The organism is Serratia inhibens (assembly GCF_003591175.1).
In the GTDB taxonomy this organism is placed as follows: Bacteria; Pseudomonadota; Gammaproteobacteria; order Enterobacterales; family Enterobacteriaceae; genus Serratia; species Serratia inhibens.
Genome location: NZ_QYYG01000003.1, coordinates 57,672 through 114,108 on the forward strand (window position 1 = coordinate 57,672; position 56,437 = coordinate 114,108).

Consider the following 56,437-nt stretch of genomic DNA (forward strand, 5'->3'; position numbering starts at 1 on the left):
GCGATATCTTATAATACAATCCGCGCCAATTATGGGTTAGATAGTGTTCATCACACAGTGCGATTGATAGTGCTTAGTATTACGTTTACCCCTTTGTTCGGGTCAGGTTTCTCATTGTTAGATCACCGCTACCTTACTGCGGACGTTGGCAGGAATGGCAGATGAAGATGGCAAAAAATGCCGTGATGATAGCAGCCAACACGAAAAGCTCATTCACGAGCTTCGTTTGCGCACGTCTGGGTGGCGACCGCCTGTTACCACTCATTGTGGTCTTGCTGCTGGCGTTTCCGGGACTGGCTCGCGCCGACACGGGCAATCGCACCCATGCCGTCACCACCGTAGTAGTCGGCATCATCAGCTATGCCCGCTGGCCCAGCGAGCCCAAACCCATCCGCCTGTGCGTAACGGCACCGACCCAATATGCCGAAGGCCTGTTCGACCCTATTCTGCTGAGCGCTCCCCGGCCGATCAAAGCCGAGCGAGTGCCCTTTGACAGTCCTCTGCTGAGCACCGGTTGCGACGTAATTTATTTGGGTAATATCAACGCTGGCCAAAAACAAAACTTTATACAGCGCATTCACGGCCATTCCATTCTCAGCATCAGCGAGAACGACGGTGAATGCTCTGCCGGCAGCGCTTTTTGCCTGCAGATTGACGGCGACCAGGCCAGTTTCAAGGTGAACCTGGACGCTCTGGCGCGCAGCGGCGTTCGCGTTCATCCTAACGTGCTGCAGCTGGCGCGCAAACAGGCGCCGCCGCTATGATATGGTTGCGCAAGAACCGTTCCGGACATTCGCGGCCCACGTTGGGCCGGGTACTGCAACGAGCCAATCTCGGGTTGGCACTGATTGCCGTCGGCACCGCCGGGATTTTCTTGACGCTGGTGGCGCTGTTCGCGCTACGCGCCTACGCTAACCACAACCTGCACCTTATTGCGCGCTCCATCAGCTATACGGTTGAAGCAGCAGTGGTGTTTGGAGATCGCCCCTACATTCGCGAGGCGATGGTGCTGATCGCCTCCAAAGAAGAGGTGTCGGAAGCCAAAATCCTGGACAACAGAGGTAACGTGCTGGCCAGTTGGCATCGTCCCAAGGATGGCCCGCTGCACGGTCTGGAGCAGATTGTCGCTCACTGGGCTCTGCCGGAGCCGGTGGTCTTGCCGATCACCCACGAGGGCAAACAGGTCGGCAAGGTCTGGCTGAGCGGCAACGGCGGCAGCCTGCTGCGTTTCCTGCTGCGGGGTATCCTGGGCATGATCGCCTGCCTGGTGCTCAGTACCCTGTGCGCACTGGTTCTTTCCCGCCGCATGCTGCTGGGCATTGTCAGTTCGCTGGATGATATCGCCAATGTGGCGCATGCGGTACGGCGCGATCGCACTTTCGGGCTGCGGGTGCCGTCGGCGCCCATTGCCGAACTGCACGAATTGAGCAACGACTTCAACGGCCTGCTCGATGAGCTGGAGGCCTGGCAGGCGCACCTGAAACAGGAAAATGACTCACTGACCCATCGGGCGACTCACGACAGCCTGACCGGGTTGCCGAATCGCGCCTTTTTTGAAGGCCGACTGAGCCGCGCGCTGGGCGATATTGAGCCGACAGAAAAACTCGCGGTGTTGTTTATCGACGGCGATCGCTTCAAGGAGGTGAATGACAGTTACGGTCACGCCGCCGGTGACGCGGTGCTAACCACCATTGCCGGGCGCATTCGCGCGCAGCTGCGTGAAAGCGATCTGGTCGCGCGTTTAGGCGGCGATGAGTTCGCGGTGCTGTTGGCGCCGGTTCACAGTACGGAAGATGTGCTGCAAATTGCCGACAACATTATCGACTGCATGACCCAACCGGTAATTTTGCCGAACGACGAGGAGGTGACGACCTCTCTGAGTATCGGTATCGCGCTTTACCCTGAACATGCACTAACGCCTCAGGGTCTTTTGCACGAAGCTGACGATGCGATGTATCAGGCAAAGCATCGTTATAACGGAGGCTGGCGGCTGGCAATACAGAAATAGAGCCCCAGTTATAAAATTAAAACCAGGGATTTGATTATGATACAGCAAACACTAAAAAACCGTTTTTCACTGCTGGCGATAATGTTTGTCGCCTTGCTCACCCTTGCAGGGTGCCAGAGCAAACCGCAGGGCCTGACGCCCGAGCAGGTCGCGTTGTTGCAGTCTCAGGGGTTCAAACTGACGGATAACGGCTGGGAATTCGGCCTCTCCGACAAAGTGCTGTTCGGCAACAACATCGGCAAGCTGAATTCGGAAAGCACCGAAACGGTTCAGAAAATGGGCCGTGCGCTGATGAGCGTAGGCATCACCAAGTTCCGTCTGGATGGTCATACGGATAACTACGGTGAAGACAGCTACAACGACCAGCTTTCGCTGCGCCGCGCCAACGCCGTGGCCGATTTGCTGGCCAGCGTAGGCATTCCGCGCGCCAATATCGAAACCCGCGGCATGGGCAAGCGCGATCCGGTCGCCGATAATCGCACCTCCAGCGGCCGCGCGGAAAACCGCCGCGTCGCGATCGTCGTTACACCTTAATCTGCCGATATGCGCCTGTTAAAGGCGCATAAAGGGTTATACTTAGCGATCGCTGATGATGTCTGGGATCCGTGTTCGAAACGGGCTACACTCCGCAGCCAGACATCCTATAAAAACTGATATAGAGAGGCTAGAGCAACGTGGCTCAATACGTCTATACCATGCATCGCGTCGGCAAAGTGGTACCGCCGAAGCGTCACATCCTGAAAAATATCTCCCTGAGCTTCTTCCCTGGCGCCAAAATTGGCGTGCTGGGCCTGAACGGCTCCGGTAAATCCACCCTGTTGCGCATTATGGCCGGTATCGATACCGATATCGAAGGCGAAGCGCGCCCGCAACCGGGGATTAAAATCGGCTACCTGCCGCAGGAACCGCAACTCAACCTGGAACACAGTGTTCGCGAATCGGTTGAAGAAGCGATGGCAGAAGTCGTCGGTGCTCTCAAGCGACTTGATGAAGTGTACGCGCTGTACGCTGAAGAAGGAGCCGACTTCGACAAGTTGGCCGCTGAACAGGGCCGTCTGGAAGAGATTATTCAGGCTCATGATGGCCACAATCTCAACACCCAGCTTGAGCGCGCCGCCGATGCGTTGCGCCTGCCGGAGTGGGACGCCAAAATCGCCAACCTGTCCGGTGGTGAGCGCCGCCGCGTAGCGCTGTGCCGCCTGCTGCTGGAAAAACCGGACATGCTGTTGCTGGACGAACCGACCAACCACCTGGATGCCGAATCCGTGGCCTGGCTGGAACGCTTCCTGCACGACTTCGAAGGCACCGTAGTGGCGATCACCCACGACCGTTACTTCCTCGATAACGTAGCCGGCTGGATCCTGGAGCTGGACCGTGGCGAAGGCATTCCGTGGGAAGGCAACTACTCTTCCTGGCTGGAACAGAAAGACGCTCGTCTGGCGCAGGAAGCTTCAACCGAAGCCGCTCGCCGCAAGTCGATCGAGAAAGAACTGGAGTGGGTGCGTCAGGGTGCCAAAGGCCGTCAGTCTAAAGGCAAGGCCCGTCTGGCACGCTTTGAAGAGCTTAACAGCACCGAATACCAGAAACGTAACGAAACCAACGAACTGTTTATCCCACCTGGCACCCGCCTGGGCGATAAAGTGGTTGAAGTCAGCAACCTGCGCAAGTCCTACGGCGAGCGCCTGCTGATCGAAGATCTCACCTTCGCGGTACCTAAGGGAGCCATCGTTGGTATCATCGGCCCGAACGGCGCGGGTAAATCCACGCTGTTCCGCATGATGTCCGGCCAGGAACAACCTGACTCCGGCAGCATCACGCTGGGCGATACCGTCAAGCTGGCTTCGGTCGATCAGTTCCGCGACAGCATGGATAACGCCAAAACCGTGTGGGAAGAAGTTTCCGGCGGCCAGGACATCATGCGCGTGGGCAACACCGAAATGCCAAGCCGTGCCTACGTTGGCCGCTTTAACTTCAAGGGCGTCGATCAGGGCAAACGCGTGGGCGAACTGTCCGGTGGTGAGCGTGGCCGTCTGCATCTGGCCAAGCTGCTGCAGGTGGGCGGCAACGTGCTGCTGCTCGACGAACCGACCAACGACCTGGATATCGAAACCCTGCGCGCGTTAGAAAACGCCCTGCTGGAGTTCCCGGGCTGTGCGATGGTGATCTCGCATGACCGTTGGTTCCTTGACCGCATCGCTACCCACATTCTGGACTATCAGGATGAAGGTAAGGTGGAGTTCTTCGAAGGCAACTTTACCGAGTACGAAGAGTACAAAAAGCGTACTCTGGGTGCCGATGCACTGGAACCTCGCCGTATCAAGTACAAGAAAGTCACCAAGTAACATCTGGTTGGCTATCCATGCTCTCAAGCCCGCATCTTGCGGGCTTTTTGTTATCCCCAATCCAGTGCCTGTGCATAGTCCACAAAGACCGGGTGCTGGATCACCACATCGATAAAACAGGCCAGCGCCGGCGAGTTCAACTTGCGGCTCGGGTAGACCAGATACAGCTCATTCCCCTCCGCCCGCCATTCCGGCAATACTTCCACCAGCTGTTTCTGCGCCACCACCTCGCGGCTGAGGAACGCCGGCAGCAGGGTAATGCCGGCGCCGGAGATTGCACACTCGCGCGCATACAGCAGATTGTCAGTGATATGCAGCATCGGCAGTTGCCAACGGTAATACTCGTCGCCCCGACGCAGGCTCCACGCTGGCCAGGCACGGTGCGCAATGCAACGGTGCTGCTGCAACTGCTGCGGATGAAGAAGCTGCGGGAACTGCGCCAGGTAGGCCGGCGCCGCCAGCAAATAACGCGGGGCATGCCCCAGGCGGCGGCCAATCAGCGAGGAATCCTGCGGTTTGCCGGTGCGCAACGCGGCGTCATAGCCCTCTTGCACCAGATCCACCATCGCGTCGGACACCGAGACTTCGAGCGAGACATCCGGGTACTGACGCTGAAAATCCGCCGCCAATCGCGCCAGCAACGTCGCCCCCAGCCCAGCGGGCGTCGAAATGCGCAACCGGCCGCTCGGGTTGTCACGCAGCCGCTGCAAGGCCAGATCGGCGCGCTCGGCGGCGGACAACATCTCCTGACAGTGCACCAGATAGCGTTCGCCGGCGAAGGTCAGGTTGAGCTGGCGGGTGGTGCGGTTGAGCAGCCGCAAACCCAGCGTCTGCTCCAGTTGGCTGACGCGCTGGCTAACGCTGGATTTCGGCAAACCGGCGCGGTTGGCTGCGGCGGTGAAGCTGCCGCATTCGGCCACCAGCGCAAACAGCGCCATGTCCTGCAACTGTTTAAACATCATTGTTCACCTCAAGCGAACACTTAGTTATTTATTGTCCATCTTATCACTCCCCTCTCAGAGGTCTACACTGAGGGTATTCATTCTAAAGGAGCACCATCATGCCGATTAAAGCCATTGCCGTAGACCCGAAAAACCCCGCCGGTTTCATTGAAATCAGCCCGGAAAAACCTGCCCCAGGCCAATACGATCTGCTGGTGGAGGTCAAAGCGGTGTCGGTCAATCCGGTGGATACCAAAGTCCACGCCGGCCTGCAAAAAAGTGGCCTGCAGCAACCGCGTATCCTCGGCTGGGATGCCAGCGGCGTGGTGCTTGAGGTGGGCAACGGCGTCAAAGGTTTCAAAGCCGGCGATGAGGTCTGGTACGCCGGTGATATCACCCGCCCGGGCAGCAACAGCACTCAGCAGTTGATTGATTCGCGCATCGCTTCGCATAAACCGCGCAGCCTGAACTGGGCCGAAGCCGCCGCCATGCCGCTGACCGCGCTGACCGCCTGGGAAGCGTTGTTCGAGCACCTGAAAATCCAGGACGCGGCGGAAGGTAAAACCCTGCTGATTATCGGCGGTGCCGGCGGCGTTGGCTCGCTGGCGATCCCGTTCGCCGCCCAGTTGAGCAAGGTGCAGGTGATTGCCACCGCTTCACGCCCCGAGTCGGCGGCCTGGTGCCGGGAGCGCGGCGCCGATCTGGTGGTGGATTATCGTGATCTTAAAGGGAATCTGGCACAGCAGGGTATCGAAAACGTCGATTATATTCTTTGCCTGAACGATACCGATGGCCACTGGAAAGCGATCTCGGATCTGATCGCGCCGCTGGGCCACATCTGCACCATCGTGGAGAACCAACAGCCGCTCGATCAGAACGCATTGAAACTGAAAAGCGCCGCGCTGCACTGGGAATTGATGTTTACACGCAGCATGTTCGGCACGCCGGACATCGCCCAACAGGGAGAAATCCTCAGGCAGGTGGCGCAGTTGCTGGACGAAGGAAAGCTGAGCACCACACTGAGTGAAACGCTGCAGGGGCTGACGGTGGAGACCCTGACCGCCGCGCATAAAAAACTGCTCGACGGGCATATGCAGGGCAAACTGGTGATTGTTTACTGAGGCAAGAGAGGCGCAGCACGCTGCGCCTCCGGCTTATTCCGACGTGGCGCCTACCAGCCGGCTGGCATCGGCCGCCAACAGCTGTTTTACCAGTTCGACGCAGCGCAGGAAGCGTTCCTCGTAGTCGCTGGAGTCCACGTGTGCATACTCGATATTGTTGGCGCGCAGCATCTCTTCCAACAGATGCTGGAACGCCTTGCGATCGGTCGGCGCGCCGAGGCTGCGCAGGCCATCCGCCACCCACGGGGTGTTATTTTCCAGCAGGATCACCAGATCAAACCGGTACTCGTCGATCAGCGCCTGCACGAAGGGGTGTTCGCGCCCTTCGTACTTTTTGCAGAATGCCTGGGTAGTGACAAAATCGGTATCGATAAACGCCACTTTGTTGGCGTATTTCACCGCAAAGTCAACGTACTGCGCCTGCCCTAACGCAATCTTGTCGTAGTCGGAATACTGCAACGCCATCTCATCGCCACCCAGGTGCGAGAACACATAGTCGCGACCATACTCCCAGGCGCTGGTGGTGTTAAAAATGTTCGCCAGCTTGTTCACCAGCGTCGATTTGCCGCTCGACTCGCCACCGAGGATCGCCACGGTGCGCACGAAGAACGGCTTCACTTCGGTCGGAATGTAATCCCAATAGCGGAACGGATCCTGACGGATTTGGCTGCCACTGATGTTCATGAATGAGCGTTCGGGATCGATCAGAATGGTTTCCGTTGCCAGGTGCTCGCGATAACGCGGGGCGTCTTGCGTTTCGCTGGAATAGATAAAGCTCGGCACGATACCCTTCTGTTCCATGAAGGCTTTCATCCCGTCGCTCCAAACGTTCCAGCCGTGCGGATAGGGTTCGATGCCCTGCTCGTCGAACGAATGAATATGGATGTTTTTCTGGTACTTGAAGGTTTGCAGCAGCCAGCGCAGACGGTCGCTGACCGTGGGCTGTTGCGACATCGAGCTGTTCTCGAACAGTTCCCGGTCACGCGGTTCATCGTGACACAAAATCACGTGCAGCTCATCTACCTGGCTGCAAGCGCGCTGAATCAGGTAAATATGGCCGGTGTGCAGTGGGTAAAATTTACCAAACACCACACCGACCTTTTTCTCGCGGCGCGGGAATTCCAGGCCAAGAAAACGGTGCAAGGCTTCCAGTTTCTGAGCGCTTGGGCTTTTGATTTTGTCGTTCAACAGCTGGCTGAGGTAGCCTTTGGTCATGCCGCTGGCATCCGCCACCTGCTGCAGGGTACAGCTCTTCTGCTTAATAGATGCTTTCAGGTAGTCGAATTGCCGCATAATCCCTCCGTTTAATATGCTAAACAAAATAGCATATTCTGCGCATCACATGGCAATTAATAGAATTGTTCCAGCACGTCCAGGGCGTCCGCCAGCTTTTTCACGCCGAACACCTGCATATTTGCCGGCGGCTTTTTCGGTACGTTGGCGTGCGGCACGATAGCGCGCTTGAAGCCGTGCTTCGCCGCCTCGGAAATGCGCTCCTGCCCACTCGGCACCGGGCGAATCTCCCCCGCCAACCCCACTTCGCCGAACACCACCAGATCGTTCGGCAACGGGCGATCGCGCAGGCTCGACACCAGCGACATCAGCAACGCCAGATCGGCGCTGGTTTCACTGACTTTCACCCCGCCGACCACGTTCACAAACACATCCTGATCCGACATCTGCAACCCACCGTGGCGATGCAGCACCGCCAGCAGGATCGCCAGCCGGTTCTGCTCCAGACCGACCGCGACCCGGCGCGGGTTAGACATCATCGAATGATCCACCAGCGCCTGGATCTCAACCAGCAGCGGCCGGGTTCCTTCCCAGACCACCATTACCGAACTGCCGGAAGTGACTTCGTCGCCACGGCTGAGGAAGATGGCGGACGGGTTGCTGACTTCACGCAGGCCCTGCTCGGTCATGGCGAAGACCCCCAGCTCATTCACCGCACCGAAGCGGTTTTTATGGCTGCGCAGGGTGCGAAAACGGGAATCGGCATCGCCGTCCAGCAGTACCGAACAGTCGATACAGTGTTCCAGCACCTTCGGCCCGGCCAGCGAGCCGTCTTTGGTGACGTGGCCGACCATGACAATCGCCACGCCGCGCGTTTTGGCAAAGCGCGTCAGGTAGGCGGCAGTTTCCCGCACCTGCGCCACGCTGCCCGGCGAAGACTGAATATCCGCCATGTGCATCACCTGGATCGAGTCGATCACCATCAGCTTCGGCTGCTCTTGTTCGGCGATCAGGCAGATTTGCTCGATACTGGTTTCCGACAGCATGTTCAGGCCGCCGGTCGGCAACCCAAGGCGGTGAGCGCGCATCGCCACCTGTTGCAACGATTCCTCGCCGGTGACGTACAGGGTTTTCATCTGCTCGGACAGCTTGCACAGCACCTGCAACAGCAGAGTACTTTTACCGGCACCGGGGTTGCCGCCGATCAGGATCGCGCTGCCCGGCACCACGCCGCCGCCCAGTACGCGGTCAAACTCAAGAAAGCCGGTGGAAAAACGCGGCAACTCGTCCAGGCTGATGTCCGAGAGTTTTTGCACCTTGCTGATGCCGGCATCGCCGGCATAGCCGCTTAAACGCTCGGAGCGAGAAGAAGAGGACACCGCAGCCAGACGAACTTCTGTAATGCTGTTCCAGGCGTGACAAGCGCTGCACTGCCCCTGCCAGCGCGGATAATCTGCGCCGCACTCATTACATACAAACGCCCGTTTTGCCGCTTTTGCCACGTATTACCTCTTACTCAATATTTTTAGCGAACTTCGTGTTTCAGGCTGCCGGTCAGTACGCACAGCACGCCCATCAGATCGGCATGGCGAATGGACACCTGCGCCTTGTCATACACTTTCGGTTTGGCGTGGTAGGCAATGCCCAGCCCGGCCGCCTGTATCATTTTCAAATCATTGGCACCGTCGCCGATAGCCACGGTCTGCTGCGGTGGAATACCCAGCTTTTCCGCCAACGCGACCAGCGTATCGGCCTTGAACTGCGCATCAACGACCGGCCCCAGCACTTCGCCGGTCAGTTTGCCGTCGCGGATCCCCAGCTCGTTGGCCGCCACCGCCACCAGCTTCAGTTTGTCGCGCAGATACTCGGCATAGTAAGTGAAGCCGCCGGAAGCGATCGCCACATGCCAGTCCATCGCCTGCAGCTTGCGCACCAGATTGATCAACCCAGGCATCAGCGGCAGTTCATCGCGTACCTGTTTGAGGATATTGGCATCGGCACCTTTCAGCTTGCCAACGCGCTGACGCAGGCTGGCGGTAAAATCCAGCTCGCCGCGCATTGCGCGTTCGGTCACTTCCGCCACCTCCTCACCCACGCCCGCCAGCTTGGCGATTTCGTCGATGCATTCAATCTCGATCGCGGTGGAGTCCATGTCCATCACCAGCAACCCAGGGGTGCGCAAATGGGGGATCTTGCCGAGCGGCGCTACGTCCAGCCCGTTCTCCGCCGCCAGTATTTTGGCGCGCGCCGTCAGGGTACCCGCCAGCCGGACAACCTGATAGTCCTCTACGCACCAGGCGGTGACGATCACCATCGCCGCACCCAGCTTGCGCTGGAAATGAGTAATGCGCGTTTTATCCAGCTCTCTGCCATATAATAGCCAACCGGTATGGCCCGCCCGATAATCCAGCGGCATCACTTCGTCGCCGCTCAGCGAAAGGGGAAGACCCGGCCATTGAGAGATCTCTGCCGGGAGATCGCAATAGGTCAGACTATTCGACATCATTAACTCCTGAAAAAACGCTGCATGATAAAACGACGCATCAAGCTATCCTATCGCCATTGGTTCTGGCAACATAAAGTGTCCAAGATGCCCAAGGAACCTGAATGGCTCGCGCTAAACTGAAATTCCGCCTGCACCGCACCGCTATTATCCTGATTTGCCTGGCTTTGCTGGTGCTATTGATGCAGGGCGCGTCCTATTTTAGCCTGAGTCACCAGTTGGCGCGATCCGAACAGGTGGAAGAACTGGCGCAAACGCTGACCAAACAGGTGGCCTCCAGCCTGGCGCCCCTGCTCGATGACGACAGCGACGTCGACAACCAACGCGTAGATGCCATCCTCAAACAGCTTACCGACCACAGCCGCATTCTGGACGCCAGCGTCTATCAGTTGGACGGCACGCTGGTTTCCCACGCCGGTGAACAGATCAGTATACGCGATCGCCTGTCGCTTGACGGCAAACGCGCCGGCAGCTATTTCAATCACCAGTTGGTGGAATCCATTCAGGGTAAAGACGGCCCGATAGGCTTTATCCGCATTACGCTGGACACCCACGTGTTGGCGACCGAGTCCAAACAGGTGGATAACACCACCAACCTGCTGCGCCTGATGATCCTGCTGGCGCTGGCCATCGGCATTATTCTGGCGCGTACCCTGCTGCAACATCGTCGCAGCCGTTGGCAGCAATCGCCGTATCTGCTGACGGCCAATACGCCGCTGGAAGAAGGCAATACGGTGGAAGACGACGACGATGACAAGCCGCAGGATAAAGAAGAAGCGAAACAGCCTTAAGCCAGGCACATAACTTGCTCGGCATGAATAGATCGGTGAATAGATTACTGGCGCCAACTACCTGTACGGTAAAGCATTCGAAGAGAATCCTTGCGGAGGATGAATAGATTGGTGCAGAGGCGCAGCAGGATGCTGCGCCCGCAGTAGGATTACTCTTTGTCGCCCAGCAGCACGGATTCCAGCGCGATAACGATCATCTCGTTAAAAGTGGTTTGGCGCTCTGCGGCGGTGGTGGCTTCGTGACGCAGAATGTGGTCGGAAACGGTACAGATGGTCAACGCCTTGCAGCCGAACTCTTCATACAGCTCAGCCGCTACGCCGTAGATGCCGGCCGCTTCCATTTCCACGCCCAGGATGCCGTACTTCTTCATCACCTGGAACATGTCCGGATCCGGCGTGTAGAACAGATCGGCGGAGAAGATGTTACCCACGCGCGCCGGGATACCTTGCGCCGCGGCAGCGTCTACCGCGTTGCGCACCATGTCAAAGTCGGCAATCGCCGCATAGTCATGATCTTTAAAACGCATACGGTTCACTTTGGAATCGGTGCAGGCACCCATGCCGATCACTACGTCACGCAGTTTGATATCGTCGCGCACTGCGCCGCAAGAGCCCACGCGGATGATTTTTTTCACGCCGAACTCGGCAATCAGTTCACGCGCATAAATGGAGCAGGACGGGATACCCATACCGTGGCCCATTACGGAGATTTTGCGGCCTTTGTAGGTCCCGGTGAAGCCCAGCATGCCACGCACGTTGTTCACTTCCACCGCGCCTTCCAGGAAGGTTTCCGCAATGTATTTTGCACGCAGCGGATCGCCCGGCATCAGTACTACGTCAGCGAAATCACCCATTTCAGCATTAATGTGCGGCGTAGCCATAATTGTCTTCCTTCAAATCGTATTAAATAAAAACGTTAAACGTATAAGCCTTTGGACGTCGAACTGCCGCTAACAACGCTGCGGCTTGAAAGACGGGGCTTAGAACATGGATTTACCGTAATCCATCGGCGACACGCCAAAGTAACTGGCAACGGTCTGGCCGATGTCGGCAAAGGTCTCACGGTGGCCCAGCGAGCCCGGTTTCACTTTCGGGCCGTAAACCAATACCGGAATGTGCTCACGGGTGTGATCGGTGCCCGGCCAGGTCGGGTCGCAGCCGTGGTCGGCGGTGAAGATAATGATGTCTTCATCTTTCACCCGTTTCAACAGCTCCGGCAGGCGGCGGTCAAACAGCTCCAGCGCGGCGGCATAACCCGCCACGTCGCGGCGGTGACCGTAAGAAGAGTCAAAATCAACAAAGTTGGTGAACACTATGGTGTTGTCACCGGCCTTTTCCATTTCGACCAGGGTCGCGTCAAACAGCGCGTCGATGCCGGTGGCCTTCACCTTTTTGGTGATGCCGACGTTAGCGTAGATATCGGCAATTTTACCGATCGACACCACTTCACCGCCCTTCTCGTCCACCAGTTTTTTCAGCACGGTAGGTGCCGGCGGCTCTACCGCCAAATCGTGACGGTTGCCGGTACGCTGGAACTCGCCCGGCTTGTCGCCGAGGAACGGACGCGCGATCACGCGGCCAATGTTGTAACCGCCTTCGGTCAATTCTTCGCGGGCGATTTCACACAGCTCATACAGACGGTCCAGGCCGAAGGTCTCTTCGTGACAGGCAATCTGGAACACCGAATCGGCGGAGGTATAGAAAATCGGCTTGCCGGTTTTCATGTGCTCTTCGCCGAGTTGATCGAGGATCACGGTGCCGGAGGAGTGGCAGTTACCGAGGTAACCCGGCAAATTGGCGCGCTCGACCAGCTTGTCCAGCAGTTCCTGCGGGAAGCTGTTGTGCTCGTCGCTGAAATAACCCCAATCGAACAATACCGGTACGCCGGCGATTTCCCAGTGGCCTGACGGCGTATCTTTACCGGAAGACAGTTCGCTCGCATAAGCGTAGGCACCGATGATATCCGCATTGCTGTCCAGCCCCTGCGGGAAGGTGCCGGTGGATTCTTCCGCCGCTTTACCCAGGCCCAGACGGCTCAGGTTAGGCAAGGTCAGCGGGCCCTGACGGCCAACGTTGGCTTCACCGCGCGCGCAAACCTCGGCAATGTGGCCCAGAGTATCGGAACCCTTGTCGCCAAAACGCTCGGCATCTTCGCTTGCGCCGATGCCGAATGAGTCCAATACCATAATAAATGTGCGTTTCATCTGTGCTCTCCTGCGTGTTCTCACGCTATTGCGGCTGCAAAACTGCAATCGCCCTTAATTCTCTAAATTTATACCCAATGGATTTCGAGTTGTAGCTAGGCGGCTAGCGCGTGTATCCCCAGGAGCTTACTCAAGTAAGTGACTGGGGTGCGCGCGTGCAGCCAACAACGCTACAGCTTGAAAGACGAAGGGAATCACTCTTTAGTGATGCGCTTGTAAATCACTGGCGTCGCTTCCGGCGCCTTGTCGCTCAGCACCATAGCGCTGCGTACCGCTTCGGCCGCCTGCTGCCAACTCTCTTCGTCGTTGGCGTGGATCACCGCCAGCGGCTGCTGGGTATCCACTTTATCGCCCAGGCGCGCCATGCCGGTCAGGCCGACGCTGTAATCGATACTGTCGGTCGCGCGGCGACGACCGCCGCCCAGCGATACCACCGCCATGCCCAGCGCACGGGTGTCCATCGCGCTGATAATGCCCTGTTTTTCGGCGTAAACCGGCTTGCTGAGGGTCGCGGCCGGCAGATAGCTGTCGTAGCGCTCGACGAAATCGGTCGGGCCCTGTTGCGCCGCCACCATGCGGCCAAACACTTCTGCCGCTTTGCCATTGTCCAGCACAGCCTGCAGCTTGGCGCGCGCATCGGCGTCGTCTTTCGCCAGGCCGCCGGAAAGCAGCATCTCCACACACAGCGCCATCGTCACTTCCAGCAGGCGCGGGTTGCGATATTCGCCGGTCAGGAAGCGCACCGCTTCGCGCACTTCCACCGCATTGCCGGCGCTGGAGGCCAGTACCTGATTCATGTCGGTCAGCAGTGCGGTGGTTTTACACCCTGCGCCGTTGGCCACGCCAACGATCGCCTGCGCCAGATCGGCCGACAGCGCATAGGTCGGCATAAAGGCGCCGGAGCCGACTTTAACGTCCATCACCAGCGCATCCAGCCCTTCCGCCAGCTTCTTCGCCAGAATGGAGGCGGTAATCAGCGGAATGGAATCTACGGTGGCGGTAATATCGCGGGTGGCGTAGAAACGCTTGTCCGCCGGTGCCAGCGAGCTGGTCTGGCCGATAATCGCCACGCCAACGTCCTGAATAATTTTGCGGAAGGCGTTGTCGTCCGGGAAAATGTTAAAGCCCGGGATCGCCTCCAGCTTGTCCAGCGTGCCGCCGGTATGGCCCAAACCACGGCCAGAAATCATCGGCACGTAGCCGCCGCAGGCCGCCACCATCGGGCCGAGCATCAGCGAAGTGACATCGCCCACGCCGCCGGTGGAGTGCTTGTCGACCAACGGCCCATTCAGCGACAGGCTTTTCCAATCCAGTACGGTGCCGGAATCACGCATCGCCATGGTGAGCGCCACGCGCTCCGGCATGGTCATGTCGTGGAAATAAATGGTCATCGCCAGCGCGGCGATCTGACCTTCGGAAACCACATTGTCACGGATCCCATTGATGAAAAAGCGGATTTCCGCCTCACTCAACGGCTGACCGTCACGTTTTTTACGAATAATTTCTTGTGCCAGGAACAAAGCATCCCCCTGATTGAGCTAATGTAGGGTGCGGGCAGGCGCTGCGTCGCGCCTTGCCGACGTTATCGATCAGTATCCGCTGCCGGGCGCTGCTGTGCTGTGACCCAGCGTCGTCAGCAGGCTGGCTAACAGGCTGGAGGCGCCGAAACGGAAATGACGCGCGTCGGCCCAGCCTTCACCCAGAATACGATCGGCAAGTTGCAGATAATGCAGTGCGTCTTCCGCCGTGCGCACGCCGCCGGCCGGTTTGAAGCCCACCGTTTTGGCGACGCCCAGATCGCGGATCGTCGACATCATCAACTCTGCGCTTTCCAGCGTGGCGTTGACCGGCACTTTACCGGTAGAGGTTTTGATAAAATCGGCACCGGCGTTAATGGCAATTTCCGACGCTTTACGGATCAGATTGGCCTGCTTCAATTCACCGGTTTCAATAATCACTTTCAGCAGCACGTTGGCCGCCCGGCAGGCTTGCTTGCACTGCTTCACCAGCTCAAAACCGACCTGCTCATTACCGGCGATCAACGCGCGGTAAGGGAACACCACGTCGACTTCGTCGGCACCATAGGCGATAGCCGCACGGGTTTCCGCCAGCGCGATGTCGATATCGTCGTTGCCATGCGGAAAGTTGGTGACGGTCGCGATGCGGATGTCCGGTGTCCCTTGCTCACGCAGGGCCTTGCGCGCCACCGGAATAAAGCGCGGATAAATGCAGATGGCCGCCGTATGGCCGGCCGGGCTGTTGGCCTGACGACACAGCGCGATCACTTTTTCATCGGTGTCGTCATCGTTCAGCGTGGTTAAATCCATTAGGGCCAGCGCACGTTGCGCTGCTGCGGTTAATTCGGTCATAAAACTCTCCAACTGCGAACCTGGGTGTTGGCGAGCGGACTTGGTTCCTTGAAGATAGCGCCGGGGAACGGGTTCCCACGGCGGCAACTGAGATCCTTCTCACCGCACTTGGCCCTGCATATCGTGCAGGGTCAGTAATAGCTATTTGAACACGATCGCCCGGGGCAATTCGCGCTCAGAGTCACACTATATGAAATAACACTGTAACAGGCCGGAATTATATGTGAAGAGAATCACAAAATAACGCGATATCGTTCACAAATTCGCTAAAGAAACGGATGCAGACAACGGGCACGACATCGCGTGCCCGTCTTAGAGTATAGGCGGTGTCCTGCAATAGGGCCTGGCGCACCATTGCGGAACCTTGCCTGGCTTACAGCGCCAAAAAGAACCCGGCGATGGTGGCGCTCATCAGGTTGGAGAGCGTGCCGGCCGCGACCGCCTTCAGGCCGAAGCGCGCGATATCGTGACGACGGTTCGGTGCCATGCTGCCCAGGCCGCCGAGCAGGATCGCCACCGAAGACAGGTTGGCAAAGCCGCACAGCGCAAAAGAGATGATCGCCTTGGTATGCGTCGACAACACCTGCAACCCTTCCGCCGCCACCACGTCGTCCGGGCGCAAATAGGCGCCGAAGTTCATGTAAGCGACAAATTCGTTGACGATAATCTTCTGGCCGATAAACGAGCCGGCGGTCATCGCCTCATGCCACGGCACGCCGATCAGGAAGGCGATCGGTGAGAAGACCCAACCGAGCATCAGCTCCAGCGACAGCTGCGGGTAGTCAAACCAGCCGCCGATTCCGCCAAGGATGCCGTTCAGCAAGGCGATCAGCGCGATAAACGCCAGCAACATGGCGCCGACGTTCAACGCCAGCTGCATGCCGGATGCCGCGCCGGACGCCGCCGCATCGATCACGTTGGCCGGGCGGTCATCTTCGGCGATCAGTTTTGTCGCATCGTCTTTATCCTGGGTTTTCTCGGTTTCCGGCACCATCAGCTTGGCGAACAGCAGCCCGCCCGGCGCGGCCATAAACGACGCGGCAATCAGGTATTCCAGCGGTACGCCCATCTGGGCATAGCCGGCCAGCACCGAACCGGCCACCGAGGCCAGGCCACCGCACATGACGGCGAAAAGTTCTGACTGGGTCATGGTGGCAATATAAGGACGCACCACCAGCGGAGCTTCGGTCTGGCCAACGAAGATATTGGCGGTCGCCGACAGCGATTCGGTGCGCGAGGTGCCCAACAATTTGTGCAAGCCGCCGCCCAATACGCGGATCACCAGTTGCATGATGCCGAGGTAATACAGCACGGCAATCAACGAAGAGAAGAACACGATCACCGGCAGCACGCGCAGAGCGAAAACGAAACCGCCGCCACCGAACACCTCAAACATCTTGTCGGAAACCAGCCCGCCGAAGATAAACGAAATCCCCTGGTTACCGTAGGCGATCACGTTAGCCACGCCGGCCGACATGCCGCCGAGAATACTGCGGCCTACCGGCACGTACAGCACCAGCGCGCCAATGGCCACCTGAATGATGAATGCCCAGACAACGGTACGCAATTTAATGGCGCGTCGGTTGCTGGAGAGCAGCACGGCTATGGCGATCAGTGCCGCCATTCCTACCAGGCTCATGATGAGTTGCATGCAAAGTATCCCTGTTGCGAAAAAGAAATGCATCCCTACCCGGTAGAAACGAGAGGTCCGCAGAAAAGTGATTTCGGGGTGCGATTATACGGAGCGGGGCCCCCCCCGCACCGATTTATGTCACAAATGTATACAACAGGAAGCAAATGAAAATCTTATAACGTGACGGAGGTCACGTTATAAATGATTTTATCGTTCAAAGACTAAACAAAGCGTGGGTGTTGTGTTGCAGGTGGGCGGCAATGTCATCCGGGGATTCCGGGCGCAGCTGGCACAATATCTGGAACACCTCTGCGGCACGTTCAGGGCGGTTCGGTTGCCCCTGGTAACCGGCCAGCGGCATGTCCGGCGCATCGGTTTCCAGCAGCAGGGAGGTCAGCGGCAACCGGGCCATCACGCCGCGGGTTTTCTGCGCTCGCTCATAACTGATGGTGCCGCCGACGCCAATGTAATAGCCCAGGCGAATAAATGCCTGCGCCTGCGACAGGCTGCCGGCAAAGCCATGGACTACGCCACGGCGCGGCAATGGCACGCGGCGCAGCGCGGCGGCCAGTTGATCGTGCGAACGGCGAGAATGCAGGATCACCGGCAAATCATGCTGTTTTGCCAGCTTCAGCTGGGCAATCAACAACCGCTGCTGGCGCTCGAACTGCGGGTTTTCCATGTACAGATCGAGCCCTATCTCCCCAACCGCCACCAGCTTCGGCGGCCGGCTGGCCAGAAACCCGGCCAACTGTTCAAGCTGCGGCTCCTGATGCTGGGCAATGTACAGCGGATGCAACCCCAACGCGGCATACAGTGGCTGATGATCGCGCGCCAGCTTCAACACCCGCGCAAAACGATCGGCAGTCACCGTCGGCACGATAATTCGCCGCACACCCGCTTGTTCGGCCAGTGCCAGGCTCTCGCTCTCATGGTCGCTGAAAGGCGGAAAATCGAAATGACAGTGGGTGTCGGTAAAGTCGTAACTCACAACCCGCCCCCCTCGCCCGGTGGCACATCGCCCGGCAGGATAATTTTCGGCGCGATCAGGCTGGCTTCCGGTTGCGCCGCAAGGCCTTGCGGATGATTGACATCGGTTATGATCGGTGATGGCATCCTGACATTCTCCGGCTGGAGCAAACGGCGCGACAGCGCTTTTTTCACTTTTATGCCGTCCAGTTCCTCTTGCTGCATCAGCCAGTGGCCAACGGTCGCCAGGAAGTAGCGCCCACAGCGGCGACCCAGATGATAATCCTGATTCAGCGAGGTCACGCGGCTGCCCAACGCACTGCTGGCCAGCGGTTTTGGCGGGAAAATCTCAAAGATGCGCAGCTTGCCCGGCGGTTTCTCAATAAACTGCTGGATGCGGTGATAGCTTTGCTCATGGTGTTGCAGGATGCGCACCATCTGCTGCAGGCTGCTTTCGCTCAGCCAGTGCTCCATGCGTTTCATCCACTGCGGCGTGTAATACATCTGAGAAGGCACGGTACGAATGACCACAATAGTATCGGCGCCGCGGCGGTAGGCCTCTTCAACGGGGATAGCATCACTGATTCCGCCGTCCTGATAGCTGACGCCGTCCAGCTCTACGCCCATGCGGTAAAAGCCGGGGATGGCGCTGGAAGCTTTGATCGCCGGCAGCCAACTGGCACGTTGCGCCGGCAGGTAAGTCGGTTCGAAGTCATCGCTGCGGCAGGCGCACATCAGGAATTCACGGCCATCGACCAGGTGCTTTTCGGCCACGTCCATCGCCAACGGCAAGTGTTGCGAGGTCGTGTCGACCAGCCAGTCGAGGTCAATCAGGTGCCCACCGCGCACAAAGCGCAGCGGGTTAAAGAAGTCAGCGGTGGTGGTATAGCGGGTGATGACCCGTCGTGCATAGCCCATCTGGCCGCAAATAAAGGCCGAGAGGTTTTGCGCGCCGGCAGAAGTGCCGATCATCAGGTCAAAAGGGTTAAAGCGGGCACGCTGAAACTCGTCCAGCACACCGGCGGTAAAAATGCCGCGCTGCCCGCCCCCTTCACATACCAACGCCATTTTACCGGGTCGGTACGGCTTATACGCCAGCGGTTCTATATTGCCGAGCGTGATGGGTATTCTGTATCCCAACCCAGTATCCTCAGTGAGACGTTTTTTCCGAGGATACCTCGTCTTGCTCTCTTCCGTAATCCTCTTGCAGTACGCCAGAGAGGCAGTCATTGCTGCCCATCAGCCAAATGCAGTCACTGCCGGACCATTCCGCCACGGCCTGACATACCTGCCCCCTCAGCTGTTTCCAGCGTCCGAGGATGATGTCGCTGTTCATGACGCACCTCCCTACTGCAAGAAAAGGAATCAAGCTTTGTTACACTTTGAGGGAAGCTACGGGCGCCGGCGGCCGGTAAACAGGCTGACCAGGAACAGGATAATCCCCACGACAAAGACGATTTTTGCGGCCCAGGCGGCGGTACCCGCCAGCGTCCCAAAACCCAATGCCGCAGCAATCAATGCAATGACTAAAAAGATAATGCCCCAACGAAACATAAGCCTCTCCTTACCATAGTGAAAAAAATCATCACAGCCTGCGTCTTTTTCGGACATCCTCAGGCTGCGGGTTAATTTCTTTTTTTGGTGGTACATCCCGGGTTGACCTCACGGCCAACCCGGGATCTCGTGCTTGTTGTTACGCGTACTAAGAATTATGGCTTAACGACCAGGTCGTTCTTGACGCTTTTCACGCCGTCGATAGCCTTGGCGATACTCTCTGCGCGTTCAGCCTGCGCCTGGGTTTTCACTTCGCCGGAAAGCTGCACCACACCGTCGGTGGTCTCTACTTTCACGTTGCGCGAAGGCACGATGTCATCGGCCAGCAGTTTGGCTTTCAGTTCGCTGGTGGTTGCGGTGTCACCGGCGTAAGCCTTCATCGACTGTTTGGCTTCATCTTTCACGTGCAGCTTGTCGCTGACGGATTTCACGCCTTCCACCTTACCGGCCACTTCGACCGCGTGCTCGGCCTGCGCCTGGCTGCCGACAAAACCGCTCAGGGTCACGGTGCCTTTTTCCGTTTTCACCGAGATGTCGGTGCTTTTGATGGTTTTATCGTCGACCAGCGCACCTTTAACTTTAGCCGTTGTTGCGCTGTCATCCATGTAACCGTCAACTTTTTTCATGGAGCTATCGATTTTGGCACCCGCGCTATCAGCGGCACTTGACGCTTTATTGAGCAGCGTATCTTCAGCCAGCGCGCTGCCACTAACCAGTACGGAACCCAAAACAACAGCCATCAGTGATTGTGCAAATTTGGTATTTTTCATCGATCTCTTCCTTTGGTTGCGGATCCAAATGATTGCGGATCCTTCAGCCGCCATGATGCGGCCCACTCAGTAAATACTTCACGATTTCTATACGATCAAAGATTCACGCTAAAACGATTACTGTCACACAAGGATTATTGCAACAGCTGTGCCAACCTTAAAATAAACTTAAAAATCAATAACAAATAAAAAATAGCTCATTATTTAACCCAAAAACCGTCGCCGTTCAGCGACAATGATAACGAGTAAAAACAATATTTTAGCTATCTCATTGATTCTTAATAGAACGACCCGTCTCCAATTGGCAACACTGCCGAACAACTCTCTATCTATAAAGTAAAAAGCAGTGAATTACGCTTAATGGATACGCCATCCCCTGTTAAATATAGACTATAGGGCGGAAAACGCAGGGAATACCGGTGAAACCCTGGCGGTAGCGGGATAAAAGAACTGATGAGGGAGATTTATTAATTAGCAGAATGTGGTGCGGCAACATAACACAGGGCGCCCTAAGGCGCCCTGCTGTTCTATCAGTGTTCGCGCGTTTTGCGGAACACCACTTCCGGGTAACGTTCCTGTGTGATATTCAGGTTAACCATGGTTGGCGCGATGTACGACAGATTGTCGCCGCCGTCCAACGCCAGGTTAAGCTCACACTTGCGCTTGAACTCTTCGAATTTTTTCACGTCACTGCACTCAACCCAACGGGCAGTCGAGACGTTGACCGACTCGTACAAGGCTTCCACGTTGTATTCGCTTTTCAAGCGTGCAACCACCACCTCGAACTGCAGCACACCGACCGCACCAACGATCAGATCGTTGTTGGCTATCGGCCGGAACACCTGCACCGCCCCTTCTTCGGACAGTTGCACCAGGCCTTTCAGCAGCTGTTTTTGCTTCAGCGGATCGCGCAGACGAATGCGGCGGAACAGCTCCGGCGCGAAGTTCGGAATACCGGTGAACTTCATGTCTTCACCCTGGGTGAAGGTATCGCCGATCTGAATGGTGCCGTGGTTGTGCAAACCAATGATATCGCCCGGATAGGCTTCTTCCACGTGCGAACGGTCACCCGCCATAAAGGTCAGGGCGTCGGAGATCACCACATCTTTACCGGTGCGCACCTGACGCAACTTCATGCCTTTCTCGTAGCGGCCTGAAACCACACGCATAAAGGCCACGCGGTCACGGTGTTTAGGATCCATGTTGGCCTGGATCTTGAACACGAAGCCGGTGAATTTATCTTCCGCCGCCACCACTTCACGGGTGCTGCTTTTACGCGACATCGGTGCCGGTGCCCAGGCCACCAGGCCGTCGAGCATGTGGTCCACGCCGAAGTTGCCCAAAGCGGTACCGAAGAATACCGGCGTCAAATCACCGCTCATGAAAGCTTCGTGATCGAACTCGTGGGAGGCCCCCTTCACCAGCTCCAGCTCTTCACGCAACTGCGCGGCCAGATCTTCGCCTACCGCGACGTCCAGTTCCGGGTTGTCCAACCCTTTGACGATGCGCACGTCCTGAATGGTGTGGCCTTTGCCGCTCTGGTAAAGGTAGGTTTCATCCTTGTACAGATGATAAACCCCTTTAAACAGCTTGCCGCAGCCGATAGGCCAGGTGATTGGCGAGCAAGCGATTTTCAGCTCACGCTCAACCTCATCCATCACTTCCATAGGATCGCGAATATCGCGGTCCAATTTGTTCATAAAGGTCAGGATCGGCGTGTCGCGCAGACGGGTGACTTCCATCAGCTTGCGGGTACGATCCTCAACGCCTTTCGCGGCGTCAATCACCATCAGACAGCAGTCAACGGCAGTCAGGGTGCGGTAGGTATCTTCGGAGAAGTCTTCGTGCCCAGGGGTGTCCAGCAGGTTAACCAGGCACTCGCGGTACGGGAACTGCATTACCGAGGTGGTGATCGAGATACCACGCTGCTTTTCCATCTCCATCCAGTCGGATTTCGCGTGCTGGTTCGAGCCGCGACCTTTTACCGTACCGGCGGTCTGGATAGCCTGTCCGAACAGCAATACCTTTTCGGTGATGGTGGTTTTACCGGCATCGGGGTGCGAGATGATGGCGAAAGTTCTTCTTTTCGAGACTTCGCGGGCAAATTCACTAGGAGACATGTTTTTCAGATTCTACGGTTAGTCCGCCCTGCGACATCATCAGAACGCGCCGCGCACGGCGCCAGGCAAAGCGGTAAATAAAAGATAATAGCCGGGCATTTTCGCTGATTTGTCAACCGGTGACAATCAATGCTTTTCCCGGCGAGGGAATAACCTTGTTTGTCATTACAAACGGAAGTCGGATGAGAGCGAAGCCCAGTGCTGCCGTAATACGGATTGATGCTCTGCCACCATGGGTAAGTTTTCCAACAAATCGGGCCATAAGGTACGCGCCTTGTCGATGGCATCCAATAAATGCACCCGAATAGCCGGCCAGGGAATGCCGACGCGCTCCGCCCAACGCTCAAAAGTCTGCATGGAAATCATTGCCCAACGCTTTTCTCTCGCCATATTCAACGCCACTTCTGATTCGCCCGGGATATAAACCCGCGTAGTAACAATGTCATAAGCGGGAGAAAGCCGAACCCCGGTTTGGTTGGGGTAGATCATGGACCAGTTTTTTACATGGGCATCGCCATTCGCCAACAGAATATTGGCCAATAAGCGGCGGGCCATCTGTTGCACATCGGCCAAGGGGTCACTGCCCCAGTCATAAAGATATGCCGCTATTTGCTCATAGTTTTTGCCACGGTATTTATCGTGTGCGTAGATTTCAAATATTTGGGCAAAATCCTCCGCATGCACGCGCCCGCTTTCGCTACGATCAAAACGACGGATGGCATAAGCATAAGGCTCATCAGCCAGGCGAATATCCGGTAAGTTATCCAGTTGCCCCACCGCAACCAGCTCAATATCAGGAATATCCACGCCAATAGCTTGCGCCAATCTCATCGCCGTATATTCATTTTCGGGCACGTTACGATGAACCGTCGATGGCGTCTTAATAATCCAGCTATCAGCCCCCACCTGAGAAGAAATGTTGAAGCGCCCATCTTTACGCAGCGAGGAAAACTTCATCTGCACGCCTGCCAGAGAAAATTTCTGCGTCTCCAGGCCGACGTCGATTTGCACCGCTTCCAGCTCGCCGCGCGAGGTTAATGCCCAAGCGGGGATCTCATTGGCGGCAAGCGCTCGTGCCTCAAGCGCCCCCGGCAGGTTGGCACCTGTCCAGGCCATCAAAGGAAACTCTTCATCAACATGCGTTTTCAGCGATTGGGCCAACCAGCTACGCAGTGCCCCTTCAGGCAGTAAATTGGATAAAACGGGGGGAAGACGCAGTGATGACATCAAAACCTGTTCAAGATAACCCGGGTGGGCCCGCTGTCTTAGGGTAAACAACGGGCGACTGGCCTCCGGCAAAGCAAGATATTGCGGATCGAACGTCAGGATATTTTTGCCACCGCTATAATGTGCCAACACACCAATGCGCACCTGGTGCAGCATCAGTGCCAATGCCTGTACCGATTCAACCTGTCGTTGCCCATTCATCAGCTAGTCCTCGAGATCTTTCAGTTTTTTTTCGAAGCTCTGCAGTTCATCGGCAGCAGAAACCTTGCCCGCTTCTTTTTGCAACAAGCGCTCCACATCACGCACATCGTTTTTCGGCACGATAAGGTATTCCAAATCCATCGCCGCCAATATCCGCAGCAGAGTGCTCACCCGCATATCACTGCCGGATTCAATACGCTGGTATTGCTGTTGGGTCATACCGATTTTCATCAAGAAGTCTTTTTGGTTCCAGCCCAGCTCGATGCGTTTCTCTTTCAAAAATTTTGCTATCTCTGATGATTTCCGCATCTTTCACCTCAAAAACAACTGATTGATTGTACCTGATGCAATAAACAACACATTAGTTGTTACATCAGACAAAAACAACTTATTTGCTGTACTCACACTCAAAAACAACCCATTAGTTGTAAATAACCAACAAAACAATAAATAAGCTGTTTTTTTTGATTCGAAATCAGGCCAGCGGCAACGCCATCACTATCGCATCTTCACGCCCGTTGGCACTTGGATAGTAATTGCGACGGAGGGTCACTTCGTTAAAACCGAGATCTTCGTACAGCGCAATGGCCGCACGGTTAGAGGCGCGCACCTCCAGCCACAGCGTGACGACGCCGCGGGCTTCCAACTGCGCAATCAGCGCTTCCAGCAGCAAACGGCCGAAACCGCGACGCTGCCAGTCAGGATGAATCGCGATATTGAACAACGTCGCTTCATCGAGCACGATCTGGGTAATGGCGAAGCCCGCCATCTGCCCTTCGGCGTCCAGTTTCAGGTTAAGGTAACGATCGCCCTGATTGCCGGCAAAGGTGGCTTGCGTCCAGGGAAAAGCGTGGCTGGCCTGCTCAATCTTGAAGGCCGTGGCCAGATCGGCCGCCGTCAGGGTAGAAATAGTGTTCATGATGACAAATCTGCTGCCAGAGTGCGCGTTTGGCACTCGCGTCGAGGGAAAGCTCGGCCAGCGCCGGGCTGTGTAGTTGTGCACCGGCCACCGCGAGCGGTTCCGCGACGCCCAGCCGCCAACTGTTGCATTGGGTATCCTCAGGCAGCATCGCTACCTGGTCCGGCGTCAGGCCATAGGTTTGCGCCGGGGTCAGCCCCAGGCTGCGCAACACGTCGCAAAACAGCGGATCGTTATGCTCAGGCAGCGGCTGCGCCACCACCAGCAAACGCACGTCGGGCGGCAGGCTGACCGCTACTTCACCCTGCAACACGCCCGGGCGGCGCAATGTCCACTGCGTAATACCCAGTTGTTGTAACAGCCAGTCGCGTTTTGATGCCATGCCGATTCCTGTCAGGGAGCTACCCGTTGTGGTGCGCCATGCCTGCCATGCGCCGCGCTATGCTAACAAACCCGCACGGCCTGCGCCAACAAACCCGTCGAACATATCGCCACAAAGCTCTATAATCCCCAGCTTAATTTCCAGGAGCAAAAAACCGATGTCTGCATTAACCCCCGCCAGTGAAGTCATGCTGCGCCACAGTGATGAGTTTATTGAACGCCGCGTACTGTTCGCCGGTGACCTGCAGGACAGCCTGCCGGCCCAATTCGAAGCCGCGGATGTACGTGTCCATACCCAGCAATACCATCACTGGCAGTTACTGAACCGGGCGATGGGTGACAACGTGCAGTTCGGCCTGACCGTAGATGCCGAGTTCGTCGCCGAATGCGATACGTTGATCTACTACTGGCCGAAGAGCAAACAGGAAGCTCAGTTCCAGCTGTGCAACATTCTGGCGTTGCTGCCAGTGGGCGCAGAAGTGTTCGTGGTCGGTGAGAACCGCAGCGGCGTGCGCAGTGCGGAACAGATAATGGAAGACTACGCCACCTTGGTGAAAATCGACAGCGCCCGTCGCTGTGGCCTGTATCACGGCCGCCTGGATACCCAAACCGAATTTGATTTGGACGACTGGTGGGAAAGCTACTCGTTGCACGATCTGGAAGTGAAAACCTTGCCGGGCGTGTTCAGCCGCGATGGGCTGGACGTAGGCAGCTCGCTGCTGCTGTCGACCCTGGAAAAACACATGAAGGGCAAAGTGCTGGATCTGGGCTGTGGCGCCGGCGTGATGGCTTCGGTGCTGTCGAAACTCTCGCCTAAGGTGAAGCTGACGCTCAGCGACGTCAACGCCGCCGCAGTGGAGTCCAGCCGTGCTACGCTGGCCGCCAACGGTATCGAAGGCGAAGTGATCGTCAGTAACGTCTATTCCGACATTACCGGCCGCTTTGACATGATCATCTCCAACCCGCCGTTCCACGATGGCCTGCAAACCAGCCTGACCGCAGCCGAAACCCTGATCCGCGGTGCATTAAAACACCTGCCGATAGGCGGTCGTCTGCGCATCGTGGCCAACGCCTTCCTGCCGTACCCGGACATTCTGGACGCCACCTTCGGCAGCCACGAAGTGCTGGCGCAGAACGGCCGCTTCAAGGTCTATCAAGCCACGGTCGCCCGCGCGCCGCGTGATGCGAAGAAAAAGAAGTAACGGCTAGCCGCTGAATATCATGGCCAAGAGCGCAGCGTTCCCACGCTGCGCTTTTTTTTAGCCGTTGATGTAGGTCATCGATTCGGCGCCATAACGCGGGCCTGCCGCCGCCTGGAACGGGAACACCGCCTCAATCGCCGCCAGTTCGGCCTCGCTCAGCGTCAGCTCCGCCGCCGCGATATTCTCCTCCAGATAACGACGACGCTTGGTGCCCGGGATCGGCACTATGTGTTCACCCTGCGCCAACACCCAGGCCAGCGCCAACTGTGACGGTGCGACACCTTTGCTTTTCGCCAGCTCAGCGACTTTTTCCACCAGCGCCAGATTGCGGGCAAAGTTTTCACCCTGGAAGCGCGGGTTACTGCGGCGGAAGTCGTCGGCGTCCAGATCCTCCGGCCGCCGGATCGCCCCGGTCAGGAAACCGCGGCCCAGCGGGCTATAAGGCACAAAACCGATGCCCAACCGCGAGCAGGCTGCCAACGTTCCCTGCTCGGCATCGCGCGTCCACAGCGAATATTCGGTTTGCAATGCGGTAATCGGGTGCACCTTGTGCGCACGCTCCAGCGTGGCGACCGAAGCCTCACTCAGCCCGATATAACGAATTTTACCTTCGCTAATCAGGTCCGCCATGGTACCAACCACCTCCTCAATCGGCACTTCGGGATCCACGCGGTGCTGGTAGTAAAGATCTATCACTTCCACCCCAAGCCGCTGCAGGCTGCCCTCCACCGAACGGCGGATATATTCCGGCCGGCTGCTGACGCCCCGGGCGGCGGGATCGGCCGGATCGCGCAGAATACCGAATTTGGTGGCCAGAAAGACCTGATCCCGTTTGCCCTTGATCGCTTTGCCAATCAGTTGTTCATTGGTGTGCGGCCCGTACATATCGGCGGTATCCAACAGGGTTACTCCCAGCTCCAGTGCCCGATGCAAAGTGGCAATGGCTTCTTTTTCATCGGAATCGGGCGAGTAAAAGTCACTCATGCCCATGCATCCCAAACCCAGAGCGGAAACGACCGGCCCGTTAAACCCTAATGTGCGCTGTTGCATTGTGCTGCCCTCTTGCTGTTTTTTTAACCGAAGTAGTGTCGCAACAAAGTCTGGTTGTTTACCCTGTAAAGATAAATAATGCAGATTACTCATCACTGTTCAAAAATCGCCAACAATCACGGACGGTAAAATGGATCAGGTTCAGGCCATGCGTATTTTCACCCGTATCGTCGAGCTGGGCAGCTTCAGCCGGGCGGCCGAGCGCTTGCAACTGCCGCGCGCCACGGTCAGCAACGTGCTGAAACGGCTGGAGCAGCGTCTCGGCGTACGGCTGCTGATCCGCACCACCCGTCAGGTGCAGGTGACCAGCGAAGGCACGCTCTATTATCAGCGTTGCGTACAGCTGCTGGGTGCGCTGGAAGAAGCGGATACGCTGTTCAGCCGCCATAAGCTGCAGCCTTCCGGCAAGGTACGTATCGATATGCCGCATTCGCTGGCGCGTGAAATCGTTATCCCGGCGCTGGAAGATTTTTATCGGCGCTATCCGGACATTACGCTGGCGTTAGGCGCCAACGACACCCACGTGGATCTGCTGCGCGAAGGCGTGGACTGCGTGCTGCGCGCCTGGGAAACAGAGGACGACGGCCTGGTGGCGCGGCGCATCGCCATGCTGCCGCAGTTGACCTGCGCCTCTCCCGGTTATCTGGCGGCGTTCGGCGTTCCGCAGTCCATTGACGACCTGCAGCAACACCGCGCTGTGGGGTATTTTTCCCTCGCCAACAACCGTGATTACCCGCTGGAATTTTGCCGCAACGGGAAACTGGAACTGCGCGAGCTGCCCGCCAGACTTAGCGTCAGCGGCGCCGATGCTTACACCAGTGGCTGCCGCGCCGGCATCGGGTTGATACAGGCGGCGCGCTATTCACTGGCACCGTGGCTGGAAAACGGGGAGTTGGTGGAAGTGCTCGCGGAAACGCCACCGCCGCCGATGCCGATTTACATCATGTATCCGCCCGGCCGATTCCTTGCGCCACGGGTCAGAGTATTGATTGATTGGCTGATTGGGCTGTTTGAAAACCCTAAAAGCAGCGATATGGCTGTTTTTCCAGCAAACGCCAGCAAACAGGGGAAATAACTATTGACGTACCCGCCAAAATCTCTAGAATTCGCCTCCGTGGTAACGTTACTCCGGTAATGTTTCTGGAATGCGAAGGTGGCGGAATTGGTAGACGCGCTAGCTTCAGGTGTTAGTGTCCTTACGGACGTGAGGGTTCAAGTCCCTCTCTTCGCACCAAATAACCACATGATTTATATTGCACGCAGCATCGATGCGAAGGTGGCGGAATTGGTAGACGCGCTAGCTTCAGGTGTTAGTGTTCTTACGGACGTGAGGGTTCAAGTCCCTCTCTTCGCACCAAGCTGGCGACGTAATATAAATCTAAAAGCAACAACATCGACTGTGCGAAGGTGGCGGAATTGGTAGACGCGCTAGCTTCAGGTGTTAGTGTCCTTACGGACGTGAGGGTTCAAGTCCCTCTCTTCGCACCAATTGATGAGTTCCCTCCGGTTGTTCCTCTGAAGTCCCCCAAAAAATACCAAACACTCTCCGCTCAAGCGGCTTTTTGCGTTTTTAACTGAAGCTGAAATTCAGGCTGACCGCCGCCAATCCACCGGCCAGCGCCATACACGAAGGCAGCAGCAAATAATGACGCCAGCGGCTGTTAAACAACATAACCAACGTCGCTAACATGGCGATCACGATGAGCGTGCGCAGTTGCATCATATCCAGGTTGATCAACGCCAGTAACGGCATTAAGGCACAGGGCAGCAAAACGCCCCAGGCGCTGGCCAGACGGTTGCCAAGGCACCAGCTGACACCCCACAATCCACATGCGGTAATCATGGCTGCAATCATGATAACCCTACCCTTTAAGTGATAATGATAACCAATATCATATAATACTTTTTTTCACTGCGCATCATTTTCGCCGCAGCGGCCAAACGCGGATGACAAAATGGCGAAAAAATGATAACTTGCCATAAGAAAATTCTTAGTCGCAGTAATGTGCTAATAATCACAATTAAAAACCATTTAGCCCAGGTGTTTAATTGGCATTGAAAGAATTTTTCTAACCTTAACTTTTCGACAGATCGATATTGTAAAGAGTGAACTCCGTATGAACGCGCGTTCTTATCAGGAACTGCTGATCAGCAAGCACCGCTTATCATTGTTTTTATTTTTGTTGATGAATGCGGCCTCTTCTTTATTTACAATATTGGTCCCATTTCAGGATAAGCCTGCATTTACCCTGCCTTTATTAGCCATACCGCTATTTTGTCTGGCTGCATTGTTATTTACCCTGCATTCCATGCAGCAATTCGTCAAAAAACTTAATCTTTTTGCCTGCGTTATTGGCCTGCTGTGGGCGGCACATATTTACATTAAAAGTCAGTATTTTGCGCCCAACAACCAAAGCTTTTTATTAATTAGTCTGTTCAGTATGTTCTTTATCAGCGCCATTGCCTTAACCGATAACTTTATCGCTTTTTGTCTGCATGCCGTCCCTTCCGCGCTGGTCATTCTATTATTGGACGGTATGCACAATACCGTACGGATAGTATTCACCACGGTGCTGCCGATTATCGCTTTCTCAATCCATCACCTCATGCTCAAACGCAGCGAAGCCTTTACCCAAACGCTGGTGGCTAATCTGTATAACGAACGAGACAGATTCAGTAATTTAAGCATGATCGATCCGTTAACCGGCCTTTATAATCGGCGTGGTCTGGAAAACAAGATCAATATGTTGCCGGAATCCCAATCGGGTCGCCATTTCGTTCTGTTGCTCGATATCGACCACTTCAAGGCCTATAACGATAACTATGGTCACACCATGGGCGATCAAGCGCTGGTGCAAGTGGCTATTGCCATCCGCGACTCGGTGCGTTCGCGCGATATTGTGGTGCGCTACGGCGGGGAAGAGTTTCTGGTGTTGCTGACCAACGTCAGAGAAGATTACGCCGCGCAACTGGCTGAAAGAGTGCGCCAGCGCGTGCAAGAATTGAAAATCCCCCACCGCTTTAATCAGTTAGAGGTGACTACCGTCACGCTCAGCGCCGGCATCGCCATGCTGGACAAACTTGACGTGGCCTCGGCGATCCGCGCGGCCGATGCGGCGCTGTATCTGGCTAAAAACAACGGCCGCAACAATATTCAGCTGGCAGATAACGTACAGGTTGCGGCGACCTTGTGACCGCTAACCCTCCCCGCGTTATGATTTGCGGGGGTAAGCAAGCAACCTCAGGCGCTAGTCGCCGCGGCCGGCAAAGGCTTCAACCCGTTAAGCAACAGTTCCACGCCATCCAGCGCCTGCGCCAACGCCTGGGTTGCGTCAGGGCGATTGGCAATCCAAAAGGCCGCGTCCATCAAGCCGCCATTAATCAAATGCGCCAGCACTTCGGGCGAGGTTGGCGCAATATGTTTTTCTTCCATCAACGTTTTCAGCATCCGGGTCATCGAAGCGACGCATTGCTGTTTGCCGGCTTGCAAATGATCCGCACCAAGCACTGAAGGCGAATCGCGCAGCAAAATACGCTGCACTTCCGGCTCCATCGTCATTTCAAGATAAGCCCGGCAGCGCCCTTTGAATGCGCTCCAGCTATCCGGCGCATGGGCGGAAATATCGGCCAGGCGCGCGTCCATTTCTGCATCGATTTCCTGCGCCACGGCAAGAAACAACCCTTTTTTATCGCCAAAGTGGTGGTACAGCGCGCCGCGCGTCATGCCGGCCTGCGCCGTGAGCTCATCCATCACCGTATCGGCATACCCGACGCTGCCAAATTGCCGACGCGCGGTCGCAACCAGCTTTTTGCGCGTTTCCTCAATCATTTCAGTCCGTGCTTTACGTGCCATTTTGACGCTCCGGGCTTAGGGGTGATGACGTTATAATTGACATACGCACCGTATGTCAATTAAGTTTGCATACGCCTCGTATGTCAATGAGGCCGGATGTTACCCCATCACTACTCTGGAGTTTTTATGGCCAACCCTTACCGCGAGCTTTTCAGCGCACCGGGCAGCAAAGCATTTTCCCTTGCGGGGCTTATCGCACGCATGCCCATCTCCATGCTCGGGATCGGCATTATCACCATGCTCGCACAATTGCGGGGGTCTTATTGGTTGGCAGGGGCCGTAGCGGCGACCTTTGCGTTTTCAATGGCGCTGCTGGCACCGCAGATCTCACGCGCGGTTGATCGCCTGGGGCAGCGCCGCGTGCTGCCTTGCGTCACCGTCGTCAGCGTAGCCGGCATGTTGTCATTGCTGCTTTGCACGCATTATCAGGCCCCCGATTGGACCCTGTTCGTTTTCGCGGCGGTGTCCGGTTGCATGCCCAGCATGCCGGCCATGGTCAGAGCCCGCTGGACCGAAATCTTGCGTGGAACACCGCGCTTGCACACCGCCTTTTCGTTTGAGTCCGTGCTCGATGAAGTCTGTTTTATTATCGGCCCCCCCATTTCAGTGGGCCTCAGCGTAGCTGTCTTTCCAGAAGCGGGGCCATTGGCAGCCGCCATTTTGCTGACGATGGGCGTCACGGCCTTTGTCTGGCAAAAACGCTCGGAACCGCCGGTTTATCCTGACGACGGTGCGGATCGCGGTTCCGTCATTAAACAGGTGCCAATGCAGATACTGGTGCTGGCTTTAGTCGCGTTGGGCACCATTGTCGGTACCGTCGACGTCATCAGCGTCGCCTTTGCCGAACAGCTTGGACAGCCCGCCGCAGCCAGTCTGGTGCTGTCGGTTTACGCCATAGGTTCTTGCCTGGCCGGGTTGGTTTTCGGTGCCATGAAAATCCCGGTTCCCCTGCCCCGCCTGTTTTTATATGCCGCTCTGGCCACGGCGATAACCGCTTTGCCCTTGCTGCTGGTTAACGATATTTTCATGCTGGCGGCCACGGTGTTTGTCGCGGGTTTGTTCTTTGCACCGACCATGATCATTGCGATGGGGTTGGTTGAAAATATCGTTCCGCCGTCCCGATTAACGGAGGGGTTAACCTGGATGATCACCGGACTGGGGATTGGCGTAGCGCTCGGCGCCGCTCTGGCGGGATGGGTTGTCGATGAAGCCGGCGTAAAAGCCGGCTTCATCATCACGCTTTCTGCCGGCCTGGTGGTATTGCTGGTCGCCGCAGGCGGTTATCGTCTCATGCAAAAATCCGTGCATACGGTTTGACGGGAAATTGCCGGCTGTAACCCTCCTTGCGTGTTAGGTCGGTTCCCAAATGGCCTTGCCGCCCCATCGGTTTTCTATCTCCCCCACGAATCGTTTCACTTTGGGTGACAGATAGCGCCGGGTGGGATAAACGGCGCATATTGGCGCTTCAGCCCGGCAATATCGCTCCAGTACCGGCACAAGCGTGCCGGCCGAGAGTTGCTCACCAACCAGAAAAGCACCAAGTTGGCTCAGACCAACACCCGCGAGCGCCGAGTCCCGCAATGCTTCGGTGTTGTTGAAACGCATTCTTCCGCCGACCTGTTCGTCACGATGTTGTCCATTCACCTGATAGCGCCAGGGAACCGGCATTCCCTGGTGCGAGAACACCAAACAGTGGTGATCAACCAGATCGTCCGGCGTCTGAGGCACACCATGGTTATCCAAATAGCCTGGTGAAGCACAGGTTATCAGCCGGTGTGGCGCGAGGACTTTGCGCACCAGCCGGCTGTCATCATTACCGCCAATGCGGATAGCCAAATCGATCCCATCGCGCACCAGATCGCTGTAGTCATCGGAGAACGTCACCTCTACATCCACTTCCGGCCATTGGACCAGGAAATCCCTCAAAATGGGTAAAATATGCAAACGACCGAAGGCGACTGGAAGATCGATACGCAGACGTCCTCTGGGCGTTTGATGCCGCTGATTTATCGCCGTCTCCGCTTCATCAACTTCCGCCAGAATCCGCAGCGCATGTTCATAAAACACCAGACCTTCTTCGGTCAGGCTCACGCTGCGCGTCGTCCGGTGCAGAAGCCGAGTGGCCAACCGCTCTTCCAGCCGATTAACGCTTTTCCCCGCCGACGAGCGGGATATGCCGAGCCTCTCGGCCGCCAGAGTAAAACTACGCGCATCAGCGACCCGTACAAACACCAGTAGATCGGACAGGTTATCAAGCGACACCGCCATTAAATTAGCCACGTTTTGTCCCCAATGTTGCTCATTTAGGCCAGTTTATCACCCGATAGTGCGCGTATACACTGTGTTCGTTCCACCCATGCCCTCTATCAAACCCAGTAAACGAGGAAATTTAATGAGCACATCTCACCAGGCCGACGAGCAACCACCAGGCGTCCCAAGACGCTGGCTGGCGGTATTTTCCCTCGGGCTCGCCACATTTTCCGTCGTCACCACCGAAATGTTACCCGTCGGCCTGTTGAATCCCATTGCGGATACGCTAAACGCCACGGTTGGCCGGGCGGGCCTGATGATTTCACTGCCCGCCCTACTGGCCGCCTTTTTTGCTCCACTGGTTGTTCTCGCCTCCGGAGGAATTAACCGCAGGACGATCCTCCGCTGGCTTCTCATTTTGCTGATTGCGGCTAATATTGCTTCAGCCACGGCAACCAGTATGAACGGGCTGCTGGTCGCCCGCGTCATCGTCGGTTTCTGCATGGGCGGGATTTGGGCCATTGCCGGGGGCGTTGCAGGGCGGTTGGTGCCGCAATCTTCCCTTGGTCTGGCGATATCGATAATTTTTGGCGGCGTCGCGGCCGCTTCCGTACTAGGCGTACCCTTAGGTGCATTTATGGGGGATGTATTCGGCTGGCGTACCGCCTTTCTGGCGATGGCCCTTTTAGCTCTGCTGGCGCTAATCTTGCTTATCAAGTCGTTCCCATCAATGCCTGTGGAACACTCCGTCACTTTAGGGCAATTCGCCGAACAACTGGCAAACCCAAAGCTTCTTGCAGGACTCCTGGTGACAGTCCTGTTGGTCGCCGGCCATTTCATGGCTTTCACCTTTATTCGACCGCTGCTGCAGACGGTATCCCATTTTGACGACAACTGGATTGGCCCACTGCTGTTCGCCTACGGTCTCGCCGGCATTGCCGGGAATTTTCTTGCCGGCGGCGCAGCGGCAAAACACCTTCGCCCGACACTGACGCTGATCACCCTCGGGTTAACTGCTGCCGTCATCCTGTTTTCCTGGTGGGGAGGAACCGCCGTAAGCGGCGGTCTTATTACCCTGTTGTGGGGACTTGCCTATGGCGGGGTTTCCGTATCGCTGATGACCTGGATGATGATCGTAACCCCCCGATCCATTGAGGTCGCCACTTCTCTTTATATCGCCCTCTTTAATATCGGTATTTCTATCGGCGCCGTAACAGGAGGGCAACTTGTCGATAAATATGGTCTGACAACCAATGCCCTGATGGCCGGTGCCACCACAGGTCTGGCATTGGTGGTTATCGCGCGGGTAAAAATCAAGGCTGAACCTGCACCCTGATTGTCCACTGCGGCCCGCCGCTGTCTGAGCCGACGGGCCGTAGATTTAGCGGCGGCGCTGCTGCATGCCGTAGACAAACACCACGGCAAAGCACAGCAACGGCAGCAGGTACGACAACGCGGTGCTGTATCTGTCTGCCAGTGCCCCCATAAAGTAAGGCATGATGGCGCCGCCGACGATCGCCATGATCATAAAGGAACTGGCGCGCTTGGTGTGTTTACCCATATTTTTCACCCCCAGGGCGAAAATGGTCGGGAACATGATCGACATAAAGAAGAACACGCCAATCAGCGCCACCACCGAGAGCCCGTCGATACTGAGCATCACCACGCCGCACAGCAGAATATTGATCAGCGAGTAAAGCATCAGCAGCGTGGCGGGTTTCACTCTGCCCATCAGCCAGGTGCTGAAGAAGCGCCCGATCATAAAACAAATCATGGCGATGGAGAGCAGGTAGGAGGCGCTCTGGTTGGAAACATCGCTCCAGTGTTCGGTGGCGTAGTTAATAAAGAACGCCCCCACGCCGACCTGTGCCGCTACGTAGAAGAACTGGGTTATTACCCCGCCGACGAAGTGCTTGTGCTGCCACAACCCTTGCGCGATTTCACCCTGCTCCGGCTGCTCTTCCTCACGGATATCCGGCAGTCGGGTGCGGCTGAACAGCAAGGCAATCAGCAGCACCAGCACGGCGATCGCCACATAAGTCACCTTCACCGCGCTCTGGTCACCGCCGCTTGCCCCTTGGGTTGCGGAGAAAAACAACGTGCCGCCGATCATCGGCCCGATGAACTGCCCCAGGCCGTTAAAAGACTGGGCGAGATTGAGCCGCCGTTCCGCGCCCTGCGTATCGCCCAGCACCGTAGCGTAAGGATTGGCCGCGGTTTCCAGGCAACCCAGGCCGCAGGCAATGACAAACAGCGCAAACAGGAAGGCGCCGAAGCTGTTGGCGGAGGCTGCCGGCACAAACAACAGTGCTCCCAAGGCATACAGACACAGCCCTACCAGAATGCCGGCCTTGTAACCTTTCTTATCCATAAAATAGCCGGCGGGCAACGCCACCAGGAAATAAGCGCCGAAATACGCCGCCTGCAACAACCCCGACTGCGCCTTGGTCACGTGCAGGGTTTCCTGAAAGTGTTTATTTAATACGTCCAACAGGCCATACGACAGCCCCCACATAAAGAACAGGCTGGTGACCAGGATAAAGGCCCAGCGTAAATTGGAGGTCGCCTTGACGCCCAGCTGTGGCGGGGCCGCACTTTTTTCAGCAAGCATTGATATATCCTCGGGTAGGGTAATGAGATGTTGTTATTGCTGTTGCAAAGAGAATATCCGCTCCATCGCCACCCATTTTTCGCCCTGCGGCGTCCAGGGGGTAGCCACCTGGTATTTCCACATCAGGGCTTCCCAGCGCTGCACATGGGGATTGCTCAGACCGGCGGCGTCAAACCGTGCGGCATCGAACGCGGCGCTGACTTCAACGATCATGAACAACCGGGTGCCCAGCCGGTAAATCTCCATATCCAGGATGCCGTGCTCACGCAGATGTTCGGCAATTTCCGGCCAGATGCGTTGGTGGTGGCGCTGATACTCCTCAATCAGCGCCGGTGAATCGACCAGATCGAGCGCCTGGCAAAAGCGCCGCGGCAACCCCGCCGTGCCGCTCATGTGATCGCCCGATCAAGATGCAAATAGCCGCCGTCCACCGACAGCCACTGCCCGGTGGTGTGCGACGAACGCGATGAGATCAAAAACACCACGGTATTGGCGATTTCCTGCGGCGTGGTCATCCGCTGTTCGAACGGAATGCGCGCGGTAATTTTCTCAAGCTGCAGCTCCGGTTGTTCGAAGGTATTGATCCAACGCTGATACTGCGGCGTGATCACCTCCGCCGGCACCACCGCATTCACCCGCACGCCCTCATGGCGCAGCGACACCGCCCACTCGCGCGTTAACGCCAGTACCGCGCCCTTGGCGGCGGTATAACCGCTGGTACCGCCCTGCCCGCTGAGTGCGGTTTTGGACGCGATGTTGACGATGGCCCCCTTACTGCTTTGCAACGCCTGCCGGCACAGGTGCGCCATCAGATAGTAATGAATCAGGTTTTTCTCCAGCGAGCCGACAAACGCCTCTCGTCCCGCCTCCAGCCCCACGCCATCGTTTACCCCGGCGTTATTCACCAACCCGTCGAGGCGGCCGAAGGTTGCCAGGGTTTGCGCCACCGCTCGCCGGCAGTCGTTTTCTTCACAAAGATCGGTGATGATCACTTCGCTCTGCGGCTGCAACCGGCGCAGCGCCGTCAGGAAATCCGCCTCCGGCTCCGCGTTGGTGACAATCACCGGAATAGCCCCTTCTTCCGCCAGCAGGCGGGAAATGGCCGCGCCGATGCCGGAGCCACCGCCGGTGACGATCACCACTTTCTCTTTCAGATACAAATCCATAACTCAACTCCGTTAATCCGTAGCTAACCCCTGGCCAGGCTGTAAACGCGGCTGGCAGTGCCGCCCCAAATTGCCGCCTGCTGTGCAGGACTCAAGGCGGCGACAGCCTGTTCGCACAGGTGATAAACCTGGTCGTAATCGCCGGCCAGCAGGCACACCGGCCAGTCGGAACCGAACATCAGCCGCTGCGGGCCGAATGCCTCCAGCGCCGCCTCAAAAAACGGCAATAGTTGCTGTGCCTGCCAACCGCCGCCGGGTGCTTCGGTAATCAACCCGGACAACTTGCAGGCCACGTGGGGCAGCGCCGCCAGCGGTTTGATTTGCTGCGCCCAATGCTGCGCGCCACGGGCGATATCCGGCTTGCCGAGATGATCCAACACCAGCCAGTAATCGTCGTGCCGGGCGGCAAACTGCGCCGCAGCCGCCAGATCCCGGTGAGTGACCAGAATGTCGTAGACATAACCGTGCCGCTGCAGCGTCTGCATGCCGCGCCGCACCTCCTGCCGCTCCAGCCAGGCCGCCGGTTGCGGCTCATCCTGAACCAGATGACGCAGGCCGCGCAGCAGCGGCTGTTGGCGCAGTTCATCAAGCCGCTGCGGCAGCTGAGGCGCGGCAATGTCCAGCCATCCCACCACACCGCATACGCCACGGCTTTGCTGCATCTGCACCAGCAGCGTCCGGGTTTCCTGCTCGCATTGGCGGGCCTGCACCACCAGCGCGCCGTCGAAACCGTGGCGTTGCAGCAGCGGTTCGAGCTGCGCCGGGCCGTAGTCCTGGCGCAGCACCGCCATCTGTTCGCTAATCCACGGATACTCCTGCGGCCGGTAGCGCCAGTAGTGTTGGTGAGCGTCGATGCGCAGCATGCCGTGCTCCCGCTTCAACCGCGAAACCGATACTGTTCGATCGACGCAGGGTGCATCTCGATCGAATATCCAGGGTGTTGCGGCGGCATGTAGGCCGCGCCCCTGATGTCGCAAGGATGAATAAAATGTTCATGCAGGTGATCAACGTATTCGATCACTCGCCCGTCGTGGGTACCGGCGATGCACAGGTAATCGATCATCGACAGATGCTGCACGTATTCGCACAGCCCCACGCCACCGGCATGCGGGCACACCGGCAGGTTGTATTTCGCCGCCATCAGCATCACCGCCAACACCTCGTTGACCCCGCCAAGGCGGCAGGCGTCGATCTGCACCACGTCAATCGCCCCGCGCATGATGAACTGCTTGAACATAATGCGGTTCTGGCACATCTCGCCGGTAGCGACCTTGACCGGATGGATCCCTTCGCGGATGCGGCGATGCCCCTCAACGTCGTCCGGGCTGGTCGGCTCTTCGATAAACCAGGGTTTGGCGAACGCCAGGTGCTTCACCCACGGAATGGCGTCGTTGACTTCCCACACCTGGTTGGCGTCGATCATCAGTTGGCGGTCGGGGCCAATCACCTCGCGGGCGATGCGCACGCGGCGGATATCGTCTTCCAGGTCGCGGCCCACTTTCAGCTTCAGGTAGGAGAAACCGGCGTCGACCGCTTCCTGGCACAGCCGACGCAGCTTGTCGTCCGGGTAGCCCAGCCAACCGGCGGAGGTGGTGTAGCACGGATAGCCTTCCTCCAGCAGCCGCGCCAGACGCTGTTCCTTACCCTCGGCCCGCTGCTTCAGCAGGCTGAGCGCCTCCTGCGGCGTAATGCAGTCGGTGATGTAACGGAAATCGATGCAACGCACCAGCTCCTCCGGCGTCATCTCCGCCACCAGCCGCCACACCGGTTTGCCCACGGATTTGGCCCACAGATCCCATACCGCATTCACCACCGCCCCGGTCGCCAGGTGAATGGCGCCCTTGTCCGGCCCAATCCAGCGCAGTTGGCTATCGCTGGTGAAGCGCCGCCAAAACTCGCCCATATCGGCGGCAATCTCCTCAAGCCGGACGCCGACAATCTGATGCTCCAGCGCACGGATCGCCGCGCAGCAGATCTCGTTGCCGCGGCCGATGGTAAAGGTCAGCCCGTGGCCGCGCAGATCGGCGTGGTCGGTCTCCAGGATCACGTAAGCCGCCGAATAGTCCGGATCCGGATTCATCGCGTCGGATCCGTCCAGCCCCAGCGAAGTGGGAAAACGAATATCTTCAACCCGCAGTGCGGTAATCGTCGTCATGGTGCGGTTCCCCATCAGGCCTGTACGGTTGTTTGACGCTGTTCACCCAATCCCTCGATGCCCAGGCGCATCGTCTGCCCGGCCTTCAGGTAGATGGGCTGCGGCTTCTGCCCCATGCCCACACCCGGCGGTGTACCGGTGGAGATCACGTCGCCCGGCTGCAGGCTCATAAAGCGGCTCAGGTAGCTGATGATGTGCGGAATGCGGAAGATCATGGTGCTGGTATTGCCGTCCTGATAGCGTTTGCCGTCCACTTCCAGCCACAGGTTCAGGCGGTGAGGGTCGGCAATTTCATCGGCGGTCACCAGCCAGGGGCCGGTGGGGCCGAAGGTGTCGCAACCCTTGCCCTTGTCCCAGGTACCGCCGCGCTCAATCTGGAATTCACGTTCGGAAACGTCGTTAATCACGCAATAGCCGGCGACGTGGCGCAGGGCATCCTGCTCACTGATATAACGCCCGCCCTGGCCAATGATCACGCCCAGCTCCACTTCCCAGTCGGTTTTGACCGAATCGCGCGGAATTTGCACGTCGTCGTTTGGCCCCACCACCGCGCTGGTCCATTTGCTGAACACCACAGGTTCACCGGGGATCGCCGCACCGGTTTCCGCCGCGTGATCGGCGTAATTGAGGCCAATGCAGATAAACTTGCCGATGTGGCCGACGCACGGCCCCAGGCGCGGTTGCCCCTCGACCAGCGGCAGTTGGTTGATATCCAGCGCACGCAGTTTTTCCAGAGATGCCGGCAGCAGCGCCGCACCGCTAACATCGGCGATATGCTGCGAAAGGTCGCGGACCTGGCCGTGATTGTCCAACACCCCCGGGCGTTCCTGTCCTGGCGCGCCATAGCGTAAAAGTTTCATAGATTCCTCAATCCTCCGGAGAAGCGCCTTCGGCGGCGCCGCAAAAAGTAAAAATCAGTTGCTCCAGCCGCCGTCGATGATCTGCACCGTACCGGTGGTATAAGAGCTGGCATCCGAGGCCAGATACAGCGCCAACTGGGCGATCTCGGCGGTCGTGCCGATGCGGCCAATCGGCTGACGGGCGACAAACGCCTGATAAACCTCTTCCTCACTGCGTCCCTGTTCACGCGCCTGCTCGGCAATGCGCTGGCGCAACGACGGCGACTCCACCGTGCCGGGGCAGATGGCGTTACAGCGAATGCCCTGGGTAACGTAATCCGCGGCCACCGAACGCGTCAGGCCGATCACCGCCGCCTTGGTGGTGCTGTAAGCAAAGCGGTTCGGCACCCCTTTCACGCTTGAGGCGACCGAAGACATATTGATAATCGAGCCGTTTTTACGCGCCAGCATGCCGGGCAGAAAGGCGCGGATCATGCGGAACATCGCCGTCACGTTAAGCTCGTTGGCGAACGCCCACTGCTCCTCGCTGCACGCCAAAATCGACCCGCTGTGCACCACGCCTGCGCAGTTAAACAACACGTCGACTGGCCCGAGGGTTTCCGCCGCCGCGGCTATCGCGGCCGGATCGGTGACGTCAAGCGTCAGCGCCTGAATGCCGGGCAACCCCTGCAGTTGGCCGATGTTGATATCGGTGGCGATCACTTCCGCGCCCGCCTCGGCGAACAGCCTGGCGGTGCTGAAGCCGATACCCTGTCCGGCGGCGGTGATCAGCACGCGTTTCCCGGTTAAATTCATTTTTGCTCCCTCGGCCTAAAGGTCCAATGGTCAGGCCATTAAAGGCGGTTAAAGGTCAGACCTTTAACATGACAAAAGACGCTTTACGCGTTATCGTTTGGTGAGAATGTTATGAGACACACTTAAAACAGCATTTTGATTAACCAACTTTTTACACTTGATTAACCATTACTCAAGCAGCTTGACTAATAACTGTGCGCTGAATCACTTATCGCTAAACGGCTCAAGGTAACCCATGCCCATCACTCGACTGGAAAACCCACGGATTTACAGACAGATAGCCGATCAACTAAAGCGGCTCATCGAAAACAATGAATTTCCGCCGGGCAGCCGCCTGCCGTCCGAGCGGGATCTGGCCCAGCAGTTACAGGTCAGCCGCGCCTCGGTACGTGAGGCGCTGATCGCGCTGGAAGTGATTGGTCTGGTCGACGTGAAAGTCGGTAACGGAGTGATCGTGCGGGCGCAGGCGCCGGTTTTGGCCTCGCAGGAGCCGGTGATGGCGCAGGCCGGCCGCGACCAATGGGCGGAAATCGATGATGAACTGAATATCGAGCTGGATTTTAACGCCGAGCTGCCGCCGTTTTCGCTGCTGCAAACCCGCTTGTTGATCGAACCGGAAACCGCCGCGCTGGCGGCGCGCCACGCCACCGACGAAGAGCTGGCGGGCATTCGGGCAGCCTACGAGCAAAACTGCCGCGATAACCGCGCCGGATCGGCCACCCATCCCGGCGACCGGCTGTTCCACATCCGCATTGCCCAGGCCAGCGGCAACCCGGCCTACGCGTTCGTTATCGGCCACCTGCTCGGCCACCGCTACGGCAGCATGTTCCGCGTGCTGCAACGCCACTATACGCCGGACGATATGCCGCACCGTTCAGAACAGGAACACCGGGCGATCCTGGAGGCGATCGAGGCGCGGGACGTACGCGGCGCACGCAAGGCCATGAAAGCGCATCTGGATGAAGTGATCGCCATCTTTACCCGCGCGCAATAGGCCGTTTCGGCACGGCGGGGGCAAGGGTAAAAATTTTGACGGACCGCTCTTTTTTCCACATGCAGACGGGGCCAAGGCACATTACACTGGCAGCATATTGCCCCCTATGGCTTTCAAGTTGCAGCGAGCGCAGGTAACGACGCCGCAGCTTGAAAGACGATGAATATAGGCCGCGTCACGCCACGGCCCGGGCCCTTTCCTTGCAGCCTTTTAACATGGATAACGATCGTTGAAGAACTCTTTCCGCGCTTCATTGCTGGCGCTGAGCCTGTGCGCCGCGCCACTGGCCGCTCAAGCCGCCGACCCGCAACTGGCCTCGCAAATCGTCGACCAGTATGCCGAACACATTTTCTTCAACAGCGGTGCCACCGGCATGGCGCTGGTGGTGATTGACAACAATCAGGTGGTTAACCGCAGCTTTGGCGATACCAAGCCGGGCAACGATCTGCGCCCGCGCCCGGATTCGCTGATCCGCATCGCCTCAATCACCAAGCTGATGACCAGCGAAGTGATGGTCAAAATGGCGGCGGAAGGCCGGGTCAAGCTGACCGATCCGCTGCGAAAATACGCCCCGCCGGGTGCCTCGGTACCGGCCTATAATTCGCGCCAGCCCATTACCCTGCTGAACCTGGCGACCCACACCAGCTCGCTGCCGCGCGAGCAACCGGGCCAAAAACCGGCGAAAACGCCGGTGTTCACCTGGCCGACCAAGGCGCAGCGCTGGCAGTGGCTCGAACACGCCAACGTCGCAGTGCCGCCGGGCGTGCGCGCCGCCTATTCCAACCTGGCGTACGATCTGCTGGCGGATGCTTTATCCCGGGCGGCAAACAAACCCTACAGCGCCCTGCTGCGCGAAAAAATCACCGCGCCGCTCGGCATGGTAGACACCACCCTCACCCCCAGCGCCGAACAGTGCTCGCGCCTGATGGTGGCCGCCGCCGGGCCAAGCGCCTGTCGCGATACCACCGCAGCAGCCGGCAGCGGCGGGATTTATTCTACCCCGCGCGATATGCAGCGCTGGATGCAACAGTTCCTCTCTTCCAACACCGCCGGCGCGCGTAAATCGACGGCGGCCAGCGAACAAACCATGTACTTCCAGCGCAACGATCTGGTGTCGCTGAAAGGCATGGACGTGCCGGGTGAGGCAAGCGCGCTGGGATTGGGTTGGGTGTATATGGCGCCGAAGGACGGCCTGCCGGGCATTATTCAGAAAACCGGCGGCGGCGGCGGGTTTATTACCTATATGGCGATGATCCCGCAGAAAAATATCGGCGTCTTCGTGGTGGTAACCCGCTCAGATCTGACCAAATTCACCAATATGAGCGATCCGGTTAACCGGCTGGTAGGGGATTTGGCGGCCAACAAAAGCTAGCGCCGCAGAATGAATTTCGGGGCGAGCTTGCTCGCCCCGCCAACACTCAGGCCAGGGTCATTTCGTGCATCACCGGGTGGAAGTTGCGTTTGAAGTAGATCAGGCCGTTACCGGCGGCGTTCACCTGGATCTGGCGGATCTGCACCAGATACACCTGATGGGTGCCGATGCTCTGGATCTGCACGATCTCCCCTTCCAGGCTGGCCAGCGTATTGCGCAGGACCGGCTGGCCCAACGGGCCGCTTTGCCACTCCTCCAGCCGGAAGCGCTCCTCCATGCTGACGTCGGTCATGCCGGCGAAATGGCGCGCCATCAGCTCCTGCTCATGATTCAGCACGTTGACGCACAGCTGCTGATTCTCCTGGAAGACCGGGTTCATCGCGCTGTTGCGGTTAATGCAAACCAGCAGCGTCGGCGGCGTATCGGTCACCGAGCAGACCGCCGTGGCGGTGATGCCGCAGCGCCCCGCCGGGCCGTCGGTAGTCACAATATTCACCGCCGCAGACAGGCTGGCCATGGCGTCGCGAAACCGCAGACGGTGTTCATTTTCCTGAGACATACAACCCTCCTCCTGAATTACTTCAGCAGATTATCCAGCTGATTAATATCGCCATTGTTATGCAGGTGCGGCACTTTCCAGCCGTGCTGATCGTAATCGGACAGGCACTTGTCGACCATCTGCATCATCTGGTTCATGGCACCGGATCCCTGTGCGTTGCGCAGGCACTGCAGGCGGATCTCATCCTGGCTGCCGGCATAGTTGATCTCATACAGCTCATGACGGCCGCCGAACTCGCTGCCGATCGCATCCCACATCAGCTTGAGGATCTTGATGCGCTCGACGTGATCCATCCCATCGGATCCGCGCACGTAGCGAGCCAGGTATTTGTCGATCTCCGGGTTGTTCATGTCGCGCACGCTGGACGGCAGATAAATCAGCCCGCTGGTGACGTTCTTTTCGATGATGTGCTTCACCTTGGTGTACGCCATCGGCGCCATCACGCGGTAAGTTTGCATCGCGGTGGAATCCGGCAGATAAGCGCCGTTTTCCCATTTTGTGGACTCCGCGCACATCGCATCGCTCAGCGACCAGAACAGGTTGCGCCAGGCCACCACTTCGCCGAGATCGGCCTGCACGCCACGGAACTCCAGCACGCCGGTACAAGACAGGCTCTTTTGCAACAACGCGGTGATAAAGTCCATCTTCACCGCCAAACGCACACAGGCCTGCAGCGGGAACAGCCGGGCGAAACCGCCCTGAGTGCTCCAGCGACGGCAACGATCGAAGTCGCGGTAGATCAGCACGTTTTCCCAGGGGATCAGCACATGATCCATAATCAGGATCGCATCGTTCTCGTCAAAACGGCTTGAGAGCGGGTAATCGAACGGCGATCCGGTCGCGCCGGCCACCAGCTCATAGGAGGCGCGGGAGATAAGCTTCACCCCTTCGGCATCCATCGGCGCCACAAACATCAGCGCAAAGTCCGGGTTATCGCCCATCACCTGGGCGGAGCCGAAGCCGATAAAGTTGTAGTGGGTCAGTGCCGAGTTGGTCGCCACCACCTTGGCGCCGCTGACGATAATGCCGGCGTCGGTCTCTTTCTCCACCTGGATATAAACGTCTTTCACCTCGTTGACCGGCTTGTGGCGGTCAATCGGCGGGTTGACGATGGCGTGGTTAAAGTACAGACCGGTTTCCTGAATGCGCTGGTACCAGTGGCGGGCGTTATCGGCGAACTGGCCGTAAAACTCCGGATAGGCCCCCAAAGCGCAGCCGAAGGCCGCCTTGTAGTCCGGGGTGCGCCCCATCCAGCCGTAGGTCTGGCGCGACCAGTCGGCGATGGCGTCACGCTGCTGGCGCATTTCTTCCGGGCTGCGGGCATAGCGGAAAAACTTGTGGGTGTAGCCGCCGTTGCCGGTGTCGGTATTCCAGCACAGGCGATCCTGGCTGAGCGGATCGTGCAGCGAGTCGTACAGTTGGCCGACCGAAGCCGCCGCATTGCGGAACGCCGGGTGGGTAGTGACGTCCTTCACCCGCTCGCCGTAAATATAGATTTCGCGGCCATCCTGCAGGCTTTTCAGGTATTCGGCGCCGGTGAACGGGCGTTTGCTGTCGGCACGAAAGTCTTCTGGTTTCATCGGGTGATCCTCGTCTGTGGATTCGTTTTTGTTAAATATATGTTTCCTTTTGGTTGCTTAATTGAAGCTGCCAACGCCGGTTTCGAGAAGAGACTTTTGCGGCAATCGCCGGTACTTTTCAGGCGGATTGGCCGCCATCGATGCGAATTGTGATCCAGGTTACGAAAGGGGGTGCTGCGCGGCGCGGTAGGTCGAAGGCGAGCAGCCTTCCAGACGATTGAAAAAACGGGCGAAATAGGCCGGGTCCTTGAACCCCAGACTGTAAGCGGTCTCATGCACGGTACAGGCGCTGAACAGCAGCATACGCTTGGCTTCGCGCAACAGCCTGTCGAAGATCAGCCGTTTGGGGGGTTGGTTGGCGAAGCGGCGGCACAGGTCGTTCAGCCGTGATTCGGTCACCCCCAGCGCCTGCGCGTAGTCCGGCACCGGCAGATGATCGCGGAAGCGTTCATCCACCATTTTGTTGAAACGCTGGAACAATTTCAGCTCGCCGCGCACCCCGCCGGTGGCGGTATCCTCCAACGCGGCATTGCGCAGCAGCAGGGTAAACACCGCCTGCGCCAGCAGCGCCAGCGTCTGCTCGCGGCCGGCCAGCTGCTGGCCGAATTCACGGCGGATCAGTGCCCAGTAATGGCTCAGTGCCGTCAACTCCTGCGGGGCGTCCGCCATCGACAGACAGATGCCCGGCATATCGAGCGCCAGATTGCTGCCGGGGTACAGCCGCTCCAGCAGCGGCCAGATCAGCTCCTGGCGCACCGTCAGCACGTGGCCGTCACTGACCGGCTCGGTGAAGAACGCATGCGGCACCGAGGGCGGCGTCAGGATAAACAGCGGCGCCTGCACCGAATAGTGCTGGCTGTCGAGCTGCAACTCAATCTTGCCGGTCTCCAGAAAATGCACCTGGAAGAAACGGTCGTGCCAGTGCACCTGCATGTCGCGGCCAAAAAACGCCGCCAGCCCGGCAAAGGTTTCGTAATGCACCTCATCGGTGGCGTAGCGCGCATCGTACTCTTTGCAGATGTCGATATTGGCGATAAAACCGGTACTTTTCTGCACATCATCCTCCCCCAGCGATGAGATCCGTGATAAGCCTTTTATTAGGCGTCAGACTGCTAACAAAGCCCGTTATTAGGGAGAGCGTGCCGAAGGGGTCGTAGCGGCTTGCCCGCCGGAGCGCCCCTCGGTGCGCTAGGCCCGAGTATCTCGGATTCAAAAACAACTTTGTCATCGAACTCAAGCCTTATCAGGCTTATGGCGTGGCCCGCGGACGCGAGCCTTGCATCGGAATGCGCCAGACGATCAACGCCCCGATGACCAACAGCGCCGCCACAAAATACAGCCCGGCATTAAAACTGCCGGTCAGATCCTTAAACCAACCGATCAACAGCGGGCTGACCGCCGATCCTATATTGCCGGTGGCGTTGATCACCGCGATCCCGATCGCGCGCGCTTCCAGGCTGATGGATTGATCCGGCGTGGTCCAGAAGATCGCCATCGCGGTGAAAGACCCCACCGAAGCCATGACGATCCCAAACAGTTGGATCAGGCTATGATCGGTGGCCGAGGCCAACAGCCAGCCGGCGGCGGCAAACAGGTACGGCAGCGCAGTATGCCGCTTGCGCTCCTGCAGGCGATCCGATCGTTTGCTCCACCACACCATGCCGGCGATGGTACAGATCTGCGGGATCGCCGCCAGAATGCCGATCACGATATTGCTGCTGCCCTGATTGAAGCTCTGCAGGATCTGCGGCGTCCAGATGTTGATGGCACTCAGGGTATTGGTCAGGCAAAAATAGGCCAGCGTGTACATCAGTACGATCGGGGTGAGCACCTCGCGCCACAGGCTGCGCTGCTGCATCGCCCGCTGGCTGCGCGGCCCGTTGGGCTGCACCAGTTGCAGCTTGTCGGCGTCCATCATCGCCTTCAGGCTGGATTTTTCTTCGTCGGTCAGCCACTTGGCCTTGGCCGGCGTATCGTCGAGATAGAACCACACCACCACGCCCAGCAACACCGAAGGAATGCCTTCCAGCAGGAACAGCCATTGCCAGCCCTTGAGGTTCAGCACCCCGTCCAGCGCCAGAATGTAGCCCGATACCAGAGAACCGATAGCCATCGTCACCGGCATGGCGATCATAAACAGCGCGTTGGCGCGGGCGCGGTAAAACGCCGGGAACCAATAGGTGAGATACACCAGAATGCCGGGCAGGAAACCGGCTTCGGTGATGCCGACGATCATGCGCAGCACATACAGGCTGGTCGGGCCGGTGGCGAACAACGTGCAGGTCGAAGCGATGCCCCACAGCACCATGATGGTAGCGATCCAACGTCGCGCACCGACGATCCCGAGCATGATATTGCTGGGAATGCCGAAGACAACATAGGTGACGTAAAACAGCGTCGCCGCCAGGCCAAACATGGTCGAACTGAGGCCGAGATCCTTGCCCATCGTCAACCCGGCGAAGCCGATGTTGATGCGGTCGAGGAAAGAGAAAACAAACAGCACGAACAGGAAAATAATCAGTCGCCGAAACAGCTTTTTAATCACCGATTGCTCGGCGGCGGTTAACGCTTTATGTTGCTGCGCCGGGTTGACCGGCGGCAGCGAATCGACGTTGCTCATAATGGCTCCGATAGGGTTGTGTCCGGTAACATAGGCTGCTTGAACATTGGCCCGTTATGTTCATCCCCCTCCGCCTTGATTACGGGCTTTTGGGACGGAGACGGTGCCACGATCAATTAAGGGATACCGCCTAATAAACGCCCGGGGATGGCGGTTGCGCCGGCGGCAGATCCTGTTTAAAACGGCTCGCCAGGGATTCCGCCGCACGCGCCAGCAAGGTGGTATCCACCCCAACGGCGACAAACAGCGCGCCGGAGGCCAGGTAATGCTGCGCCAGCTGCGGATTGGCCATCAGGATGCCAGGCGCTTTGCCGGCCGCGCCGATGCGCGCTATGGCGTCGTCAATGGTGCGTTGCACTTCCGGGTGCTGCGGGTTGCCGGCAAAACCCATGTCGGCGCTCAGATCCGCCGGGCCGATAAATACCCCGTCGACGCCTTCCACCTGCAAGATAGCGTCCAGATTTTTCACCGCCTCGCGGGTCTCGATCTGCACCAGCACGCACATCTGCGCATCGGCCTGCTGCAGATAATCCGGTAGCCGATTCCAGCGCGAAGCTCGCGCCAGCGCACTGCCGACGCCACGTACGCCGTGCGGCGGATAGCGGGTGGCTCGCACCGCCTCGTGCGCTTGTTCGGCATTCTGAATCATCGGGATCAACAGGGTTTGCGCACCGACGTCCAACAGCTGTTTGATGATCACCGCATCGTTCCACGGCGGGCGCACCACCGGGTGACTGGGGTAAGGCGCTATCGCCTGCAACTGGCCCAGCACCGTCTGCACGTTATTGGGCGCGTGTTCGCCGTCGATCAGCAACCAGTCGAAGCCGGCACCGGCCAACAGCTCCGCGCTGTAGCTGCTGCACAGACCCAGCCACAGGCCAATCTGCGGGCGTTTTTCCTGCAATGCCTGCTTAAAAGAATTGGTTAACATCTCTTTCTCCATGATAAACGGGTGCAGCGCCCCGGCCTGTTAAACGAAGCGGCAGCTGATGCAGCCCATCGGGCCGTAATCGACGTGGAAGGTGTCGCCGCGCCGCGCGGGCACCGGCCGGGTAAAGGAACCGCCGAGGATCACCTGGCCGGCCTCCAGCTCTACGTCATACGGGAACAGTTTGTTGGCCAGCCAGGCGACGCCGTTGGCCGGGTGGTTGAGCACCGCCGCCGCCACGCCGGACTCTTCGATCACCCCGTTGCGGTACAGCAGCGCACTGATCCAACGCAGATCCAGCGCGTCCGGCTTGATCGGCCGGCCGCCCATCACCACCCCGGCGTTGGCGGCATTATCGGAAATGGTGTCGAACACCTTGCGCGGCCGCTGGGTCTGCGGATCGACGTTATGGCTGCGTGCATCGATGATCTCCAGCGCCGGAATGACGTAATCGGTGGCGTTGTACACGTCGAACAGCGTGCAGTTCGGCCCGCGCAACGGTTTGGCCAACACGAACGCCAGCTCCACCTCGACGCGCGGCACGATAAAACGATCGACTGGAATGTCGCTGCCGTCGTTGAAGAACATGTCGTCCAGCAGCGCACCGAAATCCGGTTCGGTGATCTGCGAGCTGACCTGCATGGCGCGCGAGGTCAGGCCGATCTTATGGCCCTTCAGCGTACGGCCTTCGGCGATCTTCAGCGCCACCCACTGCCGCTGAATGGCATAAGCGTCTTCAAGGGTGATCTCGGGATGATCCAGCGACAGCGCGCGGATCTGTTCGCGGCTCTGCTCCGCCTGATGCAAGCGCTGCACGGCGCGGCTAATCAGCTCTTTATCCAACATTTACGGCCCCTTACTCTTTGCGAAATAGCGCATGGACATTGTTCTGCTTGTAATTCAGCACCGGATCCAGCTCTTCCAGGGTGAAAGACAGCGCCAGATAACGGCTGGCCATCAACGCGGCAAAGTGTTCCTTGATCAGCGCGAACAGCATTTCCCCTACCTGCTCACGGCTCTCCAGGCTGCGGCCGTGGCCGATTTTCAACGTCATGTGCACGAAGGCGTAATCCTGCTTGCCGTCGGCCATTTGCCAGGTGTCCAGCCAGATGGCGCGGCTGCGTACCCCGGCCAGCGGGAAGATGCCGGTATCCGCCAGCGCCTGATTGACTTTGGCGAACAGCGCGGGCAAATCCGCCTCGCGGCGGAGGTTGTCGGTACATTCAGCGTAAAAATGGGGCATGGCTATCTCCGAACGACGAATTTGCGCGGGCAAGCCGCCCGCGCTGCGGTGATTACAGGGTGTTGCCGAGCTTGAAGCCTTTTTCCGTATCGCCCTCTCGGGTGTAAGAAAAACCATCGGCACCGATGGTGACGGCCATTTCGCTTGGCGCGCTGCGTTCGATAACCGGTTGCGGCTGGCCGTCGAGATCCAACACTTGCGATCCCTCGGTGTACCAGCTCGGCACCACCGGGTTACCCCACCAGTCGCGGCGCTGGTTGTCGTGCACATCCCAGGTCACGGTCGGGTTATCCGGATCGCCGGTGTAGTAATCCTGGGTATAGATCTCCACCCGGTGTCCATCGGGATCGCGCAGGTAGAGATAGAAGGCGTTGGAGACGCCGTGGCGACCGGGACCGCGCTCGATCAAATCGGATTTGCGCAGCGCGCCGAGCTTGTCGCAAATGGCCAGAATGTTGTGCTTTTCATGGGTGGCGAAGGCGATATGGTGCATACGCGGCCCGGCGCCACCGGTCATCGCGGTATCATGCACCGTGGCTTTGCGGCGCATCCAGGCGGCGTAAACCACGCCGTTTTCATCGCGGATATCTTCCGTCACGCGGAAACCCAACCCCTGGATGTATTCCACGGCTCGCGGGACGTCGGGCGTAATTTGGTTAAAGTGATCGAGGCGCACCAACGCGCCCGGCGTGTAGAGATCGTAACGCCAGGCCAGGCGTTCGACGTGCTGCACGTCGTAGAAAAACTCGTACGGAAAGCCGAGCGGATCTTCAACCCGCACCGAATCGCCGATACCTTTGACGAAGCCCTTCACCCGGCGCTCGGTGCGGCAGCCCAAGGCGTTGAAATAGGCTTCGGCGCGGTCGACGTCTTCCGGCGTGCGCACGCGGAAAGCAAAGGCCGCAACGGCGGCCACCGGGCCTTCGCGCAGCACCAGGTTGTGGTGGATAAACTCTTCCATCGAACGCAGGTACAGGGTTTTCTCATCCTCGGCGGTGACCACCAGCCCAAGGATATCGACGTAAAATTCACGCGCCGCTTTAAGGCTCGTTACCTGAATTTCCATATAGGCACAGCGCACAACGTCGGGAGCAGGGACAGCATGGGTGGTAAGTTTTGTCGTCATCGTTCTCATCTCTTTCGTTTTTGTTGTGGCCTGAGGCTTAGACGCCCCATTTCGGGATGGGGTGATCACCCATGGAAATACAGACGTTCTTCATCTCGGCGAACACTTCAAAGCTGTATTCCCCGCCTTCACGGCCGGTGCCGGAAGCTTTCACGCCGCCGAACGGCTGGCGCAAATCGCGTACGTTTTGGGTGTTGACGAAAACCATGCCCGCTTCAATATTGCGGGCCAGGCGCAGCACCTTGCTCACATCCTGCGTCCAGATGTACGACGCCAGACCATACTCGACGTCATTGGCCATGCGCAGGCCGTCTTCTTCCGATTTGAACGGCAGCAGACAGGCCACCGGCCCGAAGATCTCCTCCTGCGCGATGCGCATCCGGTTGTCGACATCCGCCAGCACCGTCGGGCGCAGGAAGTTGCCGTGGCTCAGCCCGGCCGGTTTTTCCGGGCCGCCGGCCAGCAAGGTAGCCCCTTCTTCCACCCCCAGGCGGATATAGCCGGAGACTTTTTCCCAGTGCTGCGGGCTGATCAGCGCCCCCACCTGGGTGTTGGGATCCTGCGGATCGCCCACGCGCAGGCGGTTGGCGCGTTCGGCAAAACGTTTGACGAATTCCGGGTAGATACTTTCCTGAATGAAAATGCGCGAACCGGCAGTGCAGCGTTCGCCGTTGATCGAGAAGATGGTGAACAACGCGGCGTCCAGAGCGCGTTCGATGTCCGCATCCTCAAAAATCAGCACCGGCGATTTGCCGCCCAGCTCCATGGAAAATTTCTTCAACCCGGCGCTCTCGATAATACGGCGCCCGGTGGCGGTACCGCCGGTGAACGACACGGCGCGCACGTCCTTATGGCGCACCAGCGCGTCGCCGGCGGTAGCGCCATAACCCTGCACCACGTTGAGCACCCCGGCCGGGATGCCGGCTTCCAGCGCCAGCTCCCCCAGGCGATCGGCGGTCAGCGGCGACAGCTCGGACATTTTCAGCACCGCAGTGTTGCCCAGCGCCAGGCAGGGCGCGGTTTTCCAGGTGGCGGTCATGAAGGGCACGTTCCACGGCGACACCAGCGCGCACACGCCAACCGGCTGGATCAGCGTGTAGTTGAGCATCTTGTCGTCCACCGGGTAGGTGCGGCCGTTCATCTGCTGGCAGATTTCGGCGAAGAACTCGAAGTTGTGCGAGGCTCGCGGGATCAGCACGTTTTTGGTCTGGTGGATCGGCAGGCCGGTATCGGCGGTTTCAAGCTCGGCGATCTGCGGCACGTTCTCGTCAATCAGCTCGCCCAGACGGCGCATCAGACGCGCACGCTCTTTCATCGGCGTATTGGCCCATTTCGGGAACGCGGCCTTGGCGGCGGCCACCGCCTGGTCGATCTCCAGTTGCCCGCCGGATGCCACCTCCGCCAGCACCTCGCCGTTGGCCGGGTTGCTGGTGGTGAAATAGTCTTTGCTGGCGACGTTCTTGCCGTTGATCCAATGGTTGATGGTTTTCATCGCAAACTTTCCTCGTAATCTTTTTCACTGATGATGTGGTTAACCAGACGGCCGATGCCCTCGATTTCCACCACCACCTCGTCGCCCGGCTGCACGTCGGCCAGCCCTTTCGGCGTGCCGGTGGCGATCATGTCGCCCGGTTGCAGCGTCATAAACTCGCTCAGGTAAGCGATCAGGAAAGGGATATCGAAAATCATGTCGGCGGTGCTGCCGCGCTGGCGCAGCTCGCCGTTGACGTAGGTGCTGAGCGCCAGGCGGTGCGGATCGGCAATGTCATCGCGATCGACGATGTACGGCCCAATCGGCGTCAGGGTGTCGCGGCTTTTCACCCGCAGGTTCGGGCGGTAGTAATTTTCCAGATAGTCGCGGATGGCGTAGTCGTTGCACAGCGTGTAACCGGCCACATAGGCCATGGCGTCTTCGCGACTGACGTTGCGGGCGGTTTTACCGATCACCGCCACCAGTTCGGCTTCGTAATGCATGTACTCCACGCCGGCCGGGCGTACCGACACCTGGCGGTGGCCGGTCAGGGTGTTCGGCGCTTTCAGGAACACCAGCGGCTCTTCCGGCGCCTTGAACTCCAGCTCGCTGGCATGATCGGCGTAGTTGAGGCCCAGGGCAAACACCGTACCCTGCGCCGGCGGCAGCCACTCGGCGTCCCGCTCCTGCAACACAGTGCCGTCCGGCAGGGTAACGCGCAGCTGCTCATCCACGCGGGCGTTAACGATCTGGCCGTGATGGCGAATACGGGCGTGTCTCATGATAATTCTCCTGCCTGCGTCACGCGGTTGGTCAGAGTGGGCAGACCGGCGGCACGCACCGTCACTTCATCCCCCGGGTTGAGCTCCACCCGCTGGTACGGGGTGCCAATCAGCACCGCGTCGCCCGGTTGCAGGGTAATAAAATCGCTGATGGCGGCGATCAATTCAGGCACCGAGCGCACCAGATCGGCCGTCGACCAGCGATCCTGCTCCACCCCGTTGATTTCGGTGACGATCTCAAGCTTGCCGGTTGCCGACAGCTGCCCAATATCCCCCAGCGGGCAAAAACCGTCGCGACACTTCGCCTTGATCGCCGGGCGGTAAAAGCTGCTTTCCGGCAGGCTGACGTCATTGGCCAGCGCGTAGCCCGCCAGATAGTCCGCCACCCGCCCGGCCGGCACCTTACGGGCGGTATCGCCGATCACCACCGCCAGCGTAGCGCCGCTCTGCACCTTCTCACCGGCCGGGAACGGGATCGCCCCGCCGTTGGCGAGGTGGGTATTGCGCGGTTTGATAAACCACACCGGGGTCTTGGGCGGGGTGTTATAGGGTGGCTCATGGAACGCCTGATCCCAGGCGTCAATCTGGCTGCGGTGGTTCAGCGCGACGGAAAATACGGTGCCTTTCATGCAAACTCCTCTTGTGACAGAACATGACAACCGGCATTCATTAATATATTAATGATTAGTTTTATACGCTGTTTAGGATTTACGCAACGCGGTTGGATTGATTTGTGATCCTGATAACAAAATATTCACAACCAAGAACAATTATCGTTATTATTCAAGGTGTTAATCATTTTTTTGCGTGTTTTTACCCGCCAGCCTATTTTTCGCTTTATCCGTTGGGGTAAAAATGGCTATTATTAAGTTATTAACAAATCAGGCTTTGCAGGAACATATTCTCTTGCGCTCGTGGTCCCGGCAGGCTGAGACCCTACGATAAAGGCCGATATACCGAACACCTTGATAGTAAAGGCCAAACCTATGCATGAATCCTTAACCATTGCCCTGTTGCAGGCGCGTGAAACCGCCATGGGTTTTTTCCGCCCGATCCTGAAAAGCCACAATCTGACGGAACAGCAGTGGCGCATCATCCGCGTGCTGGCCAACAACCGCTCGATTGAATTCCACGAGTTGGCGGCGGAAACCTGCATCCTGCGCCCCAGCCTGACCGGTATTTTGTCGCGCATGGAGCGCGACAAGCTGATCTTCCGCCTTAAGCCGGTTAACGATCAGCGCAAGCTGTACGTTTCGCTGACCCAACCGGGCCAGGAGCTGTACGACGTGGCACGCCATCAGGTGGAACAGGGTTACCGCGAGATTGAAGCCGCGTTTTCGCAGCAGAAGATGGATCAACTGATGACGTTGCTGGACGAGCTGATCACCCTGGGCGACAAACTGCCGGCCAACGTGACGGCTCATCCCGCAAAAAAGTGATGCGAATCACCCCATGATGAGGACGAACTTGTGCATCCTGGCGCCGCACATTGTGCCCCTGCACCCTTCCCGCTTTGCCGCTACGCTGAATAGGGTTTCCGTTATCCTGCCGATGAGAAAATACTATGTCTGAACAAAAGATTAGCTTTATCAAAGGTGGCCAGGGCGATATTGCGGTGCATGACTGGAGCCATGAACGGCCGCGCTTTCTGGCGCTGCTGGTACACGGTTACGGCGAGCATCTTGGCCGTTATCAGTATGTGGCGCGCACGCTGGAGGCACAGGGCGCACGGGTGTTTGGCCCCGACCATCTCGGCCATGGGCTGTCGCAGGGCGAGCGCGTATTGATTGAGGATTATGATGCCGTAGTCGACGACGTTCGCCGCGTAGTAGAGCATTTTCAGCAATTACACCCAGGCGTGCCGCTGGTGGTCATCGGCCATTCGATGGGCGGCATGATCGCCACCCGTTATACCCAGCGTTATCGCGAAGGTATCCGCGCACTGGTGCTATCCGGCCCGCTGATCGGCGAAAGAACCCTGATCTCCGACTTGCTTGATCTGCCCGCGATCCCTAACGAACCGCTGGATCCCGCCACTCTGTCGCGCGATCCGTCCGTTGGCGAAGCCTATCAGGCCGATCCCTTGGTGTGGCACGGGCCGTTCAAACGTCCGACGCTGCGCGCCATGCAGCAGATCCTGGCAAAAATCAACGCAGGGCCGGGTTTCGGCGCGCTGCCTACGCTGTGGATACACGGCGATGACGATCGGCTGGTGCTGATGGCCGAATCGCAAACCGCCATCGATAGGCTGAAGGGCAGCGATTTCGAGGCTATGGTCAACCCCGGCGGGCGGCATGAGAGTTTTAACGAGACCAACAAAGATCAAATATTGAAGCGGGTCACCGACTTTATTGAGCGGGTGATCGGCTAAGCGAGACTCCCCTTCTCCCGACGGGAGCAGGGGGAACGGCCCGGCCTGCGACGATGGCCCTATCATGCCGCAGTGGTTCACCCGCCGATGCCGGCTTATGCTGTGATTTTACCGCGCCAAGGAGAGAACATGACCACCAGCCTGACGATCGCCAACCGGCATA

Annotated in this window: 57 protein-coding genes and 3 tRNA genes (1 of these 60 running past the window's edge); 19 read left to right on the top strand and 41 right to left on the bottom strand. The window is 58.0% G+C overall.

Going from position 1 to position 56,437, the window contains the following annotated elements:
* Positions 1-161 precede the first annotated feature (161 nt).
* From yfiR to ettA, 4 genes are all read left to right on the top strand, one after another.
* Positions 162-764, top strand: a complete 603-nt coding sequence (yfiR, locus tag D4100_RS13045; RefSeq protein WP_119804528.1) for a regulatory sequestration protein YfiR — start codon at positions 162-164, stop codon at positions 762-764.
* Positions 761-2,008 carry a diguanylate cyclase DgcN/YfiN gene (gene dgcN / locus D4100_RS13050; protein WP_119804529.1) on the top strand — a complete coding sequence of 416 codons (1,248 nt, stop codon included), beginning with the start codon at positions 761-763 and terminating at the stop codon, positions 2,006-2,008. The genes yfiR and dgcN overlap by 4 nt, the downstream gene beginning before the upstream one ends.
* A 36-nt stretch (positions 2,009-2,044) precedes the next feature.
* Positions 2,045-2,542, top strand: a complete 498-nt coding sequence (yfiB, locus tag D4100_RS13055; RefSeq protein WP_006320044.1) for an outer membrane lipoprotein YfiB — start codon at positions 2,045-2,047, stop codon at positions 2,540-2,542.
* Positions 2,543-2,682: 140 nt separating this feature from the next.
* Positions 2,683-4,350 carry an energy-dependent translational throttle protein EttA gene (ettA, locus tag D4100_RS13060; RefSeq protein WP_006320042.1) on the top strand — a complete coding sequence of 556 codons (1,668 nt, stop codon included), beginning with the start codon at positions 2,683-2,685 and terminating at the stop codon, positions 4,348-4,350.
* Positions 4,351-4,400: 50 nt separating this feature from the next.
* Here ettA and D4100_RS13065 read toward each other — a convergent pair whose 3' ends face one another.
* Positions 4,401-5,312 carry a LysR family transcriptional regulator gene (locus D4100_RS13065; RefSeq protein ID WP_043912745.1) on the bottom strand — a complete coding sequence of 304 codons (912 nt, stop codon included), beginning with the start codon at positions 5,310-5,312 and terminating at the stop codon, positions 4,401-4,403.
* 98 nt (positions 5,313-5,410) lie between these two features.
* Here D4100_RS13065 and D4100_RS13070 point away from each other — a divergent pair, with 98 nt between their 5' ends.
* On the top strand, positions 5,411-6,412 hold the full coding sequence (locus D4100_RS13070; RefSeq protein ID WP_119804530.1) for a zinc-binding alcohol dehydrogenase family protein: 1,002 nt from the start codon (positions 5,411-5,413) through the stop codon (positions 6,410-6,412).
* A gap of 33 nt (positions 6,413-6,445) precedes the next feature.
* Here D4100_RS13070 and nadR read toward each other — a convergent pair whose 3' ends face one another.
* Genes nadR through serB form a run of 3 tightly spaced genes read right to left on the bottom strand, consistent with a single transcriptional unit; the run spans position 6,446 to position 10,148 of the window.
* Entirely contained in the window at positions 6,446-7,705 is a 1,260-nt protein-coding gene (gene nadR, locus D4100_RS13075; protein WP_006320036.1) for a multifunctional transcriptional regulator/nicotinamide-nucleotide adenylyltransferase/ribosylnicotinamide kinase NadR, read from the bottom strand.
* 56 nt (positions 7,706-7,761) lie between these two features.
* Positions 7,762-9,147, bottom strand: coding sequence for a DNA repair protein RadA (gene radA / locus D4100_RS13080; RefSeq protein ID WP_006320034.1), 1,386 nt, complete (start codon positions 9,145-9,147; stop codon positions 7,762-7,764).
* Between the two features lie 23 nt (positions 9,148-9,170).
* Positions 9,171-10,148, bottom strand: coding sequence for a phosphoserine phosphatase (serB, locus tag D4100_RS13085; protein ID WP_006320032.1), 978 nt, complete (start codon positions 10,146-10,148; stop codon positions 9,171-9,173).
* 104 nt (positions 10,149-10,252) lie between these two features.
* On the opposite strand from serB, the gene D4100_RS13090 reads away from it, so the two are divergent.
* Entirely contained in the window at positions 10,253-10,939 is a 687-nt protein-coding gene (locus tag D4100_RS13090) for a YtjB family periplasmic protein (protein WP_119804531.1), read from the top strand.
* A gap of 149 nt (positions 10,940-11,088) precedes the next feature.
* Here the strand turns inward: D4100_RS13090 and deoD are convergent, their stop codons facing one another.
* The 15 genes from deoD to D4100_RS13165 all read right to left on the bottom strand — a co-directional run bounded on the left by deoD (position 11,089) and on the right by D4100_RS13165 (position 25,287).
* Positions 11,089-11,820: a purine-nucleoside phosphorylase gene (deoD, locus tag D4100_RS13095; RefSeq protein WP_006320026.1), complete on the bottom strand. Its 732-nt coding sequence runs from the start codon at positions 11,818-11,820 to the stop codon at positions 11,089-11,091.
* Positions 11,821-11,919: 99 nt separating this feature from the next.
* Positions 11,920-13,143, bottom strand: a complete 1,224-nt coding sequence (deoB, locus tag D4100_RS13100) for a phosphopentomutase (RefSeq protein ID WP_006320024.1) — start codon at positions 13,141-13,143, stop codon at positions 11,920-11,922.
* A 194-nt stretch (positions 13,144-13,337) separates the two neighbouring features.
* Positions 13,338-14,663 (bottom strand): thymidine phosphorylase, encoded by a 1,326-nt coding sequence (gene deoA, locus D4100_RS13105; RefSeq protein ID WP_006320022.1) that lies wholly within the window; start codon positions 14,661-14,663, stop codon positions 13,338-13,340.
* Positions 14,664-14,732: 69 nt separating this feature from the next.
* Positions 14,733-15,512 (bottom strand): deoxyribose-phosphate aldolase, encoded by a 780-nt coding sequence (gene deoC, locus D4100_RS13110; RefSeq protein ID WP_119804532.1) that lies wholly within the window; start codon positions 15,510-15,512, stop codon positions 14,733-14,735.
* Between the two features lie 373 nt (positions 15,513-15,885).
* Positions 15,886-17,151, bottom strand: a complete 1,266-nt coding sequence (locus D4100_RS13115) for a NupC/NupG family nucleoside CNT transporter (protein ID WP_199685694.1) — start codon at positions 17,149-17,151, stop codon at positions 15,886-15,888.
* Between the two features lie 208 nt (positions 17,152-17,359).
* Positions 17,360-18,136, bottom strand: a complete 777-nt coding sequence (locus D4100_RS13120) for a metal-dependent hydrolase (RefSeq protein WP_006320016.1) — start codon at positions 18,134-18,136, stop codon at positions 17,360-17,362.
* Complete coding sequence (locus tag D4100_RS13125) at positions 18,133-19,254, bottom strand: patatin-like phospholipase family protein (RefSeq protein WP_043912744.1); 1,122 nt, start codon at positions 19,252-19,254, stop codon at positions 18,133-18,135. Before D4100_RS13125 ends, D4100_RS13120 begins: the two co-directional genes overlap by 4 nt.
* 10 nt (positions 19,255-19,264) lie before the next feature.
* Positions 19,265-19,450, bottom strand: a complete 186-nt coding sequence (locus tag D4100_RS13130; protein ID WP_006320012.1) for a CsbD family protein — start codon at positions 19,448-19,450, stop codon at positions 19,265-19,267.
* A gap of 56 nt (positions 19,451-19,506) precedes the next feature.
* Entirely contained in the window at positions 19,507-19,668 is a 162-nt protein-coding gene (locus D4100_RS13135; protein ID WP_004955572.1) for a DUF1328 domain-containing protein, read from the bottom strand.
* 155 nt (positions 19,669-19,823) lie between these two features.
* A complete protein-coding gene (osmY, locus tag D4100_RS13140; protein WP_006320009.1) occupies positions 19,824-20,438 on the bottom strand; it encodes a molecular chaperone OsmY in 615 nt (204 codons plus the stop codon).
* 530 nt (positions 20,439-20,968) lie between these two features.
* Positions 20,969-22,558 carry a peptide chain release factor 3 gene (prfC, locus tag D4100_RS13145; protein WP_006320007.1) on the bottom strand — a complete coding sequence of 530 codons (1,590 nt, stop codon included), beginning with the start codon at positions 22,556-22,558 and terminating at the stop codon, positions 20,969-20,971.
* A 165-nt stretch (positions 22,559-22,723) separates the two neighbouring features.
* Positions 22,724-23,986, bottom strand: a complete 1,263-nt coding sequence (locus D4100_RS13150; protein ID WP_006320006.1) for a type II toxin-antitoxin system HipA family toxin — start codon at positions 23,984-23,986, stop codon at positions 22,724-22,726.
* Positions 23,987-23,989: 3 nt separating this feature from the next.
* Positions 23,990-24,295: a helix-turn-helix domain-containing protein gene (locus D4100_RS13155; protein WP_006320004.1), complete on the bottom strand. Its 306-nt coding sequence runs from the start codon at positions 24,293-24,295 to the stop codon at positions 23,990-23,992.
* A 166-nt stretch (positions 24,296-24,461) separates the two neighbouring features.
* A complete protein-coding gene (gene rimI, locus D4100_RS13160) occupies positions 24,462-24,905 on the bottom strand; it encodes a ribosomal protein S18-alanine N-acetyltransferase (protein ID WP_006320002.1) in 444 nt (147 codons plus the stop codon).
* A complete protein-coding gene (locus D4100_RS13165; protein WP_006320000.1) occupies positions 24,850-25,287 on the bottom strand; it encodes a DNA polymerase III subunit psi in 438 nt (145 codons plus the stop codon). The genes rimI and D4100_RS13165 overlap by 56 nt, the downstream gene beginning before the upstream one ends.
* 157 nt (positions 25,288-25,444) lie before the next feature.
* On the opposite strand from D4100_RS13165, the gene rsmC reads away from it, so the two are divergent.
* On the top strand, positions 25,445-26,488 hold the full coding sequence (rsmC, locus tag D4100_RS13170; protein WP_065505881.1) for a 16S rRNA (guanine(1207)-N(2))-methyltransferase RsmC: 1,044 nt from the start codon (positions 25,445-25,447) through the stop codon (positions 26,486-26,488).
* Positions 26,489-26,545: 57 nt separating this feature from the next.
* Here rsmC and D4100_RS13175 read toward each other — a convergent pair whose 3' ends face one another.
* Positions 26,546-27,538, bottom strand: coding sequence for an aldo/keto reductase (locus tag D4100_RS13175; protein WP_119804535.1), 993 nt, complete (start codon positions 27,536-27,538; stop codon positions 26,546-26,548).
* 130 nt (positions 27,539-27,668) lie between these two features.
* Here D4100_RS13175 and D4100_RS13180 point away from each other — a divergent pair, with 130 nt between their 5' ends.
* From D4100_RS13180 to D4100_RS13195, 4 genes are all read left to right on the top strand, one after another.
* Positions 27,669-28,613, top strand: a complete 945-nt coding sequence (locus D4100_RS13180) for a LysR family transcriptional regulator (protein ID WP_119804536.1) — start codon at positions 27,669-27,671, stop codon at positions 28,611-28,613.
* Positions 28,614-28,685: 72 nt separating this feature from the next.
* A tRNA-Leu gene (locus D4100_RS13185) sits at positions 28,686-28,772 on the top strand.
* 36 nt (positions 28,773-28,808) lie between these two features.
* Positions 28,809-28,895: transfer RNA gene (locus D4100_RS13190), tRNA-Leu, on the top strand.
* 44 nt (positions 28,896-28,939) lie between these two features.
* Positions 28,940-29,026, top strand: a tRNA-Leu gene (locus tag D4100_RS13195).
* A gap of 82 nt (positions 29,027-29,108) precedes the next feature.
* Here the strand turns inward: D4100_RS13195 and D4100_RS13200 are convergent.
* Positions 29,109-29,393 carry a DUF1435 domain-containing protein gene (locus tag D4100_RS13200; protein WP_006320084.1) on the bottom strand — a complete coding sequence of 95 codons (285 nt, stop codon included), beginning with the start codon at positions 29,391-29,393 and terminating at the stop codon, positions 29,109-29,111.
* 262 nt (positions 29,394-29,655) lie between these two features.
* Between D4100_RS13200 and D4100_RS13205 the strand changes: the two genes are divergently transcribed.
* Positions 29,656-30,732 carry a diguanylate cyclase gene (locus D4100_RS13205; protein WP_119804537.1) on the top strand — a complete coding sequence of 359 codons (1,077 nt, stop codon included), beginning with the start codon at positions 29,656-29,658 and terminating at the stop codon, positions 30,730-30,732.
* Positions 30,733-30,779: 47 nt separating this feature from the next.
* On the opposite strand, the gene D4100_RS13210 is transcribed toward D4100_RS13205, so the two are convergent.
* Positions 30,780-31,391: a TetR/AcrR family transcriptional regulator gene (locus tag D4100_RS13210; RefSeq protein ID WP_119804538.1), complete on the bottom strand. Its 612-nt coding sequence runs from the start codon at positions 31,389-31,391 to the stop codon at positions 30,780-30,782.
* A 126-nt stretch (positions 31,392-31,517) separates the two neighbouring features.
* On the opposite strand from D4100_RS13210, the gene D4100_RS13215 reads away from it, so the two are divergent.
* Positions 31,518-32,708 (top strand): MFS transporter, encoded by a 1,191-nt coding sequence (locus D4100_RS13215; RefSeq protein ID WP_119804539.1) that lies wholly within the window; start codon positions 31,518-31,520, stop codon positions 32,706-32,708.
* 33 nt (positions 32,709-32,741) lie between these two features.
* Here the strand turns inward: D4100_RS13215 and D4100_RS13220 are convergent, their stop codons facing one another.
* On the bottom strand, positions 32,742-33,659 hold the full coding sequence (locus D4100_RS13220; protein WP_119804540.1) for a LysR family transcriptional regulator: 918 nt from the start codon (positions 33,657-33,659) through the stop codon (positions 32,742-32,744).
* A gap of 124 nt (positions 33,660-33,783) precedes the next feature.
* Between D4100_RS13220 and D4100_RS13225 the strand changes: the two genes are divergently transcribed.
* Entirely contained in the window at positions 33,784-34,977 is a 1,194-nt protein-coding gene (locus D4100_RS13225) for an MFS transporter (RefSeq protein ID WP_119804541.1), read from the top strand.
* A gap of 45 nt (positions 34,978-35,022) precedes the next feature.
* Here D4100_RS13225 and fucP read toward each other — a convergent pair whose 3' ends face one another.
* The 7 genes from fucP to D4100_RS13260 are packed head-to-tail and all read right to left on the bottom strand — an operon-like array spanning position 35,023 to position 41,228.
* Positions 35,023-36,252: an L-fucose:H+ symporter permease gene (fucP, locus tag D4100_RS13230; protein WP_119804542.1), complete on the bottom strand. Its 1,230-nt coding sequence runs from the start codon at positions 36,250-36,252 to the stop codon at positions 35,023-35,025.
* A 33-nt stretch (positions 36,253-36,285) separates the two neighbouring features.
* Positions 36,286-36,645 (bottom strand): L-rhamnose mutarotase, encoded by a 360-nt coding sequence (locus D4100_RS13235; RefSeq protein ID WP_006320091.1) that lies wholly within the window; start codon positions 36,643-36,645, stop codon positions 36,286-36,288.
* On the bottom strand, positions 36,642-37,418 hold the full coding sequence (locus D4100_RS13240) for an L-fucose dehydrogenase (protein WP_006320092.1): 777 nt from the start codon (positions 37,416-37,418) through the stop codon (positions 36,642-36,644). The genes D4100_RS13235 and D4100_RS13240 overlap by 4 nt, the downstream gene beginning before the upstream one ends.
* Positions 37,419-37,441: 23 nt before the next feature.
* Positions 37,442-38,281 carry an amidohydrolase family protein gene (locus D4100_RS13245; RefSeq protein ID WP_119804543.1) on the bottom strand — a complete coding sequence of 280 codons (840 nt, stop codon included), beginning with the start codon at positions 38,279-38,281 and terminating at the stop codon, positions 37,442-37,444.
* 14 nt (positions 38,282-38,295) lie between these two features.
* Positions 38,296-39,573 carry an L-fuconate dehydratase gene (locus D4100_RS13250; protein ID WP_119804643.1) on the bottom strand — a complete coding sequence of 426 codons (1,278 nt, stop codon included), beginning with the start codon at positions 39,571-39,573 and terminating at the stop codon, positions 38,296-38,298.
* A 14-nt stretch (positions 39,574-39,587) separates the two neighbouring features.
* Positions 39,588-40,433, bottom strand: coding sequence for a fumarylacetoacetate hydrolase family protein (locus D4100_RS13255; RefSeq protein ID WP_119804544.1), 846 nt, complete (start codon positions 40,431-40,433; stop codon positions 39,588-39,590).
* Between the two features lie 54 nt (positions 40,434-40,487).
* Positions 40,488-41,228: an SDR family oxidoreductase gene (locus D4100_RS13260; protein WP_119804545.1), complete on the bottom strand. Its 741-nt coding sequence runs from the start codon at positions 41,226-41,228 to the stop codon at positions 40,488-40,490.
* A 235-nt stretch (positions 41,229-41,463) separates the two neighbouring features.
* Between D4100_RS13260 and D4100_RS13265 the strand changes: the two genes are divergently transcribed.
* Both D4100_RS13265 and ampH read left to right on the top strand, forming a co-directional pair.
* Complete coding sequence (locus D4100_RS13265) at positions 41,464-42,222, top strand: FadR/GntR family transcriptional regulator (RefSeq protein ID WP_006320097.1); 759 nt, start codon at positions 41,464-41,466, stop codon at positions 42,220-42,222.
* 229 nt (positions 42,223-42,451) lie between these two features.
* On the top strand, positions 42,452-43,594 hold the full coding sequence (ampH, locus tag D4100_RS13270) for a D-alanyl-D-alanine-carboxypeptidase/endopeptidase AmpH (RefSeq protein ID WP_006320098.1): 1,143 nt from the start codon (positions 42,452-42,454) through the stop codon (positions 43,592-43,594).
* Positions 43,595-43,640: 46 nt separating this feature from the next.
* Here the strand turns inward: ampH and hpaC are convergent, their stop codons facing one another.
* The 11 genes from hpaC to D4100_RS13325 form a co-directional block, all read right to left on the bottom strand.
* Positions 43,641-44,153, bottom strand: a complete 513-nt coding sequence (gene hpaC, locus D4100_RS13275; RefSeq protein WP_006320099.1) for a 4-hydroxyphenylacetate 3-monooxygenase, reductase component — start codon at positions 44,151-44,153, stop codon at positions 43,641-43,643.
* A gap of 17 nt (positions 44,154-44,170) precedes the next feature.
* A complete protein-coding gene (gene hpaB, locus D4100_RS13280; protein WP_006320100.1) occupies positions 44,171-45,733 on the bottom strand; it encodes a 4-hydroxyphenylacetate 3-monooxygenase, oxygenase component in 1,563 nt (520 codons plus the stop codon).
* 159 nt (positions 45,734-45,892) lie between these two features.
* Complete coding sequence (gene hpaA / locus D4100_RS13285; RefSeq protein WP_006320101.1) at positions 45,893-46,789, bottom strand: 4-hydroxyphenylacetate catabolism regulatory protein HpaA; 897 nt, start codon at positions 46,787-46,789, stop codon at positions 45,893-45,895.
* A 193-nt stretch (positions 46,790-46,982) separates the two neighbouring features.
* On the bottom strand, positions 46,983-48,353 hold the full coding sequence (hpaX, locus tag D4100_RS13290; protein WP_065505878.1) for a 4-hydroxyphenylacetate permease: 1,371 nt from the start codon (positions 48,351-48,353) through the stop codon (positions 46,983-46,985).
* A 130-nt stretch (positions 48,354-48,483) separates the two neighbouring features.
* Positions 48,484-49,284 (bottom strand): 4-hydroxy-2-oxoheptanedioate aldolase, encoded by an 801-nt coding sequence (gene hpaI / locus D4100_RS13295; RefSeq protein WP_065505877.1) that lies wholly within the window; start codon positions 49,282-49,284, stop codon positions 48,484-48,486.
* A gap of 39 nt (positions 49,285-49,323) precedes the next feature.
* Positions 49,324-50,127, bottom strand: a complete 804-nt coding sequence (hpaH, locus tag D4100_RS13300) for a 2-oxo-hept-4-ene-1,7-dioate hydratase (protein WP_004949866.1) — start codon at positions 50,125-50,127, stop codon at positions 49,324-49,326.
* A 10-nt stretch (positions 50,128-50,137) separates the two neighbouring features.
* On the bottom strand, positions 50,138-50,524 hold the full coding sequence (locus tag D4100_RS13305) for a 5-carboxymethyl-2-hydroxymuconate Delta-isomerase (protein WP_065505876.1): 387 nt from the start codon (positions 50,522-50,524) through the stop codon (positions 50,138-50,140).
* A gap of 52 nt (positions 50,525-50,576) precedes the next feature.
* Complete coding sequence (gene hpaD / locus D4100_RS13310; RefSeq protein WP_119804546.1) at positions 50,577-51,650, bottom strand: 3,4-dihydroxyphenylacetate 2,3-dioxygenase; 1,074 nt, start codon at positions 51,648-51,650, stop codon at positions 50,577-50,579.
* Between the two features lie 37 nt (positions 51,651-51,687).
* Positions 51,688-53,142 carry a 5-carboxymethyl-2-hydroxymuconate semialdehyde dehydrogenase gene (gene hpaE / locus D4100_RS13315; RefSeq protein WP_119804547.1) on the bottom strand — a complete coding sequence of 485 codons (1,455 nt, stop codon included), beginning with the start codon at positions 53,140-53,142 and terminating at the stop codon, positions 51,688-51,690.
* Complete coding sequence (locus tag D4100_RS13320) at positions 53,139-53,903, bottom strand: fumarylacetoacetate hydrolase family protein (RefSeq protein ID WP_065505873.1); 765 nt, start codon at positions 53,901-53,903, stop codon at positions 53,139-53,141. The genes hpaE and D4100_RS13320 overlap by 4 nt, the downstream gene beginning before the upstream one ends.
* Positions 53,900-54,532 carry a fumarylacetoacetate hydrolase family protein gene (locus tag D4100_RS13325; RefSeq protein ID WP_065505872.1) on the bottom strand — a complete coding sequence of 211 codons (633 nt, stop codon included), beginning with the start codon at positions 54,530-54,532 and terminating at the stop codon, positions 53,900-53,902. The genes D4100_RS13320 and D4100_RS13325 overlap by 4 nt, the downstream gene beginning before the upstream one ends.
* 357 nt (positions 54,533-54,889) lie before the next feature.
* Between D4100_RS13325 and hpaR the strand changes: the two genes are divergently transcribed.
* The 3 genes from hpaR to D4100_RS13340 all read left to right on the top strand — a co-directional run.
* Complete coding sequence (hpaR, locus tag D4100_RS13330) at positions 54,890-55,342, top strand: homoprotocatechuate degradation operon regulator HpaR (RefSeq protein ID WP_119804548.1); 453 nt, start codon at positions 54,890-54,892, stop codon at positions 55,340-55,342.
* A 125-nt stretch (positions 55,343-55,467) separates the two neighbouring features.
* Positions 55,468-56,274: an alpha/beta fold hydrolase gene (locus D4100_RS13335; protein ID WP_065505870.1), complete on the top strand. Its 807-nt coding sequence runs from the start codon at positions 55,468-55,470 to the stop codon at positions 56,272-56,274.
* 129 nt (positions 56,275-56,403) lie between these two features.
* Positions 56,404-56,437, top strand: partial view of an iron-containing alcohol dehydrogenase gene (locus tag D4100_RS13340; RefSeq protein WP_119804549.1) — the 5' end (the start) only. 1,094 nt of this gene lie beyond the right edge of the window; 34 of the gene's 1,128 nt are visible here — the first part of the coding sequence; its start codon is at positions 56,404-56,406; its stop codon lies beyond the right edge, outside the window.

Bases quoted from the DNA above. Each gene is read 5' to 3' on its own strand.
- hpaD (WP_119804546.1), bottom strand. From the start codon at position 51,650: ATGACGACAAAACTTACCACCCATGCTGTCCCTGCTCCCGACGTTGTG.
- hpaX (WP_065505878.1), bottom strand. From the start codon at position 48,353: ATGAGCAACGTCGATTCGCTGCCGCCGGTCAACCCGGCGCAGCAACAT.
- hpaI (WP_065505877.1), bottom strand. From the start codon at position 49,284: ATGTTAACCAATTCTTTTAAGCAGGCATTGCAGGAAAAACGCCCGCAG.
- D4100_RS13245 (WP_119804543.1), bottom strand. From the start codon at position 38,281: ATGCTGCGCATCGACGCTCACCAACACTACTGGCGCTACCGGCCGCAG.
- rsmC (WP_065505881.1), top strand. From the start codon at position 25,445: ATGTCTGCATTAACCCCCGCCAGTGAAGTCATGCTGCGCCACAGTGAT.
- D4100_RS13260 (WP_119804545.1), bottom strand. From the start codon at position 41,228: ATGAATTTAACCGGGAAACGCGTGCTGATCACCGCCGCCGGACAGGGT.
- D4100_RS13065 (WP_043912745.1), bottom strand. From the start codon at position 5,312: ATGATGTTTAAACAGTTGCAGGACATGGCGCTGTTTGCGCTGGTGGCC.
- D4100_RS13090 (WP_119804531.1), top strand. From the start codon at position 10,253: ATGGCTCGCGCTAAACTGAAATTCCGCCTGCACCGCACCGCTATTATC.
- rimI (WP_006320002.1), bottom strand. From the start codon at position 24,905: ATGAACACTATTTCTACCCTGACGGCGGCCGATCTGGCCACGGCCTTC.
- prfC (WP_006320007.1), bottom strand. From the start codon at position 22,558: ATGTCTCCTAGTGAATTTGCCCGCGAAGTCTCGAAAAGAAGAACTTTC.
- D4100_RS13235 (WP_006320091.1), bottom strand. From the start codon at position 36,645: ATGAGCGGCACGGCGGGGTTGCCGCGGCGCTTTTGCCAGGCGCTCGAT.
- D4100_RS13320 (WP_065505873.1), bottom strand. From the start codon at position 53,903: ATGAGACACGCCCGTATTCGCCATCACGGCCAGATCGTTAACGCCCGC.
- yfiB (WP_006320044.1), top strand. From the start codon at position 2,045: ATGATACAGCAAACACTAAAAAACCGTTTTTCACTGCTGGCGATAATG.
- D4100_RS13135 (WP_004955572.1), bottom strand. From the start codon at position 19,668: ATGTTTCGTTGGGGCATTATCTTTTTAGTCATTGCATTGATTGCTGCG.
- D4100_RS13115 (WP_199685694.1), bottom strand. From the start codon at position 17,151: ATGAGCCTGGTAGGAATGGCGGCACTGATCGCCATAGCCGTGCTGCTC.
- hpaH (WP_004949866.1), bottom strand. From the start codon at position 50,127: ATGTTGGATAAAGAGCTGATTAGCCGCGCCGTGCAGCGCTTGCATCAG.
- deoC (WP_119804532.1), bottom strand. From the start codon at position 15,512: ATGACCGAATTAACCGCAGCAGCGCAACGTGCGCTGGCCCTAATGGAT.
- D4100_RS13335 (WP_065505870.1), top strand. From the start codon at position 55,468: ATGTCTGAACAAAAGATTAGCTTTATCAAAGGTGGCCAGGGCGATATT.
- D4100_RS13250 (WP_119804643.1), bottom strand. From the start codon at position 39,573: ATGACGACGATTACCGCACTGCGGGTTGAAGATATTCGTTTTCCCACT.
- hpaB (WP_006320100.1), bottom strand. From the start codon at position 45,733: ATGAAACCAGAAGACTTTCGTGCCGACAGCAAACGCCCGTTCACCGGC.
- hpaC (WP_006320099.1), bottom strand. From the start codon at position 44,153: ATGTCTCAGGAAAATGAACACCGTCTGCGGTTTCGCGACGCCATGGCC.
- fucP (WP_119804542.1), bottom strand. From the start codon at position 36,252: ATGCTTGCTGAAAAAAGTGCGGCCCCGCCACAGCTGGGCGTCAAGGCG.
- deoB (WP_006320024.1), bottom strand. From the start codon at position 13,143: ATGAAACGCACATTTATTATGGTATTGGACTCATTCGGCATCGGCGCA.
- D4100_RS13210 (WP_119804538.1), bottom strand. From the start codon at position 31,391: ATGGCACGTAAAGCACGGACTGAAATGATTGAGGAAACGCGCAAAAAG.
- D4100_RS13150 (WP_006320006.1), bottom strand. From the start codon at position 23,986: ATGAATGGGCAACGACAGGTTGAATCGGTACAGGCATTGGCACTGATG.
- D4100_RS13130 (WP_006320012.1), bottom strand. From the start codon at position 19,450: ATGAACAGCGACATCATCCTCGGACGCTGGAAACAGCTGAGGGGGCAG.
- D4100_RS13215 (WP_119804539.1), top strand. From the start codon at position 31,518: ATGGCCAACCCTTACCGCGAGCTTTTCAGCGCACCGGGCAGCAAAGCA.
- D4100_RS13325 (WP_065505872.1), bottom strand. From the start codon at position 54,532: ATGAAAGGCACCGTATTTTCCGTCGCGCTGAACCACCGCAGCCAGATT.
- D4100_RS13180 (WP_119804536.1), top strand. From the start codon at position 27,669: ATGGATCAGGTTCAGGCCATGCGTATTTTCACCCGTATCGTCGAGCTG.
- D4100_RS13220 (WP_119804540.1), bottom strand. From the start codon at position 33,659: ATGGCGGTGTCGCTTGATAACCTGTCCGATCTACTGGTGTTTGTACGG.
- D4100_RS13165 (WP_006320000.1), bottom strand. From the start codon at position 25,287: ATGGCATCAAAACGCGACTGGCTGTTACAACAACTGGGTATTACGCAG.
- osmY (WP_006320009.1), bottom strand. From the start codon at position 20,438: ATGAAAAATACCAAATTTGCACAATCACTGATGGCTGTTGTTTTGGGT.
- D4100_RS13175 (WP_119804535.1), bottom strand. From the start codon at position 27,538: ATGCAACAGCGCACATTAGGGTTTAACGGGCCGGTCGTTTCCGCTCTG.
- D4100_RS13070 (WP_119804530.1), top strand. From the start codon at position 5,411: ATGCCGATTAAAGCCATTGCCGTAGACCCGAAAAACCCCGCCGGTTTC.
- D4100_RS13255 (WP_119804544.1), bottom strand. From the start codon at position 40,433: ATGAAACTTTTACGCTATGGCGCGCCAGGACAGGAACGCCCGGGGGTG.
- yfiR (WP_119804528.1), top strand. From the start codon at position 162: ATGAAGATGGCAAAAAATGCCGTGATGATAGCAGCCAACACGAAAAGC.
- hpaE (WP_119804547.1), bottom strand. From the start codon at position 53,142: ATGAAAACCATCAACCATTGGATCAACGGCAAGAACGTCGCCAGCAAA.
- D4100_RS13225 (WP_119804541.1), top strand. From the start codon at position 33,784: ATGAGCACATCTCACCAGGCCGACGAGCAACCACCAGGCGTCCCAAGA.
- nadR (WP_006320036.1), bottom strand. From the start codon at position 7,705: ATGCGGCAATTCGACTACCTGAAAGCATCTATTAAGCAGAAGAGCTGT.
- D4100_RS13305 (WP_065505876.1), bottom strand. From the start codon at position 50,524: ATGCCCCATTTTTACGCTGAATGTACCGACAACCTCCGCCGCGAGGCG.
- D4100_RS13155 (WP_006320004.1), bottom strand. From the start codon at position 24,295: ATGCGGAAATCATCAGAGATAGCAAAATTTTTGAAAGAGAAACGCATC.
- D4100_RS13205 (WP_119804537.1), top strand. From the start codon at position 29,656: ATGAACGCGCGTTCTTATCAGGAACTGCTGATCAGCAAGCACCGCTTA.
- D4100_RS13265 (WP_006320097.1), top strand. From the start codon at position 41,464: ATGCCCATCACTCGACTGGAAAACCCACGGATTTACAGACAGATAGCC.
- D4100_RS13240 (WP_006320092.1), bottom strand. From the start codon at position 37,418: ATGGATTTGTATCTGAAAGAGAAAGTGGTGATCGTCACCGGCGGTGGC.
- dgcN (WP_119804529.1), top strand. From the start codon at position 761: ATGATATGGTTGCGCAAGAACCGTTCCGGACATTCGCGGCCCACGTTG.
- deoD (WP_006320026.1), bottom strand. From the start codon at position 11,820: ATGGCTACGCCGCACATTAATGCTGAAATGGGTGATTTCGCTGACGTA.
- serB (WP_006320032.1), bottom strand. From the start codon at position 10,148: ATGTCGAATAGTCTGACCTATTGCGATCTCCCGGCAGAGATCTCTCAA.
- D4100_RS13200 (WP_006320084.1), bottom strand. From the start codon at position 29,393: ATGATTGCAGCCATGATTACCGCATGTGGATTGTGGGGTGTCAGCTGG.
- hpaR (WP_119804548.1), top strand. From the start codon at position 54,890: ATGCATGAATCCTTAACCATTGCCCTGTTGCAGGCGCGTGAAACCGCC.